Below are 45,451 nucleotides of genomic sequence, written 5' to 3'. Positions count from 1 at the left end.
CCTCGGGACGCGGCGGTTGCGGTCGACGAGGCGGCTGCGATGTCGGGTCGTTCTGTTCTTCGGCCACGATGCAGGAGTCTATCGGGCTGTGACGGTCGCACCGTCGGCGTGCACGGGCCAACTGATCTGCACGATCTACCGGGAACGACGCGACATCGCTCGGTGGAACGGTATTCATCGGGTGGGGTCGACCGCTACGCCGCTGTCGAGTCGTGACCAGCTGCTGCTGTGAACCCCTCATTCTCTGCGCTCATATTGCGTGAAAACACCATCACTTTCGGTGACCGGAACATTTTCTTTACTTCCAGGGCTGATTCGGTCGCATTGTCCGATGGAAATACGCGCATTTTCCGCATGTTGAGAGAACGCGTTGTGGTTGTCGCGCCCGGCGGTCGACAGTATGACCCTGATCCCACTTCCGGTCGCCGCGGCGATCTCTCCCGACAAGGCAGAGCCACATGCGATCTTCCCGTGCAGCAACGACACCCGATGACTCAACCGATGTGCCTCTCTTCGATCTCACCGTCGTCGAAGCGCGTCGGATGCTGGTTGCAGGGGCGGTCACGCCCGAGCAGTACCGAGTGGCGCTACGGGAGCGAGCTGCGCAGGCGGCTGCGTACAACACGACAGTCACCTTCGTCGCGGCCCCGCCCAGCGCACCTTCAGGACCACTCCAGCACATTCCGATCGTAGTGAAGGACAACATCGACGTGGCCGGGGCGGCCACCACGGCAGGTACTCCAGGCCTGATCGCCAACGTAGCGACGGGCGACGCCGGGGTGGTGCGAGGGCTGGTCGCAGCCGGTGCCCACGTCTCCGGGAAGAACGTCATGCACGAGTTGGCGCTGGGGGCCACGACGAACAACCCATTGCACGGGGCCGCCCACAATCCGTGGCAACACGGACGAACGGCCGGAGGGAGCAGCGGTGGCACTGCGGCGGCAGTGGCATTGGGCATCGCGCCCGCCGGAATCGGCACGGACACCGGAGGATCCGTCCGAGTGCCAGCAGCTCTGTGCGGTGTGTTCGGTTTCCGCCCCTCGATCGGACGCTATCCCAACGACGGCATCGTCCCGATCTGCCTCACGCGCGACACCGCTGGCCCGATCGCCCGAAGTCTCGAAGACATCGTCGTTCTCGACTCTGTTCTCGCTCGACGTGTCTCGGTACAGCCGGCACCGGCGATCGCTGAAATACGACTGGGTTTCACTCCCGTGCACTTCACCGACCTCGATTCTGACGTCGCCGAGGCGACCGATAGAGCACGACGGGATCTCGAGAAGCTCGGTGCCACCTCGGTTCTCGTCGATATCGACGACCTCGTAGCCGAGGCATTCGATATCGCGCCACTGCTGGTGTGGGGGGAATTCCGTGCGGCGCTGAGCGGGTACCTGGCGGCGGGACACATCAGCGACGTGGACGGCGTTCTCGACGCGGTACGGAGCCCGGACGTATCCGACGCCATCGCTCGAGGGCTCGATTCCGTGACGAGCGACCTCCATCGCCGAGCGCTCGCCACCCGCGACCGACTTCGAACCGAGCTCACCGAGCGTTGCCGGCGCGCCGGGATCCATGCCCTCCTGTTCCCGACGACCCCCGTAGTCGCTCCGCTCCTCGGTCAGGACGACACGATCGAACTCGCCGGCCGCCGCGTGCCCACCTTCGCCACGATCATCCGACACGGCGACCTCGGAGGAGTGCTCGGACTACCCGGCATCTCCGTACCGATCGGACTCGGTACGGCCAGCGGTCTGCCCGTCGGAATCGAGCTGTCCGCGCCTCCCGGCCGTGACGACACGTTGCTCGCTGTGGCCGGGGAGGTGTCACGCCACATCGCCCGGCCCCACCGCCCGAGCAGCATCCGACTCGCTGCTCTCGGGCACTGACGAACCACCCATCCACCAGGACAGCACGGATCGGCCGTGCCCCGATAGAACGAGGACACCATGAGCCACACCGCAGCAACCGGTCATCGAACACCGACACGGCGAGAACTGATGAAGGTCCGCTTGGCCAGCGGTATCGGTTCCACGATCGAGTGGTACCTCTCTTTCGCATACATCTCCGCCGCAGGTCTGATCTTCAGCCAGCAGTACTTCGGTGCGCTGGGACCCAATGCCTTGATCGTGTCCCTCGGGTCCGTCGCCGCCAGCTTCGTGGCCAGTCCCCTCGGCGGCGTCATCGCTGGTCACGTAGGGGATCGCCATGGACGCAAGTCAGCCCTGATCGGAACCTTGGTTCTGATGGGCTTGGCCAGCCTCGGAATGGGGTTGCTGCCGACCTACGATCAGATCGGCGTCGCGGCTCCGATACTCCTGGTGGCTTTCCGCTTCGTTCAAGGTCTGAGCACCGGCGGCGAGTGGGGAGGGGCCGCCCTGATGTCCGTCGAGTACGCACCACCGGCCAAACGCGGTTTCTACGGCGTGTTCTCGCAGATCGGTACCCCCGCGGGTTTCGTGCTCTCGACGGCCGTGTTCTTCGTTCTGCAGATCACCACCACACCCGAGCAGTTCGAGAGCTGGGGATGGCGAGTTCCGTTCCTGTTCAGCGTAGTTCTGGTGCTCGTCGGGCTGAAGGTGCGGACATCGATCTCCGAGAGTCCCGTGTTCGCCGAGGTGCAGGCTTCGCACGCCGAGGCATCGGTTCCCCTGGCCGAGGCCGTCAACGGATACTCCTGGCGAATGGTGCTCGCCGGTGGGTCGTTCGTGGCCAACATTCTCGCGGGCTTGCTCCTGATCGGCTACCTTTTGCCCTACAGCACAACGAATGTCGGCATGGATGCCAGCGCGGTCCTTCCTCTTCTCACCCTTGCTGCATTCTTGTGGATCGGTACGACCGTGCTCGGCGGCTCGCTCGCGGATCGGTACGGGAGCAGAGCGGTGATGACCTGGGGGTATCTGCTGATAGGGGCGTGGGCAATCCCGCTCTTCATGTTGGTCGACACCGGCAGCCCGGCTGCGTTCGCCGTCGCCGTCAACATCCTGGCGGTGGGACTCGGGCTGTCCTACGGACCGCAGAGCAGTATGTTCGCTGCTCTGTTCCCCTCACACATCCGATACACCGCCGCATCGCTCCCATATGCCGTCGGCGGAATCATCGGTGGAGGTTTTGCACCGGTTACCGCGGAGTGGCTGATCGAGAGAACCGGCACGTCCATCTCGATTTCGATCTACTTGATGTGCTTCGTGGCAATCTCGCTGGTGAGCCTCGCACTTCTGACGCCGGCCCACTTCACCGGATGGCCCAAGGAGACGGCCGCTTCCAAGATTTCCCAGCCCGAAGGGCAAGCATCGTAGAGACGGCACCTGAACTGCCAGAGGAGGCGCTGCTGCTCAGCGCCTCCTCTGTTCGGTGTCATGTCGACCGCACGCCGCGGCGGTAAGTGCTTCGTCTCAGCGCAGCACCACCGCGACGCCCTCGTACGGACGCAGTGTCATCGGGAAGCTGTTCAGCTCGTCCACGGTGGCGATCTCGTTGTCGTCGAACACGTCGATGGCGCAGGTACCCGGCACCAGGTGCTTGGATTGGATCGTCGCGCTGATCTCATCGGACGAGAAGTTGAGCACCGTGGCCTGGATGGTTCCCTGGCCCAGTTCGTGCACCATCACCAGTAGGCCCTTGTGGGAGACCGTGGGAATATCGATCTGCTGGGCGGTGGCGATACCGAACCGCTTGCGCAGCTCGATGATTCGCGCCAGTTGACGCGCGAACGACTGCGGGTCGGCGAGTTGCTCCGGAAGTGAGCCGTACAGGCTGCGTCCGCGGGGTATGCCCGATTCCGAGCGCACGGCCTCGGGGAAGTACCCCATCAAATCGTGTGCGCCGCGGTTGAGCCAGCGGGTGTCGCCCTCGCGGATGAGGTCGTCCACCTCATCGGCGTCGATGGGCAGGATTCCCAGTAGATCCCAGCCCGACAGCGCGAACACACCGGGCTGCAGCGCGTTGTACATCGCGAGTAGCAGGTGGGCTCGCTTGACCGTCTCGATGTCGTCATCGTCCATCCGGTCCAGATCTCGGATGCCGAGCGATGCGGTGATGACACTTGCTGTGGTGCAAGCGATTCCGTTGGTCGTGAACGTTCGGTTGTACGGTGCCCAGCGTCCGGTGAGTCGATCGGTCAGTTCGCCGCGAATACGGTCGCCCAGATCGCAGCCCTTGACCGTCTCGCCGCCGTAGGAGAACTCGTCCTCGGCATGCAGGGTGGCGAAGTGGATGAGCTCGAAGGTCATCTCGTCGTGGTTCTGCAGCGCATGCACCAGCGAAGCAGTGTCCACGCCGTGATCACGGGCCAAAGTCATGGTGAGTCTGAGGAATTCGGTGTTCCCCATCACGAGCGCATGCTGATAGGCCGGACGGTTGATGAAGTCGTACGACAAATCGGCACCGTTGGTGCCCATGGCCTTGATGTCGTCGATGGTCAGGTTCAACTCCTGGAAGGTGAACCCGCCCATCTTGCGCACGACGCTGGCGATCAGGTGATTGGCTGCCTCCGACAACGGGTGGCCCTCGGACCATCCCGGTCCCTCGGCCCGGCGTTCGACTCCGAGAAAACCGTTGGCGTCCAGACGTAGTGCACCCGCGCCCAGATCGGCGATCGAATGACATGCGTCGCCGATCACCAGCCGCATTCCGGCGAAGGAAGGATCGAGCCAGTTGATCGACGGCTGACCGGCCTTGAAGTAGTGCAGGTACACCCAGCGGCGTTCGACTCCGTCGATGCCGACGACGGGAGGAGTTGCGCTCCAGTTGGTTTCCTTGACGCCGAGCTCGTAGAAGATCACGCGCTGCAGCTGGCCGATGATGTACCCGGCGCGAGCGAGATTGGCCTCGGCGTCGGCATCGATGTTCTGGGAATCGGCACCGGCGCGTACCCGGGGGAGTAGATGCCAGTCCTGCGGTTCGATCTCGACCATGTGGTAGATGCCGGGGTAGTCGGCCACGGCCATCTCGGCCAGCCGGAAATCTGCACCCTTACCGGTGTGCCCGGGCACGATGTCGTCGATGACGATGCCGTCGTACGCGGAGGCCACGACGCACAGGCGTCGGAACTCCTCTTCCGAGCCGAACGCAGGGTCGATCTGCATGCCGATGCGGTCGAAGTGGCCGTCGACCGACGGGGTCGGACGCCAGCCGTGGATGCCGCCGGCCACCTTCACCGGGCCGGTGTGCACTGCGGTGACTCCGATTTCGGAGAACGCCTGCCACAGCTTCTCGTCGCCGAGGGTGCTCAGAAAGCTCGTGTGCGGGGCGTTGATCACCGAGATGGGGTAGGCGGTGAACCACACCGGCGCACGTTCGACGGCGGCGCGAGGATCGGGATCGGCATACGGGTTCTGCCACATGCTGCCCTTGCCCGAGAGCTGCTCGGCGATCAATTTCGCGTCCCGCAACATCGACTGTTCGGTGAGCCAGTCCACGTACTCGGGGTTCGATGCCACCGGTTCGCTGTTGGGCGTGGGGCTGCTGCTCCGATTCGCGCGGCGCACGGAAGGGCGAAGTGGTTTGGGCCGAGCCGGATAGAACTTCTCGTCGTAGGTGATCTCGCTCGGTTCGTGCTGCACTTCGGGATCCATGTGCCTCCGTAGCCTCGCTTTTCTTCAACCCTACGTAGGGCGCGGCCGATCCGCAGGGTTGTGGTTCCCCTAATAGTCGAGCGGTGAAACCTAGCGCGCCGACCGCTGAAACCTCCGCCGAATTACACCGATGTCATTCGTCGCTGGGCGTTTCCTTCGATATGCGAACGTCATCGAATCGAGACCGCCTGGTGTGGAATGTCTGATTCCGATAGGACATAGTGAAAGACGTACCAACAGTCCCATGAGTCACATCAGACTCATGGGTCACATCCCCTCAGCTACAGGAGTTGTTCATGCGACGTCTTGCCCGCACATCGATCCTGGCCTCGACGGCCGCTCTGGCCGCCGCCATCGGTGCGGTTGCCCTCGCACCGGCCGCCTCGGCCGAACCGGAACCGGAACCCGTGGGCCCGCTCGGCTCGGTGGTTCTCGAGAGCCCGGACCTGGTGGTGACCATGGCCACCGTCTGTGACACCACAGTCGAGGACGGACCCGAGGGCGGAGTCGTCGCACTGCAGGTCAAGGTCGAGAACATCGGCGCGGACGACGCGTCGAACGTGAACGTCAACTACGGCGCGCTGCCCGGCGTGCAGGGGCAGAACACCGAGACGACCATCAAGGCAGGCGAGGCGGCCACGTACACGGTTCCCTCCGTCGATCGTGAATGGGTCGCACGTCCCGCCGGTGCTGCAGCCTTCGCCACTGCGCTCGATGCCGACTTCATGAACAACATCACCGCCGGACTGCTCAGCTACAGCTGCATCCCCGCGCCGGCCGAGGAGCCCACCGAGGAGCCCACCGAGTAATTCGAGTCACGAGCTTTCTTCCCGCTGCGCCGCGACGATCCCTGCTGATCGTCGCGGCGTACTGCTGTGGAGGGGCTTCGCCCCATGTGAGTAGAAGTTCGTAGCAGGCACCGAATTTCCGTTCACATGCGGCGCAGCCGCTCCCTCGGGAACAAATTCGCCACACCCTCCGTTGTGCAGGTCAGCAGCCTTGAGTGGATGAGGCTCAAGTTGGAAGTTGACGCGATAGATCGCGTTGTGCAAACTTGAGCGGAGTTCGCTCACCCAGGGACTGGAACCCACGCAACAACAGGAGGAAACATTATGGCTCGTGCGGTCGGTATCGACCTCGGGACCACCAACTCGGTCGTGTCCGTCCTCGAGGGCGGCGAACCGGTTGTCGTCGCCAACTCCGAGGGATCACGCACCACCCCGTCGATCGTCGCTTTCGCCAAGAACGGTGAAGTGCTGGTCGGCCAGCCCGCGAAGAACCAGGCGGTCACCAACGTCGATCGCACGATTCGTTCCGTCAAGCGCCACATCGGCACGGACTGGACCGTGGAGATCGACGACAAGAAATACAACCCGCAGGAAATTTCCGCGCGCACGCTGCAGAAGCTCAAGCGCGACGCCGAGGCCTACCTGGGCGAGGAAATCACCGACGCGGTCATCACCGTCCCCGCGTACTTCGAGGACGCACAGCGTCAGGCCACGAAGGAAGCCGGCCAGATCGCCGGCCTCAACGTCCTGCGCATCGTCAACGAGCCCACCGCGGCAGCTCTGGCGTACGGCCTGGACAAGGGCGACGAAGAGCAGACCATTCTCGTGTTCGACCTCGGTGGCGGCACGTTCGACGTCTCGCTGCTGGAAATCGGCGACGGTGTCGTCGAGGTTCGCGCGACGTCCGGCGACAACCACCTCGGTGGCGACGACTGGGACGAGCGCATCGTGACCTGGCTCGTCGACAAGTTCAAGGCTCAGAACGGCATCGATCTGACCAAGGACAAGATGGCGCTGCAGCGTCTGCGTGAGGCTGCCGAGAAGGCGAAGATCGAACTGTCCTCCGGGCAGAGCACCTCGATCAACCTCCCGTACATCACGGTCGACGGCGACAAGAACCCGCTGTTCCTCGACGAGCAGCTCAGCCGCTCCGAGTTCCAGAAGATCACCTCCGACCTGCTCGACCGCACCCGTGCGCCGTTCCAGGCAGTGGTCAAGGACTCCGGCATCGCCGTCAAGGACATCGACCACGTCGTACTCGTCGGCGGTTCGACGCGTATGCCCGCCGTTTCCGAGCTGGTCAAGGAACTCTCCGGCGGACGCGAGCCCAACAAGGGCGTCAACCCGGACGAGGTCGTGGCCGTCGGTGCCGCACTGCAGGCCGGTGTCCTCAAGGGTGAGGTCAAGGACGTTCTGCTCCTCGACGTCACGCCCCTGTCTCTCGGTATCGAGACCAAGGGTGGCGTCATGACCAAGCTCATCGAGCGCAACACCACCATCCCGACGAAGCGTTCCGAGACCTTCACCACCGCTGACGACAATCAGCCCTCGGTGCAGATCCAGGTCTTCCAGGGTGAGCGCGAGATCGCCTCGCACAACAAGCTCCTCGGCTCCTTCGAGCTGACCGAGCTGCCGCCTGCTCCTCGCGGAGTGCCCCAGATCGAGGTCACCTTCGACATCGACGCCAACGGCATCGTGCACGTCACGGCCAAGGACAAGGGCACCGGCAAGGAAAACACGATCAAGATCCAGGACGGCTCCGGCTTGTCCAAGGAAGAGATCGACCGCATGGTGGCCGACGCCGAAGCTCACGCAGACGAGGACAAGGCTCGTCGCGAAGAGGCCGAGGTCCGCAACCAGGCCGAGTCCCTCGTCCACCAGACGGAGAAGTTCGTCAAGGACAACGAGGACAAGGTCGACGCCGAGCTCAAGGGACGCGTCGAAACTGCCATCGCCGACGCCAGGACGGCTCTTGCGGGCAGCGACATCTCGGCCGTCAAGACTGCCGTGGAGAAGCTCTCGACCGAGTCGCAGGCTCTCGGCACCGCCATCTACGAGGCTCAGGCCAAGGAGCAGGGCGGCGCAGAAGGCGAGGCTCAGGCCGCTGACGACGGTGTCGTCGACGCAGAGGTTGTCGACGAGCCCGCCGACGACGCGGAGAAGAAGTGACGTCGGGTAACTCCGAGCAAGAACCGGTCACTTTCGTGGACAAGCGGAAGATCGATCCCGAGACCGGTGAAGTACGGGAAGGTGACGCAGTTCCGGAGCCCCTCGTGGGCACCGGCTCTGCGCCCCAGCCCGGCTCGGTAGAGGAAGGGACGGACAGCGAGATGGTGGTCGAGCCGGAGGTCGTGGAGGATCCTCGCGATACTCAGGTCTCCGAACTCACTGCCGATCTGCAACGAGTCTCGGCCGAATACGCCAACTACCGGCGGCGCACCGATCGTGAGAAGCAGAGTGGTGCGGAGAACGCGAAGGCGTCCGTCGTGTCGCAGTTGCTTCCGGTTCTGGACGACCTCGAGCGAGCTCGCCAGCACGGCGATCTCGAAACCGGACCGCTCAAGTCGGTGGCCGACAAGTTGGCAGGGGTGTTCTCGAACATCGGCCTGACCACCTTCGGGGCCGAGGGCGACGCGTTCGATCCGGCCATTCACGAGGCCGTCTCGCACGAGGGCGACGGCAGCAGTCCGGTCGTCGGAACACTGATGCGTCCGGGCTACAAGCTCGGCGAGCGTGTTCTGCGTACCGCGATGGTCGGTGTCGTGGACAGTGCTGACGAGGGCACGGCAACGAGAGAATCGGATGCACCTGCGTCCGACGAGCAGTAAAAAGAAATAGCGCGAGAGGAGGAAACGCCCGGTGAGCCAGCGGGAGTGGATCGAGAAGGACTTCTACAAGGAGCTGGGCGTTTCCTCCAGCGCTACTGCAGAAGAAATCAAGAAGGCGTACCGAAAGTTGGCCCGGGACAACCACCCCGACGCCAATCCCGGCAACGAATCGGCCGAGAACAAGTTCAAGGCGGTCAGCGAGGCACACGCGATACTCGCCGACCCGGCCAAGCGCAAGGAATACGACGAGGCCCGACGGCTGTTCGCCTCGGGCGGCTTCGGTAGTCGCGGCGGCGGTGGATTCTCACCCGGCGCAGGTGGATTCGGCGGCGGCGGAGGTCAAACCTTCGACGTAGGCGACATCTTCGGCCAGGGCGGAGGTGCCGACGGCGGAATCGGCGACCTGTTCGGTGGCCTGTTCAATCGCGGCGGCGGGGCGCAGCGACCGCAGAACAACCGTCCTCGACGCGGTAGTGACGTCGAAACCGAGACCTCGCTGCAGTTCCGAGAGGCAGCACAGGGTGTGACGGTCCCGTTGCGGTTGACCAGTCCGTCCTCGTGCACCACGTGCCACGGAAGCGGTGCCAAGCCCGGAACGAGCCCGCGGGTGTGCCCCAAGTGCAACGGCCAGGGCGTCGTCAACAGAAATCAGGGCGCGTTCGGCTTCAGCGAGCCGTGTGACGACTGCCGCGGTAGCGGATCGATCATCGACGACCCGTGCGTCGACTGCCGCGGCACCGGAGTGCAGAACCGCACCCGCACCATCACCGTGCGCGTGCCGGCCGGCATCAGCGACGGCCAGAAGGTGCGACTTGCCGGTCAAGGTGAAGCAGGCCTGCGCGGTGCGCCGTCCGGCGACCTGTTCGTGACCGTACGGGTCAAGCCCGACAAGGTATTCGGCCGCACCAACGACGACCTGACGGTGACCGTCCCGGTGAGCTACGGCGAGCTGGTGCTCGGTACCACGCTGTCGGTGCCCACCCTGGAAGGCCGAGTGGGAGTGAAAGTTCCACCGGGAACCGTCGACGGTCGAGTGCTGCGCGTGCGCGGACGCGGCATACCGAAGAAATCCGGCACCGGCGACCTGATGGTGACCGTCAAAGTTGCCGTCCCGCAGAAACTGGACGATGCTGCTACCGACGCTCTGAAAAGCTATCTGGAAGCCGAGAAGGCCAGCGGATTCGACCCGCGGGCCGGGTGGGCAGGTGTGTGATGTCGGTCCCTCCCGAGGGTGGTGCCGCGAAAGCCGTTGGAGCACAAGCTGATCCCGACGCCCAGATCTTCGTGATCTCGGTCGCCGCGCAGCTTGCCGGCATGCACGCGCAGACATTGCGCACCTACGATCGACTCGGACTCGTCACCCCACACCGCACCACCGGTGGCGGTCGACGCTACTCGCCGCGTGACGTCGCACTGCTTCGTGAAGTGCAGCGACTGTCCCAGGACGAGGGCGTCAACCTCGCAGGAATCAAGCGCATCATCGAGCTCACCAATCAAGTCGAGGCCTTGCAGTCGCGCATCAGCGAACTGGCTCAGGAACTGGCCACGGTGCACGCCAGCTATCGCCGCGACCTGGTGCCGATTCAACGCAATGCCCTGGTGGTCTGGAAGCCGCGACACCAGCGCTGACTTACTGGAACTCCGCAGCTCGCACACGCGCGCGCCTTTGTCAGGTGCGCGCGTTTCGTGTCTGTATCGGCCACTACTTCGCTCGCATCCGGCGAACGCGCACGCGTTTGCGGGGAGTGCGATGCGGAGGGGGCTCAGGGCCAGGTGCTGAGCTGGGGTCTCGCGCGCTGGGGTCTCGCGCGCGGGGGTCGAGTTTCGGGTCTTGTGCCCTGCGTCGGTCGGGCTACGGGGTTCCGCAGCTCGCAAACGCGCGCGCACTTGTCAGATGCCCGCGTTCTCGCGCCCGTATCGGTCACTATTTCGCTCGCGTCTGGCAAACGCGCGCGCACTTGTCAGGTGCGCGCGTTCTCGTGCCCGTATCGGTCACTACTTCGCTCGCGTCTGGCAATCGCGCGCGCATTTGCGGCGACTGAGTACCCCGAGAGCGAGACTCGGGGCCGACCGTCCGGCGAACGCGCACGCGTTTGCGGAGAGTGAGACCCGCAGCCCCTATCCTGGTCGACATGCAGGCGTGGAGTTCGACAGTCGTTCAGTATCATCGCCTTCGGAACGACCTTGCGGTGATTCGACTCGAAGGCGACGCGGTGCCGTTCAAGGCAGGCCAGTCGGTGTCGGTGGCAGTTCCCCAGAATTCTGCTCTGACGCGGCGGTACTCGCCCGCATTGCCGCCGTCGCTCGACGGCAAGCTGGAGTTCCACGTCCGCGCGGTTCCGGCCGGCTGGGTCAGTGGCGGAATTGTCAACGAGACACGGCCCGGTGACGTCTGGCAGATCAGTGATCCGCAGGGTGGCCTGCACGTCGATGATTCGGGGCGCGACGTCGTGATGATCGCGGGCGGCACCGGACTGGCCCCGTTGCGCGCAATTCTGCTCGACCTCACGCGCTGGGAGCGGCCGCCGAACGTGACGCTCTTCGTCGGCGGCAAGTCTCCGCGCGATCTCTATGCCGGGGACATGCTGTGGTTGATGGCGTCAGAATTGCCGTGGTTGACCGTCGTACCGGTGGTCGACCAGCTGCACGAGCCTTGGGCGTCGGATCGTTGGAACGACCGAATTCGTGCCGACGTCGATTCGGCCGCAAAGTTTTTCGAGCCAGAGCACTGTTGGGAGGGGAGTGTGGCCGACGTGATCGCCGCGCAGGGCCACTTCTCGGATCGGCAGATTCTGGTGTGTGGATCGCCGGGTATGGAAGCGGCGACGATGCGCGCACTCGTCGAGTCCGGTACCCCAGCCGAGCTCATCCGCCGCTGAATCACGGGAGCCGCTGAACCACGGGAGCCGCTGAACCACGGGAGCCGCTGAATCAGGGGAGCTGCAAAATGCGTCGCAGCTGCGCCAGGTCGTGCGCAGATACGGTCGTGAAGTCCGGCGGCGGGGCGTCGGCGATGGCTCGGGCTTTCTCGGCGAGGCGGCGTCCGGCATCGGTGAGTCCGATGATGCGGCGTCGGCGATCGTCGGGATCTTCGGTGCGGATCACCAGTTCTCGCTTTTCGAGTTCGCGAATGTTGAGCGAGACGTACGGAGCATCCGACGCGAGAATGTCGGCCAGCTCGGTCACCGTCCGATCCGCCGCGAGCAGTTTGGTCAGCAGCTTGGCGCGCAGGAAGCTCATGCCGGTTGCCTCGGCGACGGCTCGTCGGGTGTCGTGTTTCTCGAGCATCAACGCGCGCATCTCCCGCCAGACGTGCGCCGCCTCGGAGTCGGTCATACGAGCACCGGACGGCCGATGTTCTCGGCGGTCGATCGGGCCCACTGGCCGGTGGTGACCAGTGCGAGCACGGTGACGACCACGCCTGCGCCTGCGATGACGAACCATGCGGGCACGGCGGCGGCGGTGAAACCGTCGGAGATCGCACCGACGATGCTCGCGGTGACGATGGCACCGACTACGGCCACTCCGAGCGACTGGCCCACCTGCCTACTGGTCGACGCGATGGCGGACGCCACTCCCGCCTGGCTGCGCGGCATTCCGGACACCGCGGTGTTGGTGATCGGGGCGTTGACCATGCCGAAGGAGATTCCGAAGATCACGTACGCGGTCGCCAGCCACGCGAACGAGGTAGTCGGAGTGAGTCGGGTGAGCATCAGTGCCGAGGTCACGAATCCGATTCCGGCCACGAGCAGCGGAATGCGAGCGCCGAGGTTGCCGACGATGCGTCCGGAGATCGGCGCGAAGATCAGGGTCATCACGGCCATCGGCAAAGTGTAGAGACCGGCATGCAGGGGTGAGTAGCCGCGCACATCCTGCAGGTAGATGGTGTTGAGGAAGAGGAATCCGCCGAGGGAGGCGAAGGCACACACCGCGATCACCGTCGCTCCGCTGAACGGTGCGCTACGGAAGAACTTCAGCTGGATCAGTGGTTCTTCGAGACGCGACTCGACCACCACCAGGCCGATGAGGGAGCCGACGGCAACGGCACCGGTGAGCACGATCAGCGGCGATCCCCAGCCCTTCGCGGGACCTTCGATGATGGTGAAGACCAGGGACGCGAGAAACGCGAGGATGAGTAGCTGACCGGCCGGGTCGAACTTTCTCGCGTGCTCGGCTTTGGATTCGGGGACGAACTTCAACGTCATGGCCATCGCGAAGATGCCCACGGGCACGTTGATCCAGAATATGGACTGCCAGCCTGCCCCGGTGACGAGGATGCCGCCGAGGGCGGGACCTGCCGACATCGAGATCCCGACGACGGCACCCCACATTCCGATGGCCCCGGCGCGTTCTTTGGGGTCGGTGAAGGTGTTGGTGATGATCGACATCGCGACGGGATTCATCATCGAGCCGCCGACGGCCTGCAGCATGCGGAAGGCGACGAGCCAGCCCAGTGACGGTGCGATGCTGCACAGAAGGGACCCGAGCACGAACGTCCCGGTGCCGATCAGGAAGAAACGTTTGCGCCCGAACTTGTCGGCCATCGAGCCGCCGAGCATCAGCAGTGATGCCACGACCAGTGTGTATGCGTCGATGATCCACTGCAGACCGGACACCGACGCGTTGAGGTCGGTGCGCATCGACGGCAGTGCGACATTGACGATCGTGTTGTCGGTACTGACGAGAAACAGGCTCAGGCAGCAGATGCCGAGTACCAGATACCGGCGTCGTCGAGTCAACTCGGCCACGTCCACCTCCCGTGAATTACTTGTATATCTACAACTATTACATGAGTACTCCTAATTTGTTCGACGAGCAAGTGAGATGCGGCCAGGCGTTGCCCGATAGGGTGTGGGCCACATACTTGCTGTAATTGTGAATGGAGAACAACAGTGGCTTCCGAGATCGCACCAGGAGACCTGGTTCAGGCGTCCGGGCACGCCGGACCGTGGAAGGTGGTCGAGATTCGTCAGGGTCTGGCGTTGCTCGAGCATCACGACGGGCATCGACTGTCGGTACGCACCACCACAGTCGAGGTAGTGCGCAAGGCGTCGAGCAGCGGGGGGTCGACGCCGCAGGCCGAGGCCGAGGGCGAAAGTCCCTCGCTGTTCGACGAGAGCTGACCTACCGCAGTTTCCGATCGACCGCGTACTTCCGGCGCAGCGATTTCGAGATCTGCTTGTACTCCCGCAGCTTCTCGTTGCGGGCTCGGGCGTCGTGCCTCGACGTCGCCCAGGCGTTCTCCCGCAGTAGCTTTCGGTAGTTTCCGAGTCTGCGTTCGGTGAGCTCGCCCGCGTGGACGGCTGCCAGTACTACGCAGCCGGGTTCGCTTCGGTGCGCGCAGTCACCGAACCTGCACAGTGCGGCCAGTTCTTCGATGTCGGAAAATGCGCTCGCCACAGCGTCTTCCGATCCCTGCACGCCCACCGACCGCAGTCCCGGTGTGTCCAGCAATATCAACTTCGTGTCGGGAATCGGCACCAGTTCCCGATGCACCGTCGTGTGCCTGCCCTTGCCGTCTGCCTCACGGGTGTCACCGATGGCAAATGCAGTGCCGCCGAGCAGCGCGTTGCCGAGTGTCGACTTCCCCGAGCCCGACGGCCCGATCAGCGCAACTGTGCCGCGCAGATGCATTGTCAGCGCGTCGATTCCGCCACCCGATAGTGCGCTGGTCCGGCAGACTGCAACGCCAGGCGCGGCGGCCAGTACCTGTTCTTCGGCAACGCTGCCCCTGTCGCTTTTGGTGATCGCGACGACGGGAAGGGCACCGCTGCCCCAGGCGAGGGTGATGTAGCGTTCGACGCGACCGAGATCGAGGGCGGTGTCCGACGCGACAGTGACCACGACGGTGTCGACATTGGCCCCGAGAACCTGTATCTCGGAGGTGGATCCGGCGGATGCGCGTTCGATGGCCGTTCTGCGAGGCAGTATTTCGGCGAGAACGAAGGTGTGCCCGGAGTGCGGGTGCAGGGCGACCCAGTCTCCGGCGCAGGTGTGAGTGCCGGCGACGCGGACGATGCCGTCGGCGGTGGCGGCATCGAATTCACCGCGGTCGACTCGGACGACGCGGGCGAGAACTGATCCTGGAGAAAGCTTTTCGAATTCTGTCAGCCAGTGCTGATCGAGGCCGTACCGGTCCAGTGTAAACATGCGAGAGATCCTTCGGGGAGGGGTGAACGTGGGCTCGGGTACGCGCTCGTCCAGGTGGCCACGATGCCCACCTCCTCGCTTCTCGAATGCATGAAAAAACCGTCGACGGCAAATTAGCAGCCGTCGACGGTTTCAGGAAAGCGATTTACCTCTGCGCGGGGCTCGGGCCCTCTGCGGGTTGTGCAAGTGCGGTGAGGAAGGAGCGGGCCCAGCGATCGACGTCGTGCGCGAGCACCTGTCGACGCATGGCGCGCATGTGGCGCTTGCCTGCTTCGGGTTCCTGTTCGAGCGCCCAGATGATCGCGTCCTTCACGCTGTCCAAGTCATGGGGGTTGCACAGGTATGCCTGTCGCAATTCTGCTGCAGCACCGGTGAATTCGCTGAGCACCAGCGCGCCGCCGAGGTCGCTGCGGCAGGCCACGTACTCCTTGGCGACGAGGTTCATGCCGTCGCGCAGTGGGGTGACCAGCATGACGTCGGCGGCGACGAAGTAGGCCAGTAGGTCGTCGCGGGGGATCGGCCGGTGCAGGTAGTGCACCACCGGATGGCCCACCTGTCCGTACTCGCCGTTGATCCGGCCCACTTGCTGCTCGATTTCGCCGCGCATCGCGACATAGCTCTCGACGCGTTCACGGCTGGGCGTCGCCAACTGCACGATGACGTTCTCGGCGGGATCGACCCTGCCCTCTTCCAGCAATTCGCGGAAAGCGTTGAGCCGGACGTCGATTCCCTTGGTGTAGTCGAGTCGGTCGACGCCGAGCATGATGCGCTTGGGGTTGCCGAGATCTTTGCGGAGCTGTTTCGCTCGATCGCGAACGGCCTTCGAGCGTGACTTGGTGTCCAGTTCGCCGGAGTCGATAGAGATCGGGAAGGCTCCGACGCGCACGGTTCGGAACCCCACCTGCACGACGCCGAGCTTGGACCGCACCCCGACGGTGCCGCGAGAGGTGGTTCCCCCGGCGAGGCGTCGGGCAAGGTAGAGGAAGTTCTGCGCGCCGCCGGCCAGATGGAAACCGATCAGGTCGGCACCGAGCAGGCCTTCGACGATCTCGGTGCGCCACGGCATCTGCATGAACAGCTCGATCGGCGGAAACGGGATGTGCAGGAAGAACCCGATGGTCAGGTCGGGCCGCAGCATCCGGAGCATCTTGGGGACGAGCTGGAGCTGATAGTCCTGGATCCAGACCGTCGCGCCCTGCGCCGCCGCCTCGGACGTCTTCTCGGCGAAACGACGGTTGACCTCGACGTAGGCGTTCCACCAGTCGCGGTCGTACTCCGGTTTGACGATGACGTCGTGGTAGAGCGGCCACAAGGTCGCGTTGGAAAAGCCCTCGTAGTACTGCTTGTATTCCTTCTCGCTGATCGGCACCGGCCGCAGCTGCAAGTCGTCCTCGACGAACGGCTCGACGTCGACGTCGGACACACCGACCCATCCCACCCAGGCACCTTTGTTGGCGCGCAGAATCGGCTCCAGGGCGGTGACCAGACCGCCCGGGCTTCGCTTCCATCTCGTGCTTCCGTCCGGAAGCTTTTCCAGATCGACCGGCAACCTGTTGGCTACGACGACGAAATCCGAACCCTGCGAGGCGTCAGCCACAACTGTCCAATCCGCTTGTTAGATCTCTGGGTGTTCGGCCTTGCGAAAACCCGTCAGTCGGTCTTCGCTACGGGGTCTATACCCAGCATCGACAACAACATGCGGCATTCGTCTGCATCGGTGGCGTATGCGGCGACGACGCGCTGAGCCTGGCTGGCCGTCTCGTACTCGAGTGGGACGATGTCTTCGTCGGCGATGTCGTTGTCGGTCGATGTCTTGGCAGGCATGGTGTTCTCCGTACTCTCTACTGGACTTTTTCGGTGTTCTCTGGCCCCGACTCTATGTAAATGTGGCACCCCATCGCCAGTTCCCGATGCCTTAGGCTGCAGCAAATGACCGATTCTGTACTGCTCCGCGATGCTCGGGCGGTGGTGGAGGCACCTTCTGCGGCAACCGGCACTGCGATTCTGCGCCGGACCGTACGACGGCATCGCACCCGTCTGATCGTCTCGTCGCTGCTGTTCGGCGTCCATCAGCTGTGCGAAACGATGGTCCCGGTGGCCATCGGTCTGATCGTTTCGCGCGCCATCGACACCGGTGATGTGACGGCGATGATCGTCTCGCTCATCGGGCTGGCGGCTCTGTTCGTCACTTTGTCCTATGCGTGGCGCATCGGTGCCCGCATCATCGTGGTCGCGATCGAACGGGAGTCGTATCTGGTGCGCGTCGAGGTCGCCGGACGCGTCCTCCATCCCCGAGGATTGCGCACCGACTTGTCCGCGGGGGAGCTACTGACGGTCTCGACATCGGACGCCGAGAAGGAGTCCTGGATTCTCGATCTGATCGCCCGGGTCTTCGCATCGGCGGTGGCAGTCGTCGCGTCGGCGGTGGCGTTGCTGGTTATCGACGTTCCCTTGGGGCTGGCAGTCGTCATCGGCACCCCGGTCATTCTGATTGCGCTGCAGCATCTCGCCCCATTGCTCACTCGCGCGGCGACCGAGCAACAAGCCCGGGTGGCCGGGGTATCGGGCATGGCCACGGATCTGGTCAGCGGAGTGCGCCCTCTGCGCGGCATCGGTGCCGAGGACGCTGCCACTCAGCGGTTCGTGACGTCGAGCCGTTCGGCCTTGACTGCGACGCTGAAGCTCGCCCGCGCGAACAACGTCTACCAGGGCCTCGCGGCGGCGATCAACGCGCTGCTTGCCGTCGGGATCGCCGGAACGGCCGGCTGGTTCGCGCTGCAGGGACGCATTTCGGTCGGCGAGTTGATCACCGTCATCGGGTTGTCGCAGTTCGTCATCGAACCGTTGACCGGGCTGTCGAGAATCCCCGGTGTGGTGGCGACGGTGCGTGGATCGGCTGATCGACTCGCCCTGGTTCTGGGAGCGGAACACGTTCTGCCGCAGTCGGATTCGGTTCTTCCGGTAGGCACCGACCTTGAGGTGGACGAGGTTCGGTTTCGATCTCTCGACGGCATCGGCTTTCGGGCCGCACCGGGTGAACTACTCGGCGTGGTCACCTATCGGCCACAGGACGGCGAAGCCCTTGCCGCCCTGCTGTCCGGCCAGGTCTCCGACGCCGATTTCACCGGAACAGTGCGGATCGGCGGCATCCCGGCGGGGCAGATCGACCTTCGGCGAGCCCGCGAGACCGTTCTCGTCGAGCCGCACATCACCGACCTGTTCGCCGGAACCGTTCGTAGCAACGTCACCGCCGGGCGGGAGCGGCCCGACGCCGAACTCGGCGCCATCCTGCAGGCCTCGGCGGCCACCGACGTCGTCGAACTGCACGAGGCGGGCCTCGACCATGCCGTCACCGATCGCGGAGCCAGCCTGTCCGGCGGGCAACGCCAACGAGTCGCGTTGGCGCGGGCGCTCTCGGTCGACGCGCCGGTGTTGGTGTTGCACGACCCCACCACCGCGGTCGACGCCGTCACCGAACACGACATCGCTCGCGGCATCGGCGAGCTTCGGCACACCGGCAGTGCCGCTCAGACGACCATCCTGATCACCACGAGCCCCGCATTGCTGTCGGTGACTCATCGCGTTCTCGTCGTCGACGGTGGACGCGTCGTAGCCGAGGGGACTCACCACGATCTCGCGTCCTCGGACGCGCATTACCGGGAGACGGTGCTGCGATGACCACCCCCGAACTACTCCCGATCGCCACCGGTGCGCGCTCGGGTCGATGGCTGCTGGAACAGCTGCGATTACGGAAGGCCCGAACGGCGGTGACGCTGCTGCTCGGTGCGATTGCCGCCGCGATGTCACTGGTGCCCGTGTATGTGCTCGGGGTATTGGTCGACCGTGTCCGTGACGGAGCCGGCCCTCAGGCGATCGTCGGTGTCGTCGTGGTGATCTCGGTCGCTGCCGTGCTCGGCGGGATCGTGACCGGCTTCAGCGGCTATCTCATCAGCACCCTCGGCGAGGGGATCCTGGCCTCGTTGCGCGAGGCCGTCGTTCGTCGCGCACTACATCTGCCGGTAGCCACATTGGAGCGAGTGGGCAAGGGCGACTTGCTTTCCCGGGTCGGCGACGATGTCGCGGTGATGGCGAAGTCGATCGGCGAGGTCATTCCACAGCTCGTCGGCGCATTCCTGCTCGTGTGCCTGAGCATGATCACGATGCTCGGCATCGACTGGCGCCTGGGCCTCGCCGGGCTGGTGGCGTTACCGATGTACATTTTCGCCTTGCGCTGGTACCTGCCGCGTTCGGCTCCGCTGTATGCGGCCGAACGTGTTGCAATGGGTTCACGGGCGCAGTCGTTCGTCAGCAGTATGCAGGGCGCGAAGACGGTGCGCGCGTACGGACTCGAGTCTGCGCATCTCGGCGAGATCGACCGAGCGTCGGCGAAGGCCCGCGACATCGGCGTCGATGTGTTCCAGTTGTTCACTCGATTCGCATCGCGGAACAATCGCGCCGAATGCGTCGGCTTGTCGGTGATTCTGTTGGCCGGATTCTTGCTCGTACGAGGCGATTACGTGACGGTCGGAGAGACGACAGCCGCCGCCCTGCTGTTTCATCGTCTGTTCAATCCGATCGGTACCTTGCTGTTCACGTTCGACGACATCCAGTCCGCCGGTGCCTCGTTGGCCCGTCTCGTCGGCGTCGTCGATATTCCCGACGAACGGCCCGTGGGCGACGGTTCCGTACCCATCGACGCCACCCTGGATGTCGCAGATCTTCGGCACGCGTACGAAACCGGCCACGACGTGCTGCACGGAGTGAGTCTGCGCATCGGCGCGGGGGAGACCGTGGCGCTCGTCGGATCCACCGGCGCCGGCAAGTCGACGATCGCGGCCATCGCGGCCGGTTCGATACCGTCGACTTCGGGGACCGTTCGCGTGGGCGGCGCGACGCTGGACGCGTTGGGCAGTGCGGGATTGCGGCGGCACGTGGCAATCGTCAGTCAGGAAGTACACGTGTTCGCCGGCCGGTTGATCGACGACGTGCTGCTCGCCGCGCCGGATGCCGATCGCGCCGATGTCGAGTCCGCACTGCGCACAGTCGGGGCATGGGGATGGGTCGATGCGCTTGAGGACGGGCTGAACACCGCCGTCGGCGAGGGTGGACACCAGCTGACCGCGGCGCAATCACAGCAATTGGCATTGGCGCGTTTGGTTCTCGCCGACCCGGCCGTTGCGGTGTTGGACGAGGCCACCGCGGAGGCCGGCAGTTCCGGTGCACGGGATCTCGAAGCGGCCGCGGAGGCAGCGACGAAGGGGCGCAGCACGTTGATCGTCGCGCATCGTCTGACGCAGGCCGCTGCGGCCGACCGCGTGGTGGTGCTCGAGCACGGCCGAATCGTGGAGGAGGGTCCGCACCAGGAGTTGGTCGCTGCCGGTGGGCGTTATGCACAGTTGTGGGAGGCGTGGCAGGGGCGCTGATGGATGTAGCTATTTGCCTATAGGTATTAGTTTTGGATACGGTGTCCTCGAACGAGGAGGCCGATATGGGACGTGCCGGATTGAACGCGCAACGCATCGTGCGTGCGGGAGCCGACCTGGCCGATGAGGTCGGCTTCGAGCGTGTGACCGCGAGCGAGATTGCCAGGCGTTTCGATGTCAAAGTGGCGAGCCTGTACTCGCATCTGAAGAATGCGCACGAGTTGAACGTCGGCATCGCGTTGCTGGCGTTGGAGGAACTGGCCGACCGGGTGTCGGAGGCACTGGCCGGCCGCGCAGGCAAGGACGCGCTGGTGGCCGTCGCGAACGCGTATCTCGACTATTCGCGCGAGCATCCCGGTCGCTATGCTGCGACGCAGTTTCCGCTCGATCACGAGACCGCGATGGCCAGTGCGGGGGTGCGGCACTCGGCGATGATGAAGGCCATCCTGCGGGGCTATCACCTGACCGAGGCGGACCAAGTTCACGCTGTTCGATTGCTGGGCAGCCTGTTTCACGGCTATGCCAGCCTCGACGCATCCGGCTCGTTCAGCCACAGCGCACCCGACTCGCAGCAGTCCTGGGTCCGCATTCTCGACGGAATCGATACTCTCTTACAGCAGTGGAGGCAGTGACAATGGAACCCATCTCCGAGCGCGACATCAGGTCGTCGTTCGTCAACTCGTCCAAGGGCGACGCCAACCGGCTCACCCTCCCCAATGCGTTCGAGCTCGTACCGTGGGACGATTTGGACTTCCTCGGCTGGGTCGACCCCAAGCTGATTGGAAAGAGTTATCTCGTTGTCCCGCAACATGATGGACTACGCGGGGTTGCGCTCCGCTACAAGCCCGGCGGCCCGCGTACCGCGCAGATGTGCAGCATCTGCCTCACCACGCACGCAAACGGCGGGGTGTCGTTGATGGCTGCTGCAAAGGCCGGCGAATCCGGCAGGCGCGGCAATACCGTCGGAACCTACCTCTGCTCGGACCTCGCGTGCTCGCTCTATGCGCGCAAGAAGAAGACTCCGGCATTGGGCCGGCAGTTCAAGGAAGACTTCGATGTCGAAAACCGCACCGCCGCAGTGCGAGAGAACATCGGTGCGTTCCTCGCCCGCGTTCTGGACTGATCAGCTTTGGTCACAAGCGTCGCTGCGCTCCGTCGTGCGCCTTTTGCGCACTCATAGGTACGCAAAAGGCGCACGACCTCACGGGCAACGTTGCCGCAATTCTCACCTGATCAGCGTTCGGTGTGTATTCGCATGCCGGTCTCGTCGGCGTCGATGTTTTCGCGAAGTATGAAGCGGCGATCGTAGTCGCCGCCGTTCTGGCTGCGGTAGCGAATGGGCTCGTCGGTCTGCAGGCCTTTCACTCGCTGCATCAAATCCGATTCTGCTGCGGCATAATCGGTGTCGGTCATCCTATCGGCGCTTGCCACGAGTACCGGCGGCAGTACATTCATTCCGGTGTAGAACAGGATGCCGTGCTGAATCGGGTACAGCAGCTCATCCAGGCTGCCGCTGATTCCGCGCGGCGACACGGTGTGTTCGCTGCCGCCCATGCTGACGACGACCATCGCGCGCTTCCCGGCGAGAACGCCATCCCCGTAGCGCCGGGTGCTGCCGTCCGATGCCCGGACGCCGTAGCCGAATCCCTCCACGAACACTCGATCCACCCAGCCCTTCATGATCGCGGGCATCGAGTACCACCACAGCGGGAATTGCAGCACGACGGCGTCGGCACGCAGTAGTTTCTGCTGCTCCGCCGCGATCTCCGGGGCCTGGGCGCCGGCAGCGAGGGCTGCGCTCGACGCTGAGGCCACGTGGAACCGTTTCGTCGGATCGTGGCCGTAGTCCTCATAGGTGACCACCGGATTCCATTGCATTGCATATAGATCCGACTGTTCGACGGTATGGCCGTCGACGCGGAGTTGTTTCAGCGCGGCGTCGCGAAGAGCGCCGTTGAGCGAGCGAGGTTCGGGATGGGCGTACACCCACAGGATGTTCATGCACTCGATCCTGGGCCACGATGGACCCAGGAAACAGTGGCAGAAATGACAACATATGAAAGAATTCGGCCACACGCGTCGCTGCGCTCCCTCGTGCGCCTTTTGCGCCCCTATGGGTATGCAAAAGGCGCACGAGGAGAGGAATCAGCTATGACGCATCGCATCGCGGTCTATGTGCGCGACGGCCTCCTCTCGATGGAGCTGGGCATCGTGCATCGCTTGTTCGGGCAGGCGCGATCGGAGTCCGGCGACGCGTTGTACGAGGTGATCACCTGCACCGACAAGCCTGGCCCGATCAGGACCGATTCCGACGTGCGGATACTCGTCGAACGGGGGCTCGACGCCGTGGCCGAGGCGGATACCGTGATGGTTCCGGCCTCCGATGAAGACTACGAGACCGATGGTCGTGCGGTATCACCGCTGTTCGACGCTTTGTCGACCCAACGGCTGGCGTCGATCTGCACGGGATCGTTCGTGCTCGCCGCATCGGGGGTGCTCGACGGCAAACGCGCCACCACACACTGGAAGTCGGCTGTCCGGTTCGCCGAGCTGTACCCGCAGGTGTTGCTCGACCCGAGCGTGCTCTACACCGAGGACGGCAACGTACTCACCGCGGCGGGGGAGGCGTCGGGGATCGATCTGTGCCTGTTCATGATTCGTCAGGATTTCGGTGCGGCGGTGGCCAATCGGGTGGCCCGAGGAACCGTCGTGCCACCCCATCGCAGCGGTGGTCAGGCGCAGTACATCGACAGTCCGGTGCCCCGTACGCACGGGACGTCCACGGCTGACGCTCAAGAATGGGCGCTGCGCAATCTGAATACGGCCTTGTCGGTGGAGGATTTGGCACGGCACCAGGCGATGAGTGTTCGGACGTTCTCACGGCGATTTGCGGCCGAAGTCGGTGTTCCGCCCGCCCGTTGGATCGTCGCGCAACGCATCCAGCGGGCTCGGGAGTTGCTCGAGAACACGGACCTGACCATCGAACGCATCGCGCACGACACCGGATTCGGCACAGCAACGTCGCTGCGAAACCAGCTTGCCGCGGAGTTGGGAGTCTCGCCCAGTGCATATCGGGCGACGTTCAGGATCGGCAGTTGATGTGCCTAGCACAACCTACCGACAGGATTGTCTTGTCGAATAGTTAAGCACGGCAATAGTTTTGGATTCGATCATCATTGCCAGTCGAACGCACGTTCGATACACTTCATGGCATGACCACAGCGATCTGGCAACTGAGCGAGGACCAACTCCTCGCCGCCGCCGCTGACGTCTCCCACCAAATCCAATTGCTCGAAGCCCGCCGTATCGCCCTCGTCGCCGAAATCGACACCCGCGTCGGCAAAGACAAACTCGGCTTCCCCGGCCCCGCCGGCTGGCTCACCTCCACCACCCTGCTCTCGGCGGGAAAAGCCAACAAGATTCTCGCCCTCGCCCGCGGGTTGAAGAACTTCCCCGATATCGCCGACGCAGTGAACACCGGTGTCATGTCCCTCGACCATGCCACCCTGATCCTCGACTTCGCCGAAACCCCACCCGAACACCTACCGCAGGTCGGGCGAGATATGGCTCGGGCAGCGCTGATCAAAGCCGCGACCGGACCCGACGCCCGCACCGGCCCACTGCGCGCGGCGATCACCCGCTTGAACGACCTCTACGGCGGCAACAAGCCGCCTGCTGAGGACACCGACCGCAACGAACTCTTCGCCTCCAAAACCCTGAACGGACGCCTGGCGTTGAAGGGTGACTTCGACGCCGTCACCGGAGAAAAACTGCTCACCGCACTCTCACCGTTGACCGAACCGAGACCCGCCGTCGACGGCACCCAAGACCCCCGCAGCCCCGCCAAGCGCAGAGCGGACGCGTTCGGGCAGATCCTCGACCACTACCTCGCCTCCAGCGACCGCCCGAACGAAGGCGGCGACAAACCCCACGTCAACCTCCACATCAACCTCCGCGACCTCACCGACCTCCGCGGCACCGCAGCAAGCGCAGCCGGCAATGACAGTGGCGGTGGCTGTGGCAGTGGCGAGAACACTGGCACCGCAACCGAACCGGACTGCGGAAGCTGCGGCAGCGGCGATGGTGGTGCCAGCGGCAGCGGCGATGATTGCGACAGCGCTGCCGGACCGGCCGCTGATCGTGGCGCCTATCGGGACCTGTTCGGTGACGGCACCTCTGTCGGCTGGCTGCCCTGGATGGGACCGCTCTCGCGCAACACTTCCAGGCAACTCGCCTGCGACTGCGTCCTCACCGCCATCGTCATGGACGACACCGGCAACCCACTCAACCTCGCCCGCACCGCCCGCACCGTCACCGCCAAACAGAAACGAGCATTGACAGCGCGCGATCACGGCTGCGCCTTCCCCGGCTGCGGCAAACCCGCCGCCTGGACCGAAGGCCACCACATCTGGCACTGGGCCGACGGCGGCCCCACCGACATGAACAACCTCGTCCTCCTCTGCGGATTCCACCACCGCCTGATCCACCACTCGGACTGGGAAGTGTTCATCGGCACCGACAACCACCCCTGGTTCATACCCCCGGCCACCGTCGACCCCCACCGACAACCCCGACAATCCCACGCCCGAGCAGGCCCCCACATCACCTGAACCGGCCACCCACAACGCAATCCAGCCCCGCACCGAGAACACGGTGCGGGGCTGGAAGAGGTTGTTGTAGAACCGATTCGTACCAACTAGTCCTTGTTCTTCTCCGCAAGGAACAGCTTTTCGATGCGTTCCGCTTCGTCCCTCTTGCTCTCGGCTTCCTCGGAACGTTCTGCGGCCGTTGCCAGCTCGGCTTCGGCGGGCGCTGCAGCCTGCTTCTCCTGCTTGTCGACCTGAGCCTGCTGAGCCTTCTTGCGATCCTCGGCTGCCTTGGCCGTGGCGGCCGCCTGCTCGTCGGCCTTCTTCTTCTCGGCGGTCGCCTTGCGCTCGGCATCCTCAGCGGCCTCGCGCTTGCGCTGCTCGGCCTCCTGCCGTGCGTCACGCGCAGCTTCCTGAGCGGCAGCGTCGGCTGCGCGGCGGTCCTTCTCGGCGGTGTCGCGCGCTGCCTTCAGCTCGTCGTCCGCGGCGATCTTCTTTGCACGGGCCTCGGCGTCCAATCGCGCTGCCTCGGCGCGGCTCTCGGTGCTGTCGACGAGGGTCTCACCTCGATCGGACAGGCTTTTGTCTCCCAGCAAGTTTCCGACGGCGCGATCGAGCGATCCGAGTGTGTGCTCGTACACCAGGCGAGCGGGGGACTCCGCGCTCATCTTCTCTACGACGTTGGTCTCGATGAGTTGCAACGGAATTCGAGCGATCTTGTACTGAATTCGAAGAATGGTCAGTGGTAGGGCTGAAACGCTCATGTAGCGAAACTCCTGATATGTAGTGGTGGGTCAGGCTTGGTTGCGAAGCTCTTCGGCCTTCTTGCGATCGGCCTCGGCCTGAAGGAGTGCTTCCTGGTGCTTCTGCGCGGCCACCATCTCGTCGGAATCGGCGGCGGCCTGCTCGATGCGGCGCTCCTCGTCGGCTTCGATCTGCTCGGCCGTCGCCTCGACCTCCGCGGCAGCGCGCTCCTGCGTCACGGCATCGCGCTTGTTCTGCTCGGCTGCGACCACCTGTGTTTGCCGCACCCGATCGGCATTTGCCTCGGTGACGGCGGCGTTCTCTTCTGCGGCCTCGCGTCGACTCTCCGCTGCGGTGCGCACGTCGGCCAGTTCCTCGCCGGCCTCGGTGGCCTGCGCCTCCGCTACCCGCTCGGTGGCCTGGGCCTCCTTGTGCTCGCGCGCTTGAGCGGCCTGTAACTGGCCCTCGGCCGTCAACGAGTCGTTGCCGGTCACCGCGCCGGCGACCTCTTTGGCTTTGCCCTTGATTCCGTCGAGCAATCCTTTGCGTGCTTCGCCCGCTACGTTCTCGTCAGTCATGTAACTGCAGGTACCCACTGGCTGCACGAGTAACCCCTGGTCCGTACCGAACGATACGATCGCCGACGGACGTATCAGCCAGTGAGGAGACCTATGCCTATCGCCAAGATCAACGGCATCGACATCAATTACCAGGTCAAGGGCAGCGGAGACCTGGTTGTTCTCGTCATGGGTACCGGCAGCCCCGGTCGTGTGTGGGAACTGCACCAGGTGCCCGCTCTCACAGCAGCGGGCTACCGGGTGTGCACGTTCGACAATCGTGGGATCGCGCCGTCGTCGGAGAGCGCTCACGGCATCACGATCGAGGCGATGGTCGCCGACACTGCCGGCCTGATCGAACTCGTCCGCAACGGTGGCGAAAAAGCTTTCGTCGTCGGAACGTCGATGGGCTCGCGCGTCGCGCAGGAGCTGGCCCTGAGCAGGCCTGACCTGGTGCGCAAGGCCGTGTTCCTTGCTGGTCACGCCAGAGTCGACGAGTTTCAGAAGACCCTCGCACACGGTGAACGAGCGTTGTACGACAAGCGCGTCGAACTCCCGGGCACGTATTCGGCCGCGGTGACGGCCGTGATGAACCTGTCGCCTGCGACGTTGCGTGACGGGCGCAGTGCCCGCGACTGGCTCGATCTGTTCGAGTTCTCGTCGTCTTCGCCCTCGGCCGGAGTCCGCGCTCAGCTGGGCATGGAGGACGATTTCGATCGAACGTCCGCCTATCGCGGTGTGACTGTGCCGTGCATGTCCGTAGGGTTCGCCGACGACCGGATGATCCCGGCGTACCTGGGCAAGGAGCTGGCCGACGCTATTCCGGGGGCCCGTTACGTCGAGATCGCCGATGCCGGGCACTACGGATATCTCGAGCGCCCCGAGGCAGTCAATGCAGAATTACTCGGCTTCTTGAAGGCCTGACGGCACCGAGGCCGGTCCTGCGTTGCTAGGGTCGTGTGGCACCTCACGGTGCAGACTTGTAAATCAAACGTTCGCGACGAGTGAGGCGAGATGAGTACCAACCCGTTCGATGACGAAGACGGACGCTTCTTCGTGCTGGTCAACGACGAAGACCAGCATTCGCTGTGGCCGACGTTCTCCGAGGTCCCTCAGGGATGGCGTGTCGTCTTCGGTGAAGACACCCGCGCCGCCTGCTTGGAGTATGTCGAGAAGAACTGGACCGACATGCGTCCGCGCAGCCTGCGTGAGGCCATGGAGGCCGATGCTGCTGCACGCGCTTCTGCTGAGGGAACCCCCAGCACCGAGGCTTGAGTTCCGCCTTCTACGAAGCACTCGAACCGCGCCGCCGACGAACCGTCGGTCGGCGCGGTTCTTCTGTCCGGCGAAGCGTCGGGCGAAGTAGTTCCTCGGTGCGCGCGATGATGCGGGGTCGACGGAGCGTGCGGGCACCCCATTCGCCCAGGGTCACGCCGGCGGCCAGGCCGCAGCTGACACCCAACGCCGCGAACAGCGAGCTGATTCCGAGCAACAGTTGGTCGTTGAGGATCGCGTACAGACCGCGGTAGAGCGCCAGACCGGGCAGCAGGGGCGTGATGCCGGCTACGGCGATGATCAACGGCGGGATCAGTGCGCGACGGGCCAGCAGGCCACCGGCGAAGCCGACGACGGTCGCCGCGATAGCCGAGGCGATGATCGGTCCGACGGTCAGTGTCTGAGACAGCAAGTACACGAGTGAGCCCGCGAAACCGCCCATGAACGCTGCCGTCAGCGCACGCCGCTCGGCGTAGCTGGCCAGCGCGTAGAACAACGACGCCGCCGCACCCGCCAGCACCTTCGTCGGTACCTCCAAGATGTCCGGTGGTGCCAGGTTGCTGATCTGCGGAAGGTCGCTACCGATCAACGACGCCAATCGCAGCGAGGTTGCGACACCGGCGATGATTCCTGCCGTCATCATCAACACTTCGAAGAACCTGGCCGACGCGGTGATGGGCGCACCGGTGATCGCATCTTGAAACGTACCGACGAGCGAAAGGCCCGACAGCAACACGACGACGCCGGCAGCGATGACCTGCGACGGCGAAATGTTGATGTTCAGCTGGTCCTGAAAGTTGTACAGCGTGATTGCTGGTGTAGCCGCCACGAAGCCGCCGACGACCTGCTGGAAGAAGAACGGTAGACCGGCCCGGTTGAGGACACGTCCGATGCGATCGATCACCATGGTGGTCAGGAAGCTGACAACGGCCACCAGAGGGCCACCGCCGAGCAGCACACTGATGGCGGCGGCCATACCGGCCCACGCGAGGGTTGCGATCCACCGGTTGTAGGGGTGCGGAGCTTTGGTGATCTCTTCGAGCCGATCGAGTGCAGCACTCGGCGGCAGCATCTTCACGCGCACCGCGCGGATGAGACGGTCGACCTCGGCCAGCCGGGTGAAGTCCATCGATCGGTAATTCACGATGCGCAACGTCGATGCCGGAGGACGCGTCGGCCCGCGGTGCGCACTGAGAGTGATCGAGTTGTACGTGACGTCGACATCGCAGCGTGCGAGGCCGTACGTCGCGGCGATGTACTGCACCTGTGTCGCGGTGTCCACCGCTGATGTTCCCGAGGCCAACAGCACCTCACCGACGCGAACGGCAAGGTCCAGCACCTCCGCCACCGACGCATCGTCGGTCAGATCGATCGGACGAAGGGGTGACGGTGCTGCCGTCGGAGTATCGATGGTGGCCCGACGCTCACCGGTGAGACGGCTCAGCGAAGCCGTCAGGTCTTGCAGGAAAGTCATGACCGTCTTTACGTTGTTGCTGGGGTGATCCACCGACAAGGTACCTGTTGACACTGAGCGCCCGATGAACGGATACGATGGTCTCGCTTCACTGCCTCCTTAGCTCAGCGGTAGAGCACTCGCCTTGTAAGCGAGCGGTCAACGGTTCAATCCCGTTAGGAGGCTCCACTGAAAATAGGGCCTGAACTGGCCTTTTGTATTATCTATAATGGGATTCGTTGCCGATGAGGCGAGCTCAGTGTCACAGAATGTCACAAGTGCCGCAGAACTCGCCGGAACAGCGGCTGGTGAGACTGCCTGCTCCTATGTGGACGGTTGCGGACAAACGCCGGTCAACGCGCATCGTCGGATGGCTCGTCGCGACGCCGGACGAGTGACTGCAAAGTGTCGGCTGCGCCCAGTAGCGCATGGTTCTGAGAATGGACGTAGGTGCGCATTGTGAATGCATTGTCCGAGTGCCCGAGCCATGCCGAGATGACGGCAATCGGCACGCCCTGAAGGTGCAGCAGAGTCCCACACGTGTGGCGGGCGTCGTGGAGGCGGATGTCGGACACCTTGCTGTTGATGCATAGCCTGCGCCAATAGTCGCTGACCGTATCGGGATGAAAAGGTCGCCCAACAGCGTCGGACACGACGTAGGTGCCGGGGCCGACGTAGGTCAAGCTCTTTCGTTCCACACCCTGCAAGCGGTGTGCAGTTTCGAGTGCGGATTTTAGGGCTGGTGTGAGGGGAAGCGTGCGCTTGGACTTTTCTGTCTTCGGAGGGCCCTCCACGACACGTCCATTGACCGAGACTCGCGTGTTGTTGATTGTCAGGCTGCCGGCGTGAAGATCGACATCGTTCCATCGAAGCCCGCATAGCTCACCGCGTCGGAGGCCGCTCAGAGCAAGCAGCCAAGCGTGGCCGTTCCGATCGCACGCCGATGCTTCCAGGAGGCGTTGCACTTCGTCCTCCGTGAATGTCTGCATCTCGACGTGCACACGGGGCGCGCGGTCGACGAGCGCGGCAACGTCTCGTACCAATCGCCCTTCTCGCATCAGCCCGGTGAGGACTGCGCTTACAAGGTTAAGCATCGGATTGATCGAAGTGGCCTTCCACGGACGTCGCAGTTGGCCATCGGGCTTGACCGAGCTGCCGGCTAACAGATCGTTCACCAGAGCGTCCAAGTGACCTTTGGTCAACTTCTGCACCGCTAGCGCGCCGTAAGTATCGCGCAGCGGTTGAAGGGCATGGGTGTACGCGGCTTTAGTGGACTCTCGTACGCGTCGTCCGGCAAGCCACTCAGCGCAAGCCTCCTCGACCGTGGTGGTCGAGGAGGGAACGAATGTCCCCTTCGAGACTTCCTCGAGCACCTTGGACAGGGCTGCGCGAGCGTCCTTCTCCGTAAGAAATCGACGACGCAACTGCGTCCGCTTCGACGCCCGGGTGCCGGTGGCGTCGGCACCACCAGCGTCGACGGTCATTTGATACCGCAACTCGGTACTGCCTGTAGACCGATTGGTGACGTAGATCTTCTTGATCTGTGGCGGCAGTTGCTGCCTAGCCATCCTCTTCGTCCTGCGTGTTCATGCCCAGTTCGGTCATCCGTCTAAAGAGCTCTTCCGAACGCCGTCGAGCATCCTCGTACAGGTATTGCATCGACTCGATGTGCTCAGCTGATTCATTCTTGGAAAGGCCGTTTCGGAGCTGCACCCGAGCACGCCGCATCGCCTTCAACGCATCAAGCCATTCACGAGTGATCCCAACGCGATCGTTCTTCGGGTCGAAGGTGTCACGTACCCACATCCCGAAAGGAGCGTCGGATTCCTCCTCGGTCCACTCGGAGCTCGGCCGCATCAGCCCAGCCTCCCCGCTGAACCAGCGAAGGGCATCGTGAGACTCCTGCTGGAGCCCTGGGAGTACTTCGACTCTTCCCTTGGGGAGGTCCGGATAGACCAGTTGTGCTGGTGAGACTCCCAGTGCCGCAGCCAAAATCAAGAGTTCCGAGACGTCCAAGCTCTTCTTGCGTCCGGTCTCCAAGTCCGCGACTACAGATCGCGAGATCCCCCACCCGAAGTCAACCGTCCTGTCGGCAAGCTTTGCTGCGGACAGAGCGGAGTGGTCTTTACCTCGAAGTCGGCGCACTTCCGAGGCGACCCGGGCAACGATCGATTCCGCCCACGACTGCGTCATGGTTACGCAGTCTAGCGGAGAATGGCTCCCCGTTGTGGGATGGCTACGTACTTGTTACTCTGTGGTGGAACCACGTGGACTGACCAGAAATGTCCTGCATAATGTGGCTCTACTACACAATTCAGTGGAGGTGCTGAAGATGCCCAGACGGTTGCTGTCTGTCCCGGAGGCTATGGCTTGCACGGGACTTGGACGTTCCAACTTCTTCAACAAGATCGCGTCGGGAGAAATCCGGAGCGTGAAGGTCGGCAAGCGCCGGCTGATCCCGGATACGGCCATCGACGAGTACATCGAAGGTCTCGAGGCACAATCCGATGCCAGCTCAGGCGTCGCGTGAGGCCCAGAGCCAATTGTCCCTCAGGAAAATGAAACGCCCCCGGAAGATCTCAGTGTTACCAGCACTGAGGCCGAGGGCGTCGAAACCACAACCCGTGAGGAAGGAGCTTCGTCACCGATCATAGAGCGTCTTGATAAGTCATTCAAGACATTTCGCCGAGTCACCGTTCTCCGCCCTCGATTTCGGTCAGGGGCCAAGCGGGCGATGACGCATGTCTCGACCCGCGACAGCGCGGTCGAGTTCTTCTGCTCGCGCCGCATAAACCTTGGCTACGGAGCTTCCTAGCAAGGCCTGATGTGCCGAAGCAGCGTCGTTTTCTGGCAGAGCCCGACGTAACACCAGCCTGCCGCCGGCCTGTGCACCCTTTGTAAATCCTCGGAGACCGGCCCCGAGGCACCACCAGCTCGACTGATCATCGAACAGGTGGCGATACCGATTAGCCACGCGCCCGCCGAGGCGCGGGGCTATCGGGCGTGGAGCGGACAACGTGGGTGCGGAAATTGGCTCAGGGGCCATGGGGGGTCCGAAGGGAACGAACGAAGTCCCTTGTCTTTCATACGTCACCACTATGGAGGTATCAGTTGAGCTTTCGATCCATCTGCAATGCTGACATCACTGAGTTGCCTGGCATGGCGAACCGTCATTCAGACCTCGATTTTTCAATCCTTGCCGCGCTCTTGCTCGTATCCGTTGTGTACGCAAAATGCTCGAAGATGCAACCACAGCAACACACTTGGTTGCTTGGGCACGAGCGCAACAGCCCGCCGGTGCAGGCCGCTCCCGCTAGCGGTACGGCGGCGTTGCCCGCCAGTCCCATGCCTGAATTACCCGCAAAGAGTGCCTCAGATGACTCGCTGGCGACGGGCGTCAAACATCCCGCAGTGGCCATACCTCCAATGCCTGCAAAGGATGAGAGTCAAGCTCGGGATGTGTTGTTGGTAAATGCTTTTCATGCCACTATGGAGCGTCTTTCGCTTATGGCACGCGACTCACGCATCGCGCCCCTTACCTGTAATTCACCCAACACTTTTACAGGGTGCGACTCATCCCTCGGTTCCAAGGCGTGCATTGCATCCCATTCCCGCTATACCGCCAGTTCGTCCTATTCATCCATGGAAAGTGAGACCCACCATGCCCGCTGACATCTTTGCGTTCTGCAACCAGAAAGGCGGGGTGGGCAAGACCACCACCGTCTTTCACCTCGCCTACGCCGTCGCCCAAGCGGGGAAGCGCGCGCTCGTTGTCGACGTGGATCCGCAAGGCAACGCCAGCACAGTCCTGACCAGGACCGAGCTCGAGAGCGACGATGTCGGTGTTGCCGACGTTCTCGCCGAGTCGTCGAACGCGACCATCGCCGACGCTGTCGTCCCCACCATCTGGCCTGGCGTAGACCTGGTACCCACGGTGCCTGGAAACGAGTCCCTGGCCTATGTCCGCGATCAATTGGTCGTCGCCGGCGCTGGCCGAGAACGGCGGCTTCGCGACGCAATCGACGTCGTACGGGGCGTGTACGACGTGGTCCTCATCGATTGCCCACCCAGCCTCGATCTGCTGACCATCAACGCCCTTGTTGCGGCGCGCGCAGCCGTCGTCGTGACTCAGTCCGCGCTGTTCTCAGCCAATGGACTCGCGCGGTTACTGCGCACCATCGATTCAGTCAAGCGCAGCTACAACCCGGACCTCGACATGCTCGGTGCGATCGTCAACCTCCACGAGATCGCGACGATCAGCGGCCGAGAACAATTGGTCGAGATCGCCGCGAGCATCAACGTCCTCGGTGACGCCGTTCCCAAGCGGGTTGTCATCAAAGACTCGATGGAGGCCCAAACCAGCCTGTTCGACTGGGGGACCACACAATCTCGCAGCCTGTCCACGATCTATCGCGACACTCTTACGCTGCTCACGAAGGGACACCTGTGATGGCCCGGCCCGAACGTATGAAGAGCGCACTCGCCGGATCGAGCCCGGTCGATCCGCCGGAGAACTCGCGGCAGCCCCACGACACTGTTTCGTCGGCCGAGACCGGTGCGCAACCGTCACCGGACAACACAAAACAGAAGCGCTCGTACTACCTCTACCAGTCCACCGTCGACGATCTTCTCAACGCGGCCGAAGCGCTGTCCGCAACGCCCGGCGCGCCGCGGGGCCCGTCGGATCTCGTCAATGCGGCAATCGAAGACTACTTGGAGTCGTTGCGCAACAGATTCAACGACGGTGCGCCGTTCCCGCAACGAACGGGCCCCCTCGCACGAGGACCGAGAATCCGATGAGCCGATCACACTCCGCGGCAACCCCGTTGACAACGAAGCCGTCAGAGGTCGTTGCGCTACATCCAGCGATTCTGCAGTGGGCTCTCGCAACAGCCGTTGCGTTGACAGTTGGCATCGCCGGGGCGTCCTTCTGGCTCAGTTTCGCTGTGTTGCGTGATCTCGCGGTGATGGCAGGGATAGGTCCCGGTGAAGCCTGGGTGATTCCGATCGTGCTGGACGGCGCAATCGTCTCGACAACAGTGACAGCCATTGCGCTGTCGAATCACACGGACCACCGCACGATCAAGGGCCGTCGCTTCGTCGTCACGATCTTGCGTGTTGCCGCATCGGCGTCGATTGCGGGTAACTCGTACCACGCGGTGTTGACTGCGACATTGCTTCCGGCCGTGGTCTCGGCGGGTATTGCCACCATTGCACCTATCGCGCTCCTTGCCATGACTGAAGTGTTGGCTGTCATCCTTCGTGCGCCTCGCGGGGCCGCAGGGGAGGAGTCCGGGCTAAGTGCTGCAACAGAAGTGGTGGATTGGACAGATGCAGAGTTCAGTCACGAAGGCCACAGCCTGAGCGGGGATAATTCAGAGGGCGAAGACGGCTCGTGGGGAGAACAGGTCGACGCGGCGGACACGCACCGACGACCAGTAGACGCCCTCACCCCGGAAGTTGCAGAGACAGCGCGGCTTCGACACGCACACCGTGAATGGTCGTGGGCACGAATCGGTAGAGAAACCGACGGCTCCGTTGCATCGACCGCGATGCGCCGATATCGGAAGTGGGAAGAAGTCACCGCCGGGATCGTCGAGGGCCGCCAGGACGGGGAATCCGAGCTGGGTGACAAGCCAGCCAGCGAGCGTGATCGCATGTTTGCAGAATAGAAGTGCTGCCGCGACATCGAGCCTTGTTGCTCTCCGTTGCTCCCGCACAATCGCCCCAGACTGTTGATGGCTGGGAGGTTGTCGCCTCGGGTGGTTCAGCGTGCGTCGAAACGTGTGCTGCCCTGGGACCACCTCCGGCGGTCTCCGGATTGAGCTTTGCTGCGCTTCGCCCTGCAGAAAGAACTATTTCTTTCGCACATCTGGCTCCGGTCGAGCTTGCAACACCCTGACCCGTCTTACCCAACCCTGACTCCGCGTTGCTCCGGCCCGGTGGGCTCCGAAAACTTTTCAAAGCGCCTGCGGCTGAAAACTTTGCGGATCAGGGCCAGGACGCCGGTCCAGTGCGCCGCCTTCTCTCCTTCGAGCCAGATGACGGCGAAAGAAATTGGCAGAGCGAAAAGGCCGGGGGAGCCGGTCCCGCAACAGAAAGTGAGCCCGACATGCCGCAGAACGCTTCCAGCACAGGACGACGGACCACTGCCGCACACAATGCCCGGACTACCGGAATTGTCACCCACACCACGGTTTTGGTCGCCGGACCCCAGCAGGCCACTATCACCGCTACCTCCGCGGCCACCGACGAAGCGCAGATGATCGTCGCACTCGGTCACGTCATGATGACTTTCCGAAGTGCCGAAACAGTTTCCGCGGTCATCACCGGGTTCGCCACCGTCCGCGCCGCACTTGCCGGAGCCGATGGACAAGCCCCCCATCCCGCCCAACCAGGCGCAGAATTCGGCGCCGCCGCGATCTCTGTCCTGTGGCTCGACAGCCCCGAACACACTGCGGTGCCGCACCACCGCTACAGCTCCGAACAACGTCGTACCATCCACTGGGTAGACCTGCATATGGGACCTGTGACCTGGCGCATCACCGACCGCGTCGGCTACGACACCCTGATGGCCGAACTCCGACGCGTTCACCGTGCTGCCGTTGGTGTCTTTCTCGACGGCGGACGCTACCGCCGCGACCCCGCCAAACTCCTCGATGTCTTCGACGACGTCTGATACCACACGTTCGGCCCCAACCCCGGGGCCGAACGTCGTTTATCCACAGGCTGACTCGACGCCACAGTTATCCACAGCCTCGCCTGATCGGTCTCCGCATCGAACGAATCGTTGCGGACCTCGTGTGACGCTCGACGACAAGCAACTGGGCCGGCACGAGCGACAAGGAACCAACGATGATCACCTGGACAGTCACCACACACCCCGAGGACAACCCCGAGATCCTTACCGCAACCGGAGCGGAACCCAACCTCGAAGTTGCGAAACGCGCCGCCGCCGATGCCGTCCGTATCGCCCTCCTCGACGCACGCGAGCACGCATCGTCCGACAACGGCAGCCCGCCGTCCTACCTCGTCACACTCGACGGAACCTGTGCCCTCATCATCGGACTCGGAAGCTGCAGGCCCGAGAACTACAACGCCGTCCTCGACAGCCTCGAGCAGTTCGACGGCTCTGCGCCACCGAACCTTCTCTACATCTGACCTACACCTCCGCAAAATGACGATGAACGCGGCAGGACCAAGCAAAGCGCCACCGGACTATCGAATCCAGTTCTCCCGCAACAGACCCGCAAAGAGAAACGAGGCAAACAGATGACCCCGTTGAGAGCAGTCGAACCCGCCGACGACGAAGATCACGCTGATCTGACGGACCATCCGGAGACGGCACCGGAAGCACTGGTCATCTGCGCACTGATGTGGCTGCAGGACACCGAAGAGGCTGCCCGCATTTCAGCAACATTGCAGGCCAACGATTTCCACGATCCCGTCTATCGCGAGCTGTACGGCATCGTGCAGGAGCTGATCATCGACAACCTCCCACACGACCCCGCGAGTGTTCTGGGCGTCCTTGTCCGGTCAGGGGCCAGCGGACACCGCGGTGCACGGCTGCGTCGAACACTGACCGACGTCACCGCAGCGAACGCATGCGGAGCATCGGCAAACGAATACGCCGGCATGGTCCTGTCGGAAAGCTACCGACGTAGCTTCTTCGACGCCGGAATCAGAATTCAGCAGCTCGCCGAGGAAGCGCCGGAGGAATTCCTGTTCGACCAGCTCGTCGAAATCGGAAGGGCGCAACGTGAAGCGACGAACCGCCTGAACGCCTTCCGCAGCGGCAGCACACGATGACCGCGCGGGAAGGGCCAGAGTCGGGCGAAGAGCGGCGTCGAGCTGCTGTCGCTTCTGCACGATTGGCCGCCGTCGATGTCGAGCATCTGGATCCAGACGCAGTCGAGGACCTCGCTGTCGGGCGTGAGGTAGAGGACGCGCTGGCCGCCGGCAACACACTGAGTGACGTCGCGCTGTCCATCGGTTACACCGAGGCCGTCGCCTCAGACCTTTTAGGCAAGTTCCGAGCGTTCCGCGAGATTCTCGCGGCGCGCAACCAGAATCCCCTGTTCTGAGCAACTTTCCACGCACACCTCGCATTGCCGCTATGACTCGAAGAGGCCGCCACCATGAACTTCATCCGCATCGACACAGACCGAGGGACCCTCTACGGGCCATCCTTCGCCGAGACGTTGACACACTTCTTCGGACAGAACCAGCACGTCGAATGGGACTGCCACAAGCTGACCGCCGGATACTCCGGCGGGCGGTGCACAGTGTCGACTGCAATCCGAGTGCATCACCGTGGACAGTGGATCGTCGCTGCTCGATCCTTCGGCTCCCGCACCGTCGACGCGATTCCCGAGTGCGCAGTTCGCACCGAATCAGAATTCGCTACCGCACCGTTCGACGCACCCGCGTTGCCGCACTGGGTGTACGAGTGGGCACATGAACTGCTGGTCTGAATTCAGGGTATAGATCGACCGGCACAGATCGAAGCGAACTTGCTACGTCGCTGAAGCAGAGCGCACCCGTGCACCGAGCAACGTTCGGCCCGCGCCGCAAACTCGGCCTCTCGCCGAAACTTCGACGAGTTGTCAACGGGTGCTGCGCAGCGCGCCGCACTCGCGGCAAATCAGAGCGAACAGGGAGCCGCCCGCTCACGTCGACGCAGGCGGCTCACCCGCCTGTCAGTGTGCGGCGTTGTACGCCTCTTCGATGTCGGCCGGGATGCGGCCGCGTTCGCTGATCTCGTAGCCCTGATCGAATGCCCACTGCCGAATCGCCCGCGTCTGCTCCGGATCACGCTTGCCCGATCCGCCGGCCGCTGTCGCGGCCGACGCGGCAGCGGGGGTGGGCTTGCGCTTGCGGCCACCGACTCGCGTCGCGTGTCCGACGTAGTAGTCGAGCTTCCTGTGAAACTCGTTCGCGTTCTTCGCCTTCAGGTCGATCGAGTACTCGACGCCGTTGATCGCGAATTCGATCGTTTCGCCGGACTCGTCGTCGATGACCGACCCGTCGATATCGTCCACCAATTGGGTTGTCACTCGTCTTGCCACAGCCGAAAAACCTTTCATCGACACATTCGCAATGCGCAACCGCATTCTTATCTATGAGCGTAACCAGCGCCGATATCCGCGCTCTTCAGCGACACGGCAATTGGCTACGGCACCGTTTCGCGCACCTGCGTTGCTTCGCTTGGCGTGCGCCTGAACGGATGGCCTTCCGAGCTGACACGCACGCCACAGCTCGACCGTAGAACACCAAACGCGCATCTGCGCAGACGCTACGAGGCTGAGATGGCGCGGAGCTTTGAAGGCGGGTCGAGAAACAGTCAGATCATGCCGCAAGCTCGCCACGTGATGAAGCTTCGACGATCTATTGGGAGGTGCTGCGCAACACGCCGATGGCAACAGTAACGACTACGGCAAACATGATCGACGCAATAAACAAGCCGATGCGAAACACGCCGCTGGCGATGACTCCCGTTGCCCGCAGGGGAGCGAACCGCCAACCTGACTCGGACTTCCCAGCGCGCCACAGCGCTCCTACGACGATCAAGCCGATGATAATAAGTGCGATCACGATCGTTCACCTCCTACCTCGAGTCGATTTCAACACCAAGACAACGACATAAATATTCCGCCGTAACGATGTGCAGTGGGCGCGCGTTCTCATGGCGTTCTCGAACAACCGTTGTGTGGCACTGAGTTAGAACCTTCGATGTGTGCAGGCGTGAAGCCTGCGGCGTGAGCTCCGCTCGTTTGTCAGGCGATGCTGCGCGCGCCCTCTCCATCCGCCCCCGCGTCTCCATCCACCGACAGCTCTACAGTCGCAGTTGGTGCAGAATCGCGACGGCCTTCGACATTCTCCTCGGTGCTACGCGATCCACTCGCGTCATCCTCTGCATCCGGATGAACATCGGGCATGGCGGTCGCACGTGACACCATCGTCGACTTGACCAACCGCGTCGCCTCCGGCACCGAGAGATCCACCAAGGCAGCGATACTGGCGTATGTTTCACCGCGGTTCTTGAGCTTCGCGAGTGCTCCAGCGCGTCTCTCATACGCCGCAGCAAGTTTGGCTTCCGCGTCCCGCTGCAACCGCTCGATCCTCGAGGTCACATCGTCGTTGATCCTTTGTTCGTCGCGGGTGGCATCGAAATATGAAATCAAATCTTGCTCCTGATTCTTCAAACACAACTGTGCCTCTGACAGCCGCTGCGCATTCGCTCGCCGAGCCCGTTCCCGAGCACTGACCGGTCCATTGTTCGAGGGAGTCATACGAGACAGGCTACTGCCAACATGATGGCCGGCGAAAGGGTCATACGCACCCAGCGTCGCCCTGATCGAGCTGTCTCGCTACAACTTTCGTCCCTCACCGTCCATGCACGTTCTAATTCGTCCGGAATGCAGATGCTGTCAACTTCGGATTTTCTGTAACCGTTTGCGAAATAACAAACTAAACGCTACACACCTCTTGCACTATTAGTGTCCATGGGCGGAATCTGCGTACTATCGCGACTGTGCCGCGCGATTCAGAAGCAGATTTCGAGCGAGATCGGCCCGTGAGATCTCGTCGCACACCACCTCTTCGTCGGCAGTGCCCGCGATGATGACTGTTCACGCGCTGCACGCGGGCGACGGCTACACCTACCTCACCCGCGAGGTCGCCAGCGATGACATTCGCCGCGAACGCGGCCAGGACCTCACCGACTACTACGCGGCCGAAGGCACCGAGCCGGGCATCTGGGGAGGGCGGGCCTCGGCCGAGCTCGGGGTGTCCGGGTACGTCCGCGAGGACCAGATGAAAGCGCTGTTCGGTGAGGGCCTGCACCCTGAAGCCCAAGCGTTGATCGAGGCCGCCGTCCTCGACGGCACGAAGGCGAACGCGGCCATCGAGAGCGTGCGGCTCGGCCGCAAGTTCGCGAGCTTCCGCAACGAGGTGCCGCTGATGAAACGCATCCGCGCCGAGATCGACAACGACCGCGCCGCCGGCGGAAAACCGCTCACCGCCGACCAGTGCCAGCAGATCCGCTACCGCGTCGGAGCCGACGAATTCCACCGCGAAGTCGGGCGATCACCGGCCAGCGAAGCAGAGCTCGTCCGCTACATCGCCTCGCAGCAGCGCCGCGAACGCCAACCCGTCGCCGGCTACGACTGCGTGTTCACTCCACAGAAATCGGTGTCCGTTCTCTGGGGCCTGGGCGACGACGACACCCGCGTCGCGATCGAGCGCGCACACAGCGCCGCGGTGAGCGACGCCATCGGCTGGGTCGAGGACAACGCCTCCTACACCCGGGTCGGCAAAGCCGGTGTCGGACAGATCGAATCGACCGGCCTGATGTACACCCGGTTCGATCACCGCGACAATCGCAACGGTGACCCGAACCTGCACACCCACGTCGCGATCTCCACCAAAGTGCACGGCGTCGACGGCAAATGGCGCAGCCTGGATGGCCGCGTGCTGCACAAGCTCGCCGTCGCCGCATCCGAGCGCTACAACACCCTCATCGAGGAGTACGTCACCCGCGAGCTCGGCACCGTGTTCGCCAACCGGCCCGGCACCGGAATCAACAAACGCGCCGTCCGCGAAATAGAAGGCATCCCCACTGCACTGCTCAGCGAGTTCTCCCGCCGCGACGCCATCGAGTCACGCATGGAAAAGCTCGTCTCGGACTACCGCAAGACCCACGGCAAAGACCCCTCGACCGCGACGCAGATGCGACTCGCCGACCAAGCGACTCTGGAAACCCGCAACGAGAAAGCACCCCCGAAATCGCTCGGTGCCCAACGCGCGGAATGGCGCGTACGCGCACTCGACGTCGTCGGCCGACGCGCCCTGAACTCCGCCCTGAAGAAGAGCACCGGGAACACGATCACCGTCACCGAAGCCGCCTCGATCGACCACCGCGAGATCGCCCGCACCGCAGTCGCACGCATCGCACAGCAACGCTCGAGCTGGAACCGCTGGCACATCCAAGCCGAAGTCCAACGACAACTGCGGCCACTGGTGTTCGGCACCGCGGCCGAGCGTGACGCGGTCGCCGAGAAGGTCACCGAAGCCGCCCTCGGCGCAGAGTCCATCCGATTGACTCGCCAGGTCGACGCGATCCCGGCAGCGCTGCAGCGCAGCGACGGTGCGTCGATCCTGACCGTTCACGGCAACGAAACGTACACCAGCGCAGCGATCCTCGCCGCCGAACACCGCCTCGTCGGTGCCGCCCGCACCCCGACCGCGGTGCTGGCACCCGCCCACGCCTACACCGCAGCCCTCGCCGCGCACACCCAACGCAAGGGCTGGGACGTCGGCGCGGACAAGAAGGCACTCGTGGAGCACTTCCTGTTCTCCGGGGCCCTCCTGGCCGCCGGCGTCGGTCCGGCCGGAACCGGCAAGACCACCGCCATGCGCGTCGTCGTCGACGCTTGGCGTAGTACCGGATACGACGTGATCGCCCTCGGACCGTCCGCGAAAGCCGCCGACGTCCTGGGCACCGAACTCGGGGTCACCGGCCGCACCATCGACGACGTCCTCACCCGCTACGAGAACGAACTCGACACCGGCATCACCCCGGGCGCGATGATCCTCGTCGACGAAGCAGGCATGGCCTCGACACACATTTTGGACCGGCTGACCTATATCGCCGCCGAGCACGGCGCAGTGGTCCGCCTGCTCGGCGACCCACAGCAGCTCGCCGCCGTCGATACGGGCGGCGCACTGCGCCTGGTCGCCCGATCGAGCGCGGCACCGGAGCTGGTCGACGTCCACCGCTTCCGCGACAAGGAAGAAGCCGAGATCTCCCTGCGTCTACGTGACGGTGACACCTCCGTCGCCGCCTGGTACGCCGCGAAAGACCGCGTGCAGCACGGCATGGCCGACGACCTCGCCGAGAAAGTCTTCATCGCCTGGGCGAAGACCTCGGACACCGACACGACGTCGCTGATGATCGCCAACAGCAACCACGCCGTCCGCGACCTCAACGACCGGGCCCGCACCGAACGACTCGCCAAGGGACTGGTCAAGAAAGGCGGTAACGACCTCTCCGACGGACTTCGCGCCAGCGCAGGGGATCTCATCGTCACCCGCCGCAACGACACCAGCCTGCGCGTGACCGGAACCCGCGGGGAACGCGTGCGCAACGGCGACCTGTGGACGGTCAAGACCGCGCACCGCGACGGATCGCTGACCGTGCGCCACCTCGAACACGGCGGGCGCATCCGACTGCCGGCAGACTACGTCAAAGAGCACTGCGAGCTCGGTTACGCCGCCACCATCCACCGGTCGCAAGGCATGACCGTCGACCAGGTCCATGTTCTCGTCGACGACACCATGAACCGTCAAGCCCTCTACGTCGCCCTCACCCGCGGCCGCGAGAGGAGTCAGCTGTACGTGCCCATCGACCGGATCGTCGACCCGCACCTGATCCACGTGCATCCGGACAAAAAGATCGCCGACGAAGTCGTGCGGACCATCATCGGCCGCGACGGCGCGGACGTCTCGGCGACCGAACAGCAACGCGACGCCGCAGTCGCGCACCGCAAGCTCGACTACAACGTAGGCGGATACGAGTACGCGGGAGAGCTCATCGACGCGCACCGCATCGAAGCGATCGTCCGCGAGAACATGGGTCCGGAGTTGGCGAACACGATGATCGCCGAAGCCGAATGGGACACCTTCGTCCACCAATACCGCCGCGCCGAGCAGCTCGGCCTCGGCGCCGCCCACACCCTCGCCGCCGCACGCTCGGAGCGAGAACTCGCCAGCGCAGACTCCGTCTCCGCCGTCATGCACTGGCGACTCGAAAAGCACATCGAGAACGGCGCGGACGAGATGCACGCGTGGACGCAGAGCATCGAACCGGCGCTGCGGACACAGTTCGGTGAGCACGCCGAGACCATCCTCGGCGACGATGGGGCGTGGCCCGACCTCGCCGCCCATCTACGCAATGCCGAACGCGCAGGCAAAGACCCCCACGCCGCGATCGTGGAACTGCGGCGCGGTGTCACCGACCCCGACCCGAGTGCAGCGGATCTGCTCGACGAAGCCGAACGGCGCTGGCCCTTCGGCCGAGAGGCACGCGACCACAGTGCCCCGAGCTGGGTGCTGCCGCCGATGCAGGACCGCGAGGGAATCGACCCCGAACTCGTCGCTTGGAGCCGCCGCCGCTACACCGAGATCGCCGAACGCACCCGCGAGCTCGGACAGCACGCCATCGACGAACAACCCGCCTGGACCCGCCACCTCGGCGAGGTTCCCGACTCCGGCGGTGCCCGACTGCGCTGGCAGGTCACTGCCGGTCAAGTCGGGGCCTATCGAGAACAATTCGGCATCGACACCGATCGCACTCTTATCGGAGACCGACCCGAACACGGGGAAGCGGCCCGCGCGTGGGATCAGGTCAACGCCCGCATCAAGACAGTCACCGCGCCCGTAGCGGTGCCCGCACACGCAGGCCCCGGACAGCAGCCGGCACCGTCCCTGCAACCCGCGAGGCCCGATCCGATCGTCGACACGGACCGCGCGCGACGAGAGGCCGCCGAGCAACGCGCGGCAGAACAACGCCGCCTCGCCGAGCAACACAAAGCCCAACGCCGCGAACAACTACGACAACAGGCCCGGCGACCCGGACCGACCCGCGGCCCACGCATCTGAATAGGTTGTCCGAACAGAAGATGGCCCTGACCACCACTCCATAGGAATGGTGGTCAGGGCCGTCCAGCAGCGGAGCCGACGTCGCGCGGTCAGTCCGTGCTGCCCCCTCCACACGCATCGCTGCAGTCCTGGCTACCGCAGCTGCCGTTGTTCGGCGCGGCCAGGGCAGCCCGCGCGCGCCCAACGAGACCGTCGGGACCTCCGCACGCGTCGCTGCAGTCCTGGCTACCGCAATTGCCGTTGTTCGGTGCTCGCAGCGCCACCGAATGCGGGGCGTGTGGGGGAACATTCCCGCCATCGGTCGACGTGCAGTCGTAGCCGCCGACGTTGCAGGTACCGCAGTCGTAGACGAACTTGCTCGCCCACAACTCCTCGTCCACGAGCCATCCGAACTCACGCAGAGCATCGACTGTCCGGTGCGAATGACCGGTGCCGTAGTCGACTCCGGCCTCGTCGAACGGCGCGTGATGGATATAGCGGCCACCGGTCTCCTGGCACCACGCGGTGTATTCACGTGTGTACAGGATGAAGTTGTGCCAACCGATGTCGACGAGCGAACTGGGCGAGAACCCGATTCCGGGGTTCTTCGCAACCAGCGTCAGGAATCCGATCGTCTGGTGCACGATCCGTTCCGCCACCGCGGTCCGGTGCTCACCCTGGATCTCCGAGGATACGCGAGCGTTGAACTCGTAGTCCTGTTCGACTCGCTTGACGAGACGGAGGCGAAGTGCCTCGTCGATGGCCAACGTACGTCGGTCGACTACCTCAGCCGTCTGCGCCGGCGACAGGGCGATCTCACCACCACCACCGCCACATGCACTGCAATTGTCGTGACGGTTCACAGGCGTGTTCTCCATGGAAATGTCCTTTCGAGTGCGAATTATTCTCCGTACTTTCCCGATATTCCGATAGGTCCGAAAGTCGAGGCTCGTTCGAAGAGGATTTCAGGCTGACCGCCGTTGGTTGCCTTATTCCTTTGTAGTGGATCGAGTAATTGCAGCGAAAGGATTTCAGGGGTTGTAAGTGCTCGGTATAGGCGGCTACTGGCACTGTCGGGAACTACCGAAATGATCGGCACTGCCGGATGGTGGCCGGTAGTGCCTGATACTGGCGGTAGATGGGACTACCGGACTGTTCCAACCTGCCCTTTCGTGACTAGCGATCGAAACACTGGCATAATCGCTCTATCGACAATGCGCCGACAGCGGCGTATTTGCCAGGAGGTTCGGGTGGATAAGAATAATGAGCTATTTCTTGCATATCTCCGATTGGAATTTCACTCGACTCTTCAGGAGGGATTCGCGGACAAAAGGCGTTCGCCGTACAATTTCACGGACTCGAAGGCATTAGCGCACAGGAGATATCCCGGCCCCAAGCATATGGCGGTCTGGTGGTACCTAGCCTCGATCTTTC

At 63.7% G+C, this 45,451-nt stretch carries 46 protein-coding genes and 1 tRNA gene; 30 read left to right on the top strand and 17 right to left on the bottom strand.

Features of this window, described 5'->3' with window-relative positions; all coding sequences use genetic code 11:
• Positions 1-232, top strand: a 232-nt coding sequence (locus RHODMAR_RS28815; protein WP_232433528.1) for a hypothetical protein, incomplete at its 5' end; no start/stop codon positions are given.
• Positions 233-237: 5 nt separating this feature from the next.
• On the opposite strand, the gene RHODMAR_RS28030 is transcribed toward RHODMAR_RS28815, so the two are convergent.
• Positions 238-486: a hypothetical protein gene (locus RHODMAR_RS28030; protein WP_157225917.1), complete on the bottom strand. Its 249-nt coding sequence runs from the start codon at positions 484-486 to the stop codon at positions 238-240.
• Between the two features lie 17 nt (positions 487-503).
• Between RHODMAR_RS28030 and RHODMAR_RS00430 the strand changes: the two genes are divergently transcribed.
• On the top strand, positions 504-1,886 hold the full coding sequence (locus tag RHODMAR_RS00430) for an amidase family protein (protein ID WP_008710039.1): 1,383 nt from the start codon (positions 504-506) through the stop codon (positions 1,884-1,886).
• Between the two features lie 60 nt (positions 1,887-1,946).
• Positions 1,947-3,296: an MFS transporter gene (locus tag RHODMAR_RS00425; RefSeq protein ID WP_008710038.1), complete on the top strand. Its 1,350-nt coding sequence runs from the start codon at positions 1,947-1,949 to the stop codon at positions 3,294-3,296.
• A 96-nt stretch (positions 3,297-3,392) separates the two neighbouring features.
• Here the strand turns inward: RHODMAR_RS00425 and treS are convergent, their stop codons facing one another.
• The gene (gene treS, locus RHODMAR_RS00420; protein WP_008710037.1) at positions 3,393-5,573 is read right to left on the bottom strand and encodes a maltose alpha-D-glucosyltransferase; all 2,181 of its coding nucleotides are present in this window, start codon (positions 5,571-5,573) and stop codon (positions 3,393-3,395) included.
• Positions 5,574-5,869: 296 nt separating this feature from the next.
• Here treS and RHODMAR_RS00415 point away from each other — a divergent pair, with 296 nt between their 5' ends.
• The 6 genes from RHODMAR_RS00415 to RHODMAR_RS00390 all read left to right on the top strand — a co-directional run bounded on the left by RHODMAR_RS00415 (position 5,870) and on the right by RHODMAR_RS00390 (position 12,068).
• On the top strand, positions 5,870-6,382 hold the full coding sequence (locus RHODMAR_RS00415) for a hypothetical protein (RefSeq protein ID WP_008710036.1): 513 nt from the start codon (positions 5,870-5,872) through the stop codon (positions 6,380-6,382).
• A gap of 303 nt (positions 6,383-6,685) precedes the next feature.
• Positions 6,686-8,530: a molecular chaperone DnaK gene (gene dnaK / locus RHODMAR_RS00410; protein WP_008710035.1), complete on the top strand. Its 1,845-nt coding sequence runs from the start codon at positions 6,686-6,688 to the stop codon at positions 8,528-8,530.
• Complete coding sequence (gene grpE, locus RHODMAR_RS00405; protein ID WP_008710034.1) at positions 8,527-9,189, top strand: nucleotide exchange factor GrpE; 663 nt, start codon at positions 8,527-8,529, stop codon at positions 9,187-9,189. Before dnaK ends, grpE begins: the two co-directional genes overlap by 4 nt.
• Positions 9,190-9,220: 31 nt before the next feature.
• Positions 9,221-10,402 carry a molecular chaperone DnaJ gene (gene dnaJ / locus RHODMAR_RS00400; RefSeq protein ID WP_008710033.1) on the top strand — a complete coding sequence of 394 codons (1,182 nt, stop codon included), beginning with the start codon at positions 9,221-9,223 and terminating at the stop codon, positions 10,400-10,402.
• Positions 10,402-10,818 carry a heat shock protein transcriptional repressor HspR gene (locus tag RHODMAR_RS00395; RefSeq protein WP_008710031.1) on the top strand — a complete coding sequence of 139 codons (417 nt, stop codon included), beginning with the start codon at positions 10,402-10,404 and terminating at the stop codon, positions 10,816-10,818. The genes dnaJ and RHODMAR_RS00395 overlap by 1 nt, the downstream gene beginning before the upstream one ends.
• Positions 10,819-11,321: 503 nt before the next feature.
• Entirely contained in the window at positions 11,322-12,068 is a 747-nt protein-coding gene (locus RHODMAR_RS00390; protein WP_042937351.1) for an FAD-binding oxidoreductase, read from the top strand.
• Positions 12,069-12,120: 52 nt separating this feature from the next.
• Here the strand turns inward: RHODMAR_RS00390 and RHODMAR_RS00385 are convergent, their stop codons facing one another.
• The gene (locus tag RHODMAR_RS00385) at positions 12,121-12,525 is read right to left on the bottom strand and encodes a MarR family winged helix-turn-helix transcriptional regulator (protein WP_008710027.1); all 405 of its coding nucleotides are present in this window, start codon (positions 12,523-12,525) and stop codon (positions 12,121-12,123) included.
• Positions 12,522-13,937 carry a DHA2 family efflux MFS transporter permease subunit gene (locus tag RHODMAR_RS00380; RefSeq protein ID WP_008710025.1) on the bottom strand — a complete coding sequence of 472 codons (1,416 nt, stop codon included), beginning with the start codon at positions 13,935-13,937 and terminating at the stop codon, positions 12,522-12,524. Before RHODMAR_RS00380 ends, RHODMAR_RS00385 begins: the two co-directional genes overlap by 4 nt.
• Positions 13,938-14,081: 144 nt before the next feature.
• Between RHODMAR_RS00380 and RHODMAR_RS00375 the strand changes: the two genes are divergently transcribed.
• Positions 14,082-14,312, top strand: coding sequence for a hypothetical protein (locus RHODMAR_RS00375; RefSeq protein WP_008710023.1), 231 nt, complete (start codon positions 14,082-14,084; stop codon positions 14,310-14,312).
• A gap of 1 nt (position 14,313) precedes the next feature.
• On the opposite strand, the gene rsgA is transcribed toward RHODMAR_RS00375, so the two are convergent.
• The 3 genes from rsgA to RHODMAR_RS28570 form a co-directional block, all read right to left on the bottom strand.
• On the bottom strand, positions 14,314-15,339 hold the full coding sequence (gene rsgA, locus RHODMAR_RS00370; RefSeq protein WP_008710021.1) for a ribosome small subunit-dependent GTPase A: 1,026 nt from the start codon (positions 15,337-15,339) through the stop codon (positions 14,314-14,316).
• A gap of 145 nt (positions 15,340-15,484) precedes the next feature.
• A complete protein-coding gene (locus RHODMAR_RS00365) occupies positions 15,485-16,936 on the bottom strand; it encodes an alpha,alpha-trehalose-phosphate synthase (UDP-forming) (protein WP_008710020.1) in 1,452 nt (483 codons plus the stop codon).
• Positions 16,937-16,989: 53 nt separating this feature from the next.
• The gene (locus RHODMAR_RS28570; protein WP_008710019.1) at positions 16,990-17,163 is read right to left on the bottom strand and encodes a hypothetical protein; all 174 of its coding nucleotides are present in this window, start codon (positions 17,161-17,163) and stop codon (positions 16,990-16,992) included.
• Positions 17,164-17,268: 105 nt separating this feature from the next.
• Between RHODMAR_RS28570 and RHODMAR_RS00360 the strand changes: the two genes are divergently transcribed.
• The 4 genes from RHODMAR_RS00360 (at position 17,269) to RHODMAR_RS00345 (ending at position 21,885) form a co-directional block, all read left to right on the top strand.
• Entirely contained in the window at positions 17,269-19,017 is a 1,749-nt protein-coding gene (locus tag RHODMAR_RS00360) for an ABC transporter ATP-binding protein (protein ID WP_008710018.1), read from the top strand.
• Positions 19,014-20,762: an ABC transporter ATP-binding protein gene (locus RHODMAR_RS00355; protein WP_008710017.1), complete on the top strand. Its 1,749-nt coding sequence runs from the start codon at positions 19,014-19,016 to the stop codon at positions 20,760-20,762. Before RHODMAR_RS00360 ends, RHODMAR_RS00355 begins: the two co-directional genes overlap by 4 nt.
• Before the next feature lie 65 nt (positions 20,763-20,827).
• Positions 20,828-21,394 carry a TetR/AcrR family transcriptional regulator gene (locus tag RHODMAR_RS00350; RefSeq protein ID WP_008710016.1) on the top strand — a complete coding sequence of 189 codons (567 nt, stop codon included), beginning with the start codon at positions 20,828-20,830 and terminating at the stop codon, positions 21,392-21,394.
• A gap of 2 nt (positions 21,395-21,396) precedes the next feature.
• Entirely contained in the window at positions 21,397-21,885 is a 489-nt protein-coding gene (locus RHODMAR_RS00345) for an FBP domain-containing protein (RefSeq protein ID WP_008710015.1), read from the top strand.
• Positions 21,886-21,995: 110 nt separating this feature from the next.
• Here RHODMAR_RS00345 and RHODMAR_RS00340 read toward each other — a convergent pair whose 3' ends face one another.
• The gene (locus tag RHODMAR_RS00340; protein ID WP_008710014.1) at positions 21,996-22,763 is read right to left on the bottom strand and encodes an NAD(P)H-dependent oxidoreductase; all 768 of its coding nucleotides are present in this window, start codon (positions 22,761-22,763) and stop codon (positions 21,996-21,998) included.
• Between the two features lie 150 nt (positions 22,764-22,913).
• On the opposite strand from RHODMAR_RS00340, the gene RHODMAR_RS00335 reads away from it, so the two are divergent.
• Complete coding sequence (locus RHODMAR_RS00335) at positions 22,914-23,861, top strand: GlxA family transcriptional regulator (protein WP_008710013.1); 948 nt, start codon at positions 22,914-22,916, stop codon at positions 23,859-23,861.
• Between the two features lie 113 nt (positions 23,862-23,974).
• The gene (locus RHODMAR_RS00330) at positions 23,975-25,372 is read left to right on the top strand and encodes an HNH endonuclease signature motif containing protein (protein ID WP_008710011.1); all 1,398 of its coding nucleotides are present in this window, start codon (positions 23,975-23,977) and stop codon (positions 25,370-25,372) included.
• An 86-nt stretch (positions 25,373-25,458) separates the two neighbouring features.
• On the opposite strand, the gene RHODMAR_RS00325 is transcribed toward RHODMAR_RS00330, so the two are convergent.
• Together RHODMAR_RS00325 and RHODMAR_RS00320 are read right to left on the bottom strand one after the other, a co-directional pair.
• Entirely contained in the window at positions 25,459-26,112 is a 654-nt protein-coding gene (locus RHODMAR_RS00325; protein WP_008710010.1) for a hypothetical protein, read from the bottom strand.
• A gap of 30 nt (positions 26,113-26,142) precedes the next feature.
• The gene (locus RHODMAR_RS00320) at positions 26,143-26,670 is read right to left on the bottom strand and encodes a hypothetical protein (protein WP_008710009.1); all 528 of its coding nucleotides are present in this window, start codon (positions 26,668-26,670) and stop codon (positions 26,143-26,145) included.
• Positions 26,671-26,763: 93 nt separating this feature from the next.
• On the opposite strand from RHODMAR_RS00320, the gene RHODMAR_RS00315 reads away from it, so the two are divergent.
• Complete coding sequence (locus tag RHODMAR_RS00315) at positions 26,764-27,573, top strand: alpha/beta fold hydrolase (protein ID WP_008710008.1); 810 nt, start codon at positions 26,764-26,766, stop codon at positions 27,571-27,573.
• Between the two features lie 90 nt (positions 27,574-27,663).
• On the top strand, positions 27,664-27,924 hold the full coding sequence (locus RHODMAR_RS00310) for an MbtH family protein (RefSeq protein WP_008710007.1): 261 nt from the start codon (positions 27,664-27,666) through the stop codon (positions 27,922-27,924).
• Positions 27,925-27,934: 10 nt separating this feature from the next.
• On the opposite strand, the gene RHODMAR_RS00305 is transcribed toward RHODMAR_RS00310, so the two are convergent.
• Positions 27,935-29,398: a threonine/serine ThrE exporter family protein gene (locus tag RHODMAR_RS00305; RefSeq protein ID WP_008710006.1), complete on the bottom strand. Its 1,464-nt coding sequence runs from the start codon at positions 29,396-29,398 to the stop codon at positions 27,935-27,937.
• Positions 29,399-29,491: 93 nt separating this feature from the next.
• Here RHODMAR_RS00305 and RHODMAR_RS00300 point away from each other — a divergent pair.
• Positions 29,492-29,566, top strand: a tRNA-Thr gene (locus RHODMAR_RS00300).
• A 164-nt stretch (positions 29,567-29,730) separates the two neighbouring features.
• Here the strand turns inward: RHODMAR_RS00300 and RHODMAR_RS00295 are convergent.
• Both RHODMAR_RS00295 and RHODMAR_RS00290 read right to left on the bottom strand, forming a co-directional pair.
• Positions 29,731-30,945 (bottom strand): tyrosine-type recombinase/integrase, encoded by a 1,215-nt coding sequence (locus RHODMAR_RS00295; RefSeq protein WP_008709987.1) that lies wholly within the window; start codon positions 30,943-30,945, stop codon positions 29,731-29,733.
• A complete protein-coding gene (locus RHODMAR_RS00290; protein WP_008709984.1) occupies positions 30,938-31,570 on the bottom strand; it encodes a helix-turn-helix domain-containing protein in 633 nt (210 codons plus the stop codon). Before RHODMAR_RS00290 ends, RHODMAR_RS00295 begins: the two co-directional genes overlap by 8 nt.
• A gap of 124 nt (positions 31,571-31,694) precedes the next feature.
• Between RHODMAR_RS00290 and RHODMAR_RS00285 the strand changes: the two genes are divergently transcribed.
• From RHODMAR_RS00285 to RHODMAR_RS00245, 9 genes are all read left to right on the top strand, one after another.
• Positions 31,695-31,907: a helix-turn-helix transcriptional regulator gene (locus RHODMAR_RS00285; protein WP_230074464.1), complete on the top strand. Its 213-nt coding sequence runs from the start codon at positions 31,695-31,697 to the stop codon at positions 31,905-31,907.
• Between the two features lie 1,131 nt (positions 31,908-33,038).
• The gene (locus RHODMAR_RS00280) at positions 33,039-33,827 is read left to right on the top strand and encodes a ParA family protein (RefSeq protein WP_008709981.1); all 789 of its coding nucleotides are present in this window, start codon (positions 33,039-33,041) and stop codon (positions 33,825-33,827) included.
• Complete coding sequence (locus RHODMAR_RS00275) at positions 33,827-34,177, top strand: hypothetical protein (RefSeq protein ID WP_008709979.1); 351 nt, start codon at positions 33,827-33,829, stop codon at positions 34,175-34,177. The genes RHODMAR_RS00280 and RHODMAR_RS00275 overlap by 1 nt, the downstream gene beginning before the upstream one ends.
• Positions 34,174-35,049 carry a DUF2637 domain-containing protein gene (locus RHODMAR_RS00270; RefSeq protein WP_008709977.1) on the top strand — a complete coding sequence of 292 codons (876 nt, stop codon included), beginning with the start codon at positions 34,174-34,176 and terminating at the stop codon, positions 35,047-35,049. The genes RHODMAR_RS00275 and RHODMAR_RS00270 overlap by 4 nt, the downstream gene beginning before the upstream one ends.
• Positions 35,050-35,489: 440 nt before the next feature.
• Positions 35,490-36,056, top strand: a complete 567-nt coding sequence (locus RHODMAR_RS00265; protein ID WP_042937347.1) for a hypothetical protein — start codon at positions 35,490-35,492, stop codon at positions 36,054-36,056.
• Positions 36,057-36,232: 176 nt separating this feature from the next.
• Complete coding sequence (locus RHODMAR_RS00260) at positions 36,233-36,538, top strand: hypothetical protein (protein WP_008709973.1); 306 nt, start codon at positions 36,233-36,235, stop codon at positions 36,536-36,538.
• Between the two features lie 111 nt (positions 36,539-36,649).
• Positions 36,650-37,186 (top strand): DnaB-like helicase N-terminal domain-containing protein, encoded by a 537-nt coding sequence (locus RHODMAR_RS00255; RefSeq protein WP_008709972.1) that lies wholly within the window; start codon positions 36,650-36,652, stop codon positions 37,184-37,186.
• The gene (locus RHODMAR_RS00250; RefSeq protein ID WP_008709970.1) at positions 37,183-37,461 is read left to right on the top strand and encodes a hypothetical protein; all 279 of its coding nucleotides are present in this window, start codon (positions 37,183-37,185) and stop codon (positions 37,459-37,461) included. Before RHODMAR_RS00255 ends, RHODMAR_RS00250 begins: the two co-directional genes overlap by 4 nt.
• 54 nt (positions 37,462-37,515) lie before the next feature.
• Positions 37,516-37,851: a hypothetical protein gene (locus RHODMAR_RS00245; RefSeq protein ID WP_008709967.1), complete on the top strand. Its 336-nt coding sequence runs from the start codon at positions 37,516-37,518 to the stop codon at positions 37,849-37,851.
• A 225-nt stretch (positions 37,852-38,076) separates the two neighbouring features.
• Here RHODMAR_RS00245 and RHODMAR_RS00240 read toward each other — a convergent pair whose 3' ends face one another.
• The 3 genes from RHODMAR_RS00240 to RHODMAR_RS00230 all read right to left on the bottom strand — a co-directional run bounded on the left by RHODMAR_RS00240 (position 38,077) and on the right by RHODMAR_RS00230 (position 39,669).
• Entirely contained in the window at positions 38,077-38,445 is a 369-nt protein-coding gene (locus RHODMAR_RS00240) for a histone-like nucleoid-structuring protein Lsr2 (RefSeq protein WP_042937345.1), read from the bottom strand.
• A gap of 319 nt (positions 38,446-38,764) precedes the next feature.
• The gene (locus tag RHODMAR_RS00235; RefSeq protein ID WP_008709965.1) at positions 38,765-38,971 is read right to left on the bottom strand and encodes a hypothetical protein; all 207 of its coding nucleotides are present in this window, start codon (positions 38,969-38,971) and stop codon (positions 38,765-38,767) included.
• A 182-nt stretch (positions 38,972-39,153) separates the two neighbouring features.
• Positions 39,154-39,669: a hypothetical protein gene (locus RHODMAR_RS00230; RefSeq protein WP_008709964.1), complete on the bottom strand. Its 516-nt coding sequence runs from the start codon at positions 39,667-39,669 to the stop codon at positions 39,154-39,156.
• 328 nt (positions 39,670-39,997) lie between these two features.
• Between RHODMAR_RS00230 and mobF the strand changes: the two genes are divergently transcribed.
• Positions 39,998-44,038, top strand: a complete 4,041-nt coding sequence (mobF, locus tag RHODMAR_RS00225; RefSeq protein ID WP_008709963.1) for a MobF family relaxase — start codon at positions 39,998-40,000, stop codon at positions 44,036-44,038.
• An 89-nt stretch (positions 44,039-44,127) separates the two neighbouring features.
• Here mobF and RHODMAR_RS26800 read toward each other — a convergent pair whose 3' ends face one another.
• The gene (locus RHODMAR_RS26800; RefSeq protein ID WP_008709962.1) at positions 44,128-44,895 is read right to left on the bottom strand and encodes a glycine-rich domain-containing protein; all 768 of its coding nucleotides are present in this window, start codon (positions 44,893-44,895) and stop codon (positions 44,128-44,130) included.
• 372 nt (positions 44,896-45,267) lie between these two features.
• Between RHODMAR_RS26800 and RHODMAR_RS28810 the strand changes: the two genes are divergently transcribed.
• The coding region (locus RHODMAR_RS28810) for a hypothetical protein (protein ID WP_232433527.1) at positions 45,268-45,451 on the top strand (184 nt) is incomplete at its 3' end.

Source organism: Rhodococcus sp. AW25M09, assembly GCF_000333955.1.
In the GTDB taxonomy this organism is placed as follows: domain Bacteria; phylum Actinomycetota; class Actinomycetes; order Mycobacteriales; family Mycobacteriaceae; genus Rhodococcoides.
Note: the sequence above shows the minus strand (reverse complement) of the source record. Positions and strands in the feature narration are given on the sequence as shown.

Bases quoted from the DNA above. Each gene is read 5' to 3' on its own strand.
- RHODMAR_RS00425 (WP_008710038.1), top strand. From the start codon at position 1,947: ATGAGCCACACCGCAGCAACCGGTCATCGAACACCGACACGGCGAGAA.
- treS (WP_008710037.1), bottom strand. From the start codon at position 5,573: ATGGATCCCGAAGTGCAGCACGAACCGAGCGAGATCACCTACGACGAG.
- RHODMAR_RS00415 (WP_008710036.1), top strand. From the start codon at position 5,870: ATGCGACGTCTTGCCCGCACATCGATCCTGGCCTCGACGGCCGCTCTG.
- dnaK (WP_008710035.1), top strand. From the start codon at position 6,686: ATGGCTCGTGCGGTCGGTATCGACCTCGGGACCACCAACTCGGTCGTG.
- RHODMAR_RS00395 (WP_008710031.1), top strand. From the start codon at position 10,402: ATGTCGGTCCCTCCCGAGGGTGGTGCCGCGAAAGCCGTTGGAGCACAA.
- RHODMAR_RS00390 (WP_042937351.1), top strand. From the start codon at position 11,322: ATGCAGGCGTGGAGTTCGACAGTCGTTCAGTATCATCGCCTTCGGAAC.
- RHODMAR_RS00385 (WP_008710027.1), bottom strand. From the start codon at position 12,525: ATGACCGACTCCGAGGCGGCGCACGTCTGGCGGGAGATGCGCGCGTTG.
- rsgA (WP_008710021.1), bottom strand. From the start codon at position 15,339: ATGTTTACACTGGACCGGTACGGCCTCGATCAGCACTGGCTGACAGAA.
- RHODMAR_RS28570 (WP_008710019.1), bottom strand. From the start codon at position 17,163: ATGCCTGCCAAGACATCGACCGACAACGACATCGCCGACGAAGACATC.
- RHODMAR_RS00360 (WP_008710018.1), top strand. From the start codon at position 17,269: ATGACCGATTCTGTACTGCTCCGCGATGCTCGGGCGGTGGTGGAGGCA.
- RHODMAR_RS00355 (WP_008710017.1), top strand. From the start codon at position 19,014: ATGACCACCCCCGAACTACTCCCGATCGCCACCGGTGCGCGCTCGGGT.
- RHODMAR_RS00350 (WP_008710016.1), top strand. From the start codon at position 20,828: ATGGGACGTGCCGGATTGAACGCGCAACGCATCGTGCGTGCGGGAGCC.
- RHODMAR_RS00345 (WP_008710015.1), top strand. From the start codon at position 21,397: ATGGAACCCATCTCCGAGCGCGACATCAGGTCGTCGTTCGTCAACTCG.
- RHODMAR_RS00340 (WP_008710014.1), bottom strand. From the start codon at position 22,763: ATGAACATCCTGTGGGTGTACGCCCATCCCGAACCTCGCTCGCTCAAC.
- RHODMAR_RS00335 (WP_008710013.1), top strand. From the start codon at position 22,914: ATGACGCATCGCATCGCGGTCTATGTGCGCGACGGCCTCCTCTCGATG.
- RHODMAR_RS00330 (WP_008710011.1), top strand. From the start codon at position 23,975: ATGACCACAGCGATCTGGCAACTGAGCGAGGACCAACTCCTCGCCGCC.
- RHODMAR_RS00325 (WP_008710010.1), bottom strand. From the start codon at position 26,112: ATGAGCGTTTCAGCCCTACCACTGACCATTCTTCGAATTCAGTACAAG.
- RHODMAR_RS00320 (WP_008710009.1), bottom strand. From the start codon at position 26,670: ATGACTGACGAGAACGTAGCGGGCGAAGCACGCAAAGGATTGCTCGAC.
- RHODMAR_RS00315 (WP_008710008.1), top strand. From the start codon at position 26,764: ATGCCTATCGCCAAGATCAACGGCATCGACATCAATTACCAGGTCAAG.
- RHODMAR_RS00310 (WP_008710007.1), top strand. From the start codon at position 27,664: ATGAGTACCAACCCGTTCGATGACGAAGACGGACGCTTCTTCGTGCTG.
- RHODMAR_RS00305 (WP_008710006.1), bottom strand. From the start codon at position 29,398: ATGACTTTCCTGCAAGACCTGACGGCTTCGCTGAGCCGTCTCACCGGT.
- RHODMAR_RS00295 (WP_008709987.1), bottom strand. From the start codon at position 30,945: ATGGCTAGGCAGCAACTGCCGCCACAGATCAAGAAGATCTACGTCACC.
- RHODMAR_RS00290 (WP_008709984.1), bottom strand. From the start codon at position 31,570: ATGACGCAGTCGTGGGCGGAATCGATCGTTGCCCGGGTCGCCTCGGAA.
- RHODMAR_RS00280 (WP_008709981.1), top strand. From the start codon at position 33,039: ATGCCCGCTGACATCTTTGCGTTCTGCAACCAGAAAGGCGGGGTGGGC.
- RHODMAR_RS00275 (WP_008709979.1), top strand. From the start codon at position 33,827: ATGGCCCGGCCCGAACGTATGAAGAGCGCACTCGCCGGATCGAGCCCG.
- RHODMAR_RS00270 (WP_008709977.1), top strand. From the start codon at position 34,174: ATGAGCCGATCACACTCCGCGGCAACCCCGTTGACAACGAAGCCGTCA.
- RHODMAR_RS00265 (WP_042937347.1), top strand. From the start codon at position 35,490: ATGCCGCAGAACGCTTCCAGCACAGGACGACGGACCACTGCCGCACAC.
- RHODMAR_RS00260 (WP_008709973.1), top strand. From the start codon at position 36,233: ATGATCACCTGGACAGTCACCACACACCCCGAGGACAACCCCGAGATC.
- RHODMAR_RS00255 (WP_008709972.1), top strand. From the start codon at position 36,650: ATGACCCCGTTGAGAGCAGTCGAACCCGCCGACGACGAAGATCACGCT.
- RHODMAR_RS00250 (WP_008709970.1), top strand. From the start codon at position 37,183: ATGACCGCGCGGGAAGGGCCAGAGTCGGGCGAAGAGCGGCGTCGAGCT.
- RHODMAR_RS00245 (WP_008709967.1), top strand. From the start codon at position 37,516: ATGAACTTCATCCGCATCGACACAGACCGAGGGACCCTCTACGGGCCA.
- RHODMAR_RS00230 (WP_008709964.1), bottom strand. From the start codon at position 39,669: ATGACTCCCTCGAACAATGGACCGGTCAGTGCTCGGGAACGGGCTCGG.
- mobF (WP_008709963.1), top strand. From the start codon at position 39,998: ATGATGACTGTTCACGCGCTGCACGCGGGCGACGGCTACACCTACCTC.
- RHODMAR_RS26800 (WP_008709962.1), bottom strand. From the start codon at position 44,895: ATGGAGAACACGCCTGTGAACCGTCACGACAATTGCAGTGCATGTGGC.